At 72.0% G+C, this 57,671-nt stretch carries 48 protein-coding genes and 1 pseudogene (1 of these 49 running past the window's edge); 22 read left to right on the top strand and 27 right to left on the bottom strand.

The features are described 5' to 3' along the window. Positions 1–1,152, bottom strand: partial view of an IMP dehydrogenase gene (locus tag QSK32_RS42140; protein ID WP_285475123.1) — the 5' portion only. It extends 336 nt beyond the left edge of the window; the window shows 1,152 of its 1,488 coding nt (coding positions 1–1,152); the start codon lies at positions 1,150–1,152; its stop codon lies off the left edge, out of view. Between the two features lie 166 nt (positions 1,153–1,318). Between QSK32_RS42140 and QSK32_RS42135 the strand changes: the two genes are divergently transcribed. Then, entirely contained in the window at positions 1,319–2,011 is a 693-nt protein-coding gene (locus QSK32_RS42135; RefSeq protein WP_285475122.1) for a class I SAM-dependent DNA methyltransferase, read from the top strand. 199 nt (positions 2,012–2,210) lie between these two features. Here the strand turns inward: QSK32_RS42135 and QSK32_RS42130 are convergent, their stop codons facing one another. Both QSK32_RS42130 and QSK32_RS42125 read right to left on the bottom strand, forming a co-directional pair. After that, a complete protein-coding gene (locus tag QSK32_RS42130; RefSeq protein ID WP_045741057.1) occupies positions 2,211–2,840 on the bottom strand; it encodes a TetR/AcrR family transcriptional regulator in 630 nt (209 codons plus the stop codon). Positions 2,841–2,855: 15 nt separating this feature from the next. Continuing rightward, complete coding sequence (locus QSK32_RS42125) at positions 2,856–4,010, bottom strand: cytochrome P450 (RefSeq protein WP_285475121.1); 1,155 nt, start codon at positions 4,008–4,010, stop codon at positions 2,856–2,858. Between the two features lie 161 nt (positions 4,011–4,171). On the opposite strand from QSK32_RS42125, the gene QSK32_RS42120 reads away from it, so the two are divergent. The 4 genes from QSK32_RS42120 (at position 4,172) to QSK32_RS42105 (ending at position 7,425) form a co-directional block, all read left to right on the top strand. Next, a complete protein-coding gene (locus tag QSK32_RS42120; protein ID WP_285475120.1) occupies positions 4,172–5,434 on the top strand; it encodes an ABC transporter substrate-binding protein in 1,263 nt (420 codons plus the stop codon). A gap of 62 nt (positions 5,435–5,496) precedes the next feature. Continuing rightward, complete coding sequence (locus tag QSK32_RS42115; RefSeq protein ID WP_502872597.1) at positions 5,497–6,324, top strand: carbohydrate ABC transporter permease; 828 nt, start codon at positions 5,497–5,499, stop codon at positions 6,322–6,324. After that, complete coding sequence (locus QSK32_RS42110) at positions 6,321–7,130, top strand: carbohydrate ABC transporter permease (RefSeq protein ID WP_285475119.1); 810 nt, start codon at positions 6,321–6,323, stop codon at positions 7,128–7,130. The genes QSK32_RS42115 and QSK32_RS42110 overlap by 4 nt, the downstream gene beginning before the upstream one ends. Before the next feature lie 28 nt (positions 7,131–7,158). Next, complete coding sequence (locus QSK32_RS42105; protein ID WP_285475118.1) at positions 7,159–7,425, top strand: hypothetical protein; 267 nt, start codon at positions 7,159–7,161, stop codon at positions 7,423–7,425. On the opposite strand, the gene QSK32_RS42100 is transcribed toward QSK32_RS42105, so the two are convergent. Continuing rightward, entirely contained in the window at positions 7,350–9,929 is a 2,580-nt protein-coding gene (locus tag QSK32_RS42100) for a tetratricopeptide repeat protein (protein ID WP_285475117.1), read from the bottom strand. The genes QSK32_RS42105 and QSK32_RS42100 overlap by 76 nt on opposite strands. Positions 9,930–10,121: 192 nt before the next feature. Here QSK32_RS42100 and QSK32_RS42095 point away from each other — a divergent pair, with 192 nt between their 5' ends. Beyond that, entirely contained in the window at positions 10,122–10,619 is a 498-nt protein-coding gene (locus QSK32_RS42095; RefSeq protein WP_157410884.1) for an RICIN domain-containing protein, read from the top strand. A gap of 401 nt (positions 10,620–11,020) precedes the next feature. On the opposite strand, the gene QSK32_RS42090 is transcribed toward QSK32_RS42095, so the two are convergent. From QSK32_RS42090 to QSK32_RS42050, 9 genes are all read right to left on the bottom strand, one after another. Beyond that, on the bottom strand, positions 11,021–12,301 hold the full coding sequence (locus tag QSK32_RS42090; protein WP_285475116.1) for a multidrug effflux MFS transporter: 1,281 nt from the start codon (positions 12,299–12,301) through the stop codon (positions 11,021–11,023). Between the two features lie 60 nt (positions 12,302–12,361). Continuing rightward, on the bottom strand, positions 12,362–13,210 hold the full coding sequence (locus tag QSK32_RS42085) for a DUF2510 domain-containing protein (protein ID WP_285475115.1): 849 nt from the start codon (positions 13,208–13,210) through the stop codon (positions 12,362–12,364). Between the two features lie 108 nt (positions 13,211–13,318). After that, on the bottom strand, positions 13,319–14,449 hold the full coding sequence (locus QSK32_RS42080) for a M20 family metallopeptidase (protein ID WP_045741063.1): 1,131 nt from the start codon (positions 14,447–14,449) through the stop codon (positions 13,319–13,321). Further along, positions 14,442–15,113, bottom strand: coding sequence for a DUF1028 domain-containing protein (locus QSK32_RS42075; RefSeq protein ID WP_045741064.1), 672 nt, complete (start codon positions 15,111–15,113; stop codon positions 14,442–14,444). Before QSK32_RS42075 ends, QSK32_RS42080 begins: the two co-directional genes overlap by 8 nt. Beyond that, positions 15,110–15,541 (bottom strand): RidA family protein, encoded by a 432-nt coding sequence (locus tag QSK32_RS42070; RefSeq protein ID WP_045741065.1) that lies wholly within the window; start codon positions 15,539–15,541, stop codon positions 15,110–15,112. The genes QSK32_RS42075 and QSK32_RS42070 overlap by 4 nt, the downstream gene beginning before the upstream one ends. After that, positions 15,541–16,788: a flavin-containing monooxygenase gene (locus QSK32_RS42065; RefSeq protein ID WP_285475114.1), complete on the bottom strand. Its 1,248-nt coding sequence runs from the start codon at positions 16,786–16,788 to the stop codon at positions 15,541–15,543. Before QSK32_RS42065 ends, QSK32_RS42070 begins: the two co-directional genes overlap by 1 nt. Positions 16,789–16,879: 91 nt before the next feature. Next, positions 16,880–17,740, bottom strand: coding sequence for a carbohydrate ABC transporter permease (locus tag QSK32_RS42060; RefSeq protein ID WP_045741067.1), 861 nt, complete (start codon positions 17,738–17,740; stop codon positions 16,880–16,882). Beyond that, positions 17,737–18,705, bottom strand: a complete 969-nt coding sequence (locus QSK32_RS42055) for a carbohydrate ABC transporter permease (protein ID WP_045741068.1) — start codon at positions 18,703–18,705, stop codon at positions 17,737–17,739. Before QSK32_RS42055 ends, QSK32_RS42060 begins: the two co-directional genes overlap by 4 nt. A gap of 78 nt (positions 18,706–18,783) precedes the next feature. Beyond that, complete coding sequence (locus QSK32_RS42050; RefSeq protein ID WP_045741069.1) at positions 18,784–20,166, bottom strand: ABC transporter substrate-binding protein; 1,383 nt, start codon at positions 20,164–20,166, stop codon at positions 18,784–18,786. Positions 20,167–20,467: 301 nt separating this feature from the next. Between QSK32_RS42050 and QSK32_RS42045 the strand changes: the two genes are divergently transcribed. Together QSK32_RS42045 and QSK32_RS42040 are read left to right on the top strand one after the other, a co-directional pair. Next, entirely contained in the window at positions 20,468–21,433 is a 966-nt protein-coding gene (locus QSK32_RS42045; protein ID WP_045741070.1) for a LysR substrate-binding domain-containing protein, read from the top strand. A 58-nt stretch (positions 21,434–21,491) separates the two neighbouring features. Then, positions 21,492–23,909: a beta-glucosidase gene (locus QSK32_RS42040; RefSeq protein ID WP_285475113.1), complete on the top strand. Its 2,418-nt coding sequence runs from the start codon at positions 21,492–21,494 to the stop codon at positions 23,907–23,909. Positions 23,910–24,058: 149 nt separating this feature from the next. Here the strand turns inward: QSK32_RS42040 and QSK32_RS42035 are convergent, their stop codons facing one another. Then, positions 24,059–24,886 (bottom strand): GNAT family N-acetyltransferase, encoded by an 828-nt coding sequence (locus tag QSK32_RS42035; RefSeq protein WP_285475112.1) that lies wholly within the window; start codon positions 24,884–24,886, stop codon positions 24,059–24,061. 264 nt (positions 24,887–25,150) lie between these two features. Here QSK32_RS42035 and QSK32_RS42030 point away from each other — a divergent pair, with 264 nt between their 5' ends. The 4 genes from QSK32_RS42030 (at position 25,151) to QSK32_RS42015 (ending at position 29,180) form a co-directional block, all read left to right on the top strand. Next, positions 25,151–26,662 carry a M4 family metallopeptidase gene (locus QSK32_RS42030; protein ID WP_045741073.1) on the top strand — a complete coding sequence of 504 codons (1,512 nt, stop codon included), beginning with the start codon at positions 25,151–25,153 and terminating at the stop codon, positions 26,660–26,662. Between the two features lie 125 nt (positions 26,663–26,787). Then, positions 26,788–27,249, top strand: coding sequence for a 2'-5' RNA ligase family protein (locus QSK32_RS42025; protein WP_285475111.1), 462 nt, complete (start codon positions 26,788–26,790; stop codon positions 27,247–27,249). A 135-nt stretch (positions 27,250–27,384) separates the two neighbouring features. Further along, the gene (locus QSK32_RS42020) at positions 27,385–28,392 is read left to right on the top strand and encodes a permease (protein ID WP_502872596.1); all 1,008 of its coding nucleotides are present in this window, start codon (positions 27,385–27,387) and stop codon (positions 28,390–28,392) included. Further along, positions 28,389–29,180 (top strand): TIGR03943 family putative permease subunit, encoded by a 792-nt coding sequence (locus tag QSK32_RS42015; RefSeq protein WP_285475110.1) that lies wholly within the window; start codon positions 28,389–28,391, stop codon positions 29,178–29,180. The genes QSK32_RS42020 and QSK32_RS42015 overlap by 4 nt, the downstream gene beginning before the upstream one ends. Positions 29,181–29,266: 86 nt before the next feature. Here QSK32_RS42015 and QSK32_RS42010 read toward each other — a convergent pair whose 3' ends face one another. The 4 genes and pseudogenes from QSK32_RS42010 to QSK32_RS41995 all read right to left on the bottom strand — a co-directional run bounded on the left by QSK32_RS42010 (position 29,267) and on the right by QSK32_RS41995 (position 34,225). After that, entirely contained in the window at positions 29,267–30,337 is a 1,071-nt protein-coding gene (locus tag QSK32_RS42010; RefSeq protein WP_285475109.1) for a hypothetical protein, read from the bottom strand. Between the two features lie 186 nt (positions 30,338–30,523). Beyond that, positions 30,524–32,881, bottom strand: a complete 2,358-nt coding sequence (locus tag QSK32_RS42005; RefSeq protein WP_285475108.1) for an acylase — start codon at positions 32,879–32,881, stop codon at positions 30,524–30,526. 233 nt (positions 32,882–33,114) lie between these two features. Continuing rightward, positions 33,115–33,279 (bottom strand): annotated as a pseudogene (locus QSK32_RS42000) (aspartate 1-decarboxylase); the annotation flags it as partial. Between the two features lie 115 nt (positions 33,280–33,394). Beyond that, a complete protein-coding gene (locus tag QSK32_RS41995; RefSeq protein WP_285475107.1) occupies positions 33,395–34,225 on the bottom strand; it encodes an alpha/beta fold hydrolase in 831 nt (276 codons plus the stop codon). 97 nt (positions 34,226–34,322) lie between these two features. Between QSK32_RS41995 and QSK32_RS41990 the strand changes: the two genes are divergently transcribed. Continuing rightward, positions 34,323–35,204: an AraC family transcriptional regulator gene (locus QSK32_RS41990; protein WP_285475106.1), complete on the top strand. Its 882-nt coding sequence runs from the start codon at positions 34,323–34,325 to the stop codon at positions 35,202–35,204. On the opposite strand, the gene QSK32_RS41985 is transcribed toward QSK32_RS41990, so the two are convergent. Further along, positions 35,116–37,722, bottom strand: coding sequence for a 2Fe-2S iron-sulfur cluster-binding protein (locus QSK32_RS41985; RefSeq protein WP_285475105.1), 2,607 nt, complete (start codon positions 37,720–37,722; stop codon positions 35,116–35,118). The two genes, QSK32_RS41990 and QSK32_RS41985, sit on opposite strands and share 89 nt — an antisense overlap. 85 nt (positions 37,723–37,807) lie before the next feature. Between QSK32_RS41985 and QSK32_RS41980 the strand changes: the two genes are divergently transcribed. Further along, the gene (locus tag QSK32_RS41980) at positions 37,808–38,512 is read left to right on the top strand and encodes an alpha/beta fold hydrolase (protein ID WP_285475104.1); all 705 of its coding nucleotides are present in this window, start codon (positions 37,808–37,810) and stop codon (positions 38,510–38,512) included. Continuing rightward, on the top strand, positions 38,509–38,712 hold the full coding sequence (locus tag QSK32_RS41975) for a 2TM domain-containing protein (RefSeq protein ID WP_045741082.1): 204 nt from the start codon (positions 38,509–38,511) through the stop codon (positions 38,710–38,712). Before QSK32_RS41980 ends, QSK32_RS41975 begins: the two co-directional genes overlap by 4 nt. On the opposite strand, the gene QSK32_RS41970 is transcribed toward QSK32_RS41975, so the two are convergent. Then, entirely contained in the window at positions 38,676–39,842 is a 1,167-nt protein-coding gene (locus tag QSK32_RS41970; RefSeq protein WP_285475103.1) for an aminotransferase-like domain-containing protein, read from the bottom strand. The two genes, QSK32_RS41975 and QSK32_RS41970, sit on opposite strands and share 37 nt — an antisense overlap. After that, the gene (locus tag QSK32_RS41965) at positions 39,839–42,844 is read right to left on the bottom strand and encodes an ATP-binding protein (RefSeq protein ID WP_285475102.1); all 3,006 of its coding nucleotides are present in this window, start codon (positions 42,842–42,844) and stop codon (positions 39,839–39,841) included. The genes QSK32_RS41970 and QSK32_RS41965 overlap by 4 nt, the downstream gene beginning before the upstream one ends. Positions 42,845–42,876: 32 nt before the next feature. Here QSK32_RS41965 and QSK32_RS41960 point away from each other — a divergent pair, with 32 nt between their 5' ends. Together QSK32_RS41960 and QSK32_RS41955 are read left to right on the top strand one after the other, a co-directional pair. Then, positions 42,877–44,190 carry an MFS transporter gene (locus QSK32_RS41960; protein ID WP_285475101.1) on the top strand — a complete coding sequence of 438 codons (1,314 nt, stop codon included), beginning with the start codon at positions 42,877–42,879 and terminating at the stop codon, positions 44,188–44,190. 8 nt (positions 44,191–44,198) lie between these two features. Beyond that, entirely contained in the window at positions 44,199–45,662 is a 1,464-nt protein-coding gene (locus tag QSK32_RS41955) for a WD40 repeat domain-containing protein (RefSeq protein WP_285475100.1), read from the top strand. Positions 45,663–46,100: 438 nt separating this feature from the next. Here the strand turns inward: QSK32_RS41955 and QSK32_RS41950 are convergent, their stop codons facing one another. From QSK32_RS41950 to QSK32_RS41940, 3 genes are all read right to left on the bottom strand, one after another. Next, positions 46,101–46,544, bottom strand: a complete 444-nt coding sequence (locus tag QSK32_RS41950; RefSeq protein ID WP_285475099.1) for a hypothetical protein — start codon at positions 46,542–46,544, stop codon at positions 46,101–46,103. Further along, positions 46,541–47,128 (bottom strand): arginase family protein, encoded by a 588-nt coding sequence (locus QSK32_RS41945; RefSeq protein WP_285475098.1) that lies wholly within the window; start codon positions 47,126–47,128, stop codon positions 46,541–46,543. Before QSK32_RS41945 ends, QSK32_RS41950 begins: the two co-directional genes overlap by 4 nt. A 95-nt stretch (positions 47,129–47,223) precedes the next feature. Then, positions 47,224–48,831, bottom strand: a complete 1,608-nt coding sequence (locus tag QSK32_RS41940; protein WP_045741087.1) for a lysyl oxidase family protein — start codon at positions 48,829–48,831, stop codon at positions 47,224–47,226. A 123-nt stretch (positions 48,832–48,954) separates the two neighbouring features. On the opposite strand from QSK32_RS41940, the gene QSK32_RS41935 reads away from it, so the two are divergent. After that, on the top strand, positions 48,955–49,455 hold the full coding sequence (locus tag QSK32_RS41935) for a DinB family protein (protein WP_285475097.1): 501 nt from the start codon (positions 48,955–48,957) through the stop codon (positions 49,453–49,455). Here the strand turns inward: QSK32_RS41935 and QSK32_RS41930 are convergent. Continuing rightward, on the bottom strand, positions 49,445–50,431 hold the full coding sequence (locus QSK32_RS41930) for a hypothetical protein (protein ID WP_045741089.1): 987 nt from the start codon (positions 50,429–50,431) through the stop codon (positions 49,445–49,447). The genes QSK32_RS41935 and QSK32_RS41930 overlap by 11 nt on opposite strands. 132 nt (positions 50,432–50,563) lie before the next feature. Then, the gene (locus QSK32_RS41925) at positions 50,564–51,130 is read right to left on the bottom strand and encodes a sugar O-acetyltransferase (RefSeq protein ID WP_285475096.1); all 567 of its coding nucleotides are present in this window, start codon (positions 51,128–51,130) and stop codon (positions 50,564–50,566) included. A gap of 130 nt (positions 51,131–51,260) precedes the next feature. Here QSK32_RS41925 and QSK32_RS41920 point away from each other — a divergent pair, with 130 nt between their 5' ends. From QSK32_RS41920 to QSK32_RS41910, 3 genes are read left to right on the top strand one after another with little or no spacing between them, the layout of a single operon-like run. Beyond that, a complete protein-coding gene (locus QSK32_RS41920; RefSeq protein WP_045741091.1) occupies positions 51,261–51,734 on the top strand; it encodes a nitroreductase/quinone reductase family protein in 474 nt (157 codons plus the stop codon). A gap of 37 nt (positions 51,735–51,771) precedes the next feature. After that, positions 51,772–53,469, top strand: a complete 1,698-nt coding sequence (locus QSK32_RS41915; RefSeq protein ID WP_285475095.1) for an ABC transporter ATP-binding protein — start codon at positions 51,772–51,774, stop codon at positions 53,467–53,469. Then, the gene (locus QSK32_RS41910) at positions 53,466–55,205 is read left to right on the top strand and encodes an ABC transporter ATP-binding protein (protein WP_045741093.1); all 1,740 of its coding nucleotides are present in this window, start codon (positions 53,466–53,468) and stop codon (positions 55,203–55,205) included. The genes QSK32_RS41915 and QSK32_RS41910 overlap by 4 nt, the downstream gene beginning before the upstream one ends. Before the next feature lie 89 nt (positions 55,206–55,294). On the opposite strand, the gene QSK32_RS41905 is transcribed toward QSK32_RS41910, so the two are convergent. Continuing rightward, a complete protein-coding gene (locus tag QSK32_RS41905; RefSeq protein WP_045741094.1) occupies positions 55,295–56,140 on the bottom strand; it encodes a helix-turn-helix transcriptional regulator in 846 nt (281 codons plus the stop codon). A gap of 85 nt (positions 56,141–56,225) precedes the next feature. Between QSK32_RS41905 and QSK32_RS41900 the strand changes: the two genes are divergently transcribed. Beyond that, positions 56,226–57,077 carry an oxidoreductase gene (locus QSK32_RS41900; RefSeq protein WP_045741095.1) on the top strand — a complete coding sequence of 284 codons (852 nt, stop codon included), beginning with the start codon at positions 56,226–56,228 and terminating at the stop codon, positions 57,075–57,077. Positions 57,078–57,671: the final 594 nt, after the last annotated feature.

The raw sequence follows: 57,671 nt of genomic DNA, 5'->3' as shown, positions 1-57,671 counted from the left end.
CCGGGCGAAATAGCGCCCCAGCATCAGGAAATCGGCGCCGAACGCGAACGCGATCGCCATGTGCGAGTCGTGCAGGATGCCGCCGTCGGAGCAGAGCGGGACATAGAAACCGGTCTGCTTCGCGTACGCGTCGCGCTCCTGCACGATCTCGGCCAGCGCGGAGGCCTGGCCCCGGCCGATGCCCTTCTGGTCGCGGGTGATGCAGATCGAGCCGCCGCCGATGCCGACCTTGACGAAGTCCGCGCCCGCGTCCGCCAGATACCGGAAGCCCCGTGCGTCCACCACGTTGCCCGCGCCGATGCGGACGGTGTCGCCGTACTGCTCCCGGACGAAGCTGATGACCTGCTGCTGCCACACCGAGTAGCCGTCGGAGGAGTCCAGGCAGAGCACGTCGGCGCCCGCCTCGACCAGGGCCGGGATCCGCTCCCGGTAGTCGTGGGTGTTGACGCCCGCGCCGACCCGGAACCGCTTGTCCGCGTCCACCGTCTCGGTGTGGAACTGCTGGTGCAGCTCGTAGTCGCGGCGGTGCACCAGCGACGCGATCCGGCCCTCCGCGTCGATGATCGGCAGCACGGTCTGGCGGGAGTCCCAGAGCAGCGCGTTCGCGTCGGCCAGCCGGATCTCCGGGGTGCCGGTGACCAGTTCGGCGGCCGGGCGCATCCGTGATGCGACGGTGTCGCCGCGGTGGTGCCGGTGGAAGTTGAAGTCCTGCGCGCTGATCAGTCCGAGGAACGTGCCGGACGGGCTGCCGTCCTCGGTAACCATGATCGACTCGCCGCCGGCCTGCAGCAGCGCGTCCGCCTCGTCCAGGGTGGCCGACGGTTTGATGTTGACGTCGTTGTGCCGGAACCCGGCCTTGTGCCGCTTCACCGCGGCCACCATCGCCGCCTGCTCGGCCACCGGCTGGTTCTGGTGGATGAACGACAGCCCGCCGACCTGCGCCAGCGCCACCGCCAGCTGCGGCGACGACACCGCACCCATGATCGCGCTGACGAGCGGCACGGAGATCTGGATCGGCGACTGCTCCCCGACCCGGTGCCGGACCAGCGGCGCGGAGAGATCGACGCGATCCGGGGTGCACCCTTCGTCGGTGAGATTCGGCAGAAGGAGGTACTCACCGAAGGTGCGGGAGATCTCGGTCAGGATCCGCACTGCTGCTCTCCTAGGCGCTCACGGGCATGGGGGTATTTGCCCTGTTGAGGATGTGATCGGGTGACGTTACCAGCGCCCCGGGCGACTCACGGAATCGGACACAGCCGGTGACATCACCCCGAAGGGGGTACCCGCGGCCGGGCGCCGGCGGCGGTATCGTCGGCTGATGTTCTCGCCCCAGGGACCGACGCTGCGTGAACTGGGCGTGCAGGCGCTCTCGTCGGTGCCACGCGGCTACGACCTGCTGGCCCCGAAATTCGACCACACGCCGTTCCGCACCCCGCCCGCCCTGCTCGAGGCCACCACCACCGCATTGGCCGCACTGGGCCCGTTCGACCGGGGCCTCGACGTGTGTTGCGGCACCGGCGCCGGCATGGACGTGCTCCGCCCCCTGTGCCGCGAGTCGATCACCGGTGTGGACTTCAGCGCCGGCATGCTCACCCAGGCGCGGGCCGCCCACCCGGACGCCCGCTGGGTCCGCGCCGACGCCCGCGCCCTGCCGTTCACCGGCGGCTTCGACCTGGCGGTCACGTTCGGAGCGCTCGGCCACTTCCTGCCCGGCGAACTGCCGGACCTCTTCACCGGGGTACGCCGCGCGCTGCGCCCGGGCGGCATCCTGGCCTTCCCGATCGTCGGGCCGCCGTCACCGGCCTCCCCCTGGTACTGGCTGACCCTCGGGTTCGACGTGACGATGCGGATCCGCAACGCGCTGTGGCACCCGCCGTTCGTGATGTACTACCGCACCGGCCCGCTGCCCGTGCTGCGGCACGCCCTGCGCACCGCCGGCTTCACGGTGGAGCTGCGCCCGCTGCCCGCCCCGGCCGCCGGCTGCCACCTGCTGGTAGCCACCAGCCCTTGAGGACCGCCACCAACCGGCGCCCTGTTGTACCGTCACGCGATGTCCGGGCACATTCCCAGACGCCGACGTAGGTGCTGCTGCCGACCCGGATGACGCTGGGGTCGGCGGCCCGGATGCCGATCTGCGCGGCCTGGGCCGGGACGACGCCGGCCAGAACGAAGAGCACCACTACCGCGGCGAGGACGCTGACACGACGCATTCACGCACGAGAGGCCAGGACCAGTCCGGTAGCGGCATCCGTCAATGCGGAACCGACCCGGTCCCAGTCGACCGGGGTGCCCGCGGCGGCGAGGGCCTCCTGCTGGGCGCAGGTGTGGATCAGGCCCTGGCGCAGCATCGAGGTGCGCAGCGTGATCTCCGCGGGGGACAGCCGCGGCATGTGCGCCCATACCCGGGTGCTCGCGACCTCGAGGACCGGGGCCAGTTCGGCGTGCGAGTGCAGGCCGTCGCCGAAGGACGGGTCGGCGGCGACCTGGGCGGTGAAGCGGGCGAACCAGCTGGGCACGCCCAGCCCGGCGAGGTGGCGCACGTACGGCAGGACGAGACACGCCACGTGCTCGCGCGGGTCGCCGGCGTCCCGGGACGCCGCGACCAGGGTACGGGCGTGGGCGGCGATGCCGGGGGCGTGCACCTCGCCGATGGCGTGCACGACGTCGGGGCGGGCGCCGAAGTGGTAGGCCAGGGCCGAGTTGTTCCCGACCCCGGCGGCTTCCACGATCTGGCGCAGGGAGACGGCGGCGAGTCCGCGTTCGGCGTACAACCTCTCGGCCGTGCGCAGCAGCAGAGCGCGGGTGTCGCCGGCCCGGGTCCGTCTGGTGTCAGCGCTCATGACAGCCATGATGATCTACCAGCGCACGGGTACCTCCTCCAGACCGCCGACGAGCAGGCCCTGGCGGCGGCGTAGCTCCTCGACGGGCACCGCGAGTTCCAGGGTGGGCAGCCGCTGGAGCAGGACGGCGAGGACGGCCTGCAGTTCGATGCGGGCCAGGGCCTGGCCGAGGCAGGAGTGCGGGCCTGCGCCGAAGGTCAGGTGCGGGTTGGGTTTGCGGGTCAGGTCCATCTCGTCCGGGTCGGTGAAGATCCGTTCGTCGCGGTTGGCCGACGGCATCGACGACAGGACGGTCGTGCCGGCCTCGATGCGGGTGCCCTCGATCTCGACGGGTTCGGTGACCAGCCGGTGGGTGCCGAAGCCGAGGTTGGCGTCGAAGCGCAGCACCTCCTCGACGGCGGTGCGGACCAGACCGGGGTCGGCGAGCAGTTGTTCCCAGCGTTCGCGGCGGGCCAGCAGCATGGCGACCATCTTGCCGATCATGTTGGCGGTGGTCTCGTGGCCGGCGACCAGCAGCGCCTGACCGGTGAAGATCAGTTCGTCCTCGCTGAGCCGGCCGTCCTCGGTGTCCACCACGGTGACCAGTTCGGACAGCAGATCGTCGCCGGGTTCGGCGCGTTTGCGGGCGACATGCCTCGTCATGTACGCCCAGAGTTCGCGTCCCGACTGTGCCACGTCGTCGGCGCTGAACCGGGTGAGGTTGAGGAACCGGTCGGACCAGCCGGCGAACCGTTCGCGGTCGGATGCCGGGACGCCGAGGAGGTCGCAGATCACGTACACCGGGAGGGGGAAGCCCAGGGCGGTGCGCAGGTCGGCCGGTGCGCCGTGGGTGACCATGTCGTCGATCAGGTCGTGGGTGATCCGTTCGATGCCGGGGTGCAGGGCGGTCATCCGTTTGGCGGTGAACGAGCGGCTGAGCAGGCGGCGCCAGCGCAGGTGGGCGGCCTCGTCGTTCATGAACGCGGGTCCGCCCATGGTGCCGCCGGCCGGGGTGTTCCGGACGAACCGCCGGTCGGTGATCATCGTGCGGACGTCGTCGTAGCGGGTGAGCAGCACCGCGTCGCGGCCGTCGGTGGTGCGCACGTGGGCGACCGGGCACTGGGCGCGCAGCCGGGACCATTCCGCCGGCGGGTCCACGGCGGTCGGCGGTGTGAACGGGTATTCCAGCACGTCATCCCCTTAAGTCAAACGTCTGCTTACTTGGCACCCTACGCCCACCGGTCGCGATCGGATAGTCGACAATGGATCTCTGGTAACAGGAAGGAAACTTTCGTTGACTCCCTCCGGAGACCCGCGCATGGTGCAGGAAAGGGATCCGGATGGGGGTAGACATGCGTTTCACACGACGGGCGGCACTCGCTGTCGTCGGCGTCGCGACCCTGCTGGCCACCTCGGCCTGCGGCAGCGACGACGACGGCGGTGCCGGTTCCACCCAGGTCGAGGTCTTCACCTGGTGGGCCGACGGCGGTGAGAAGGCCGGACTCGACGGCCTGGTCGGCCAGTTCACCACGGCCTGCACCGGACAGACCTTCGTCAACGGCGCGGTCGCCGGCGGCGCCGGGGCGAACGCCAAACAGGTGCTCGCCTCCCGGCTGCAGCAGGGCGACCCACCGGACACCTTCCAGGCGCACGCCGGTGCCGAACTGATCGACTACATCAACGCCGGCCAGGTCGAGGACCTCAGCGCCGACTACGACTCCTGGGGCCTCAAGCAGGCCTTCCCGCCGGGCCTGATCGACAACCTGACCGTGGACGGCAAGATCTACTCGGTCCCGGCCAACATCCACCGGGCCAACGTGGTCTGGACCAACAAGAAGGTCCTCGCCGACGCGGGCATCACCGCGACCCCGGCCGACCTGGCCGGCTTCTTCGCCGACCTGGACAAGGTCAAGGCCGAGGGCATCGCCGCGCCGCTGGCGATCGGCAAGGACTGGACGCAGCTGATGCTCTTCGAGTCGGTGCTGATCACCGACCTCGGACCGGAGAAGTTCACCGGACTGTGGAACGGCGCCACCGACTGGAACGACCCGGGTGTCACCACCGCGATCAACGACTTCAAGCGGCTGCTCACGTACACCAACACCGACCGTGACGCCCTGGACTGGACCGACGCCGAGAAGCTGGTGATGGACGGCAAGGCGGCGTACCAGCTGATGGGCGACTGGGAGGCCGCCGACCTGGACGCCAAGGGCTTCAAGGACTACGGCTGGTTCACCTTCCCCGGCAACGGCACCACCTTCCAGTGGCTGGCCGACTCGTTCGTGCTGCCCCAGGGCGCGAAGAACCCGGACGGCACCAAGTGCTGGCTCAAGACGGTCGGCTCGGCCGAGGGGCAGAAGGCGTTCAACACCACGAAGGGCTCGATCCCGGCCCGCACCGACGCCGTCCCCGGCGACTACCCCGAATACCAGCAGGCCGCGATGGCCGACTGGAAGTCCGCCACCCAGGTCCCGTCGTGCGCGCACGGCTCGGCCTGCTCGCAGGGCTGGCAGGGCGCCGCGAACTCGGCACTCGGCGCCTTCTCCACCGGCCAGGACGTGGCCGGACTGCAGACGGCCCTGGCCGCCGCGGCGAAGCAGTTCGCCGGCAAGTGAGACGATTCCGTCACTGGGGGCCGGGCCTGATCCTGCTCGGCCCCTCACTGATCCTGCTCGCGATCTTCGTCTACGGCCTGATCGCCTGGACGATCAAGGTCTCCGTCTCCGACGAGCACACCGCGCTGGGCTCGAAGGGGTTCGTCGGCCTGGACAACTACACGTACCTGTTCACCGAGGACATCAACGACCGCTTCCTGCACTCGCTGAAGAACCTGCTGATCTTCACGGTGGTGTTCATCGCCGGGGCGATGCTGCTCGGCCTGCTCTGGGCGTACCTGCTGGAACGTGGTGTCCGCGGGGAGGGCCTGTTCCGGACCGTCTACCTGTTCCCGATGGCGGTGTCGTTCATCGCCTCCGGCGTCGTCTGGCGCTGGCTGATGAACCCCAACCAGGGCGAGAACGCGGGCGGGCTGAACGCCGTGTTCGGCGGCCTGCACCTGGACTTCCTGCAGAACCCCTGGTGGACCGACCCCGACTGGGGCATGGCCGCGATGGCGGTCCCGGCCGTCTGGCAGCTGTCCGGGTACGTGATGGCGCTGTTCCTCGCCGGCTTCCGGGGCATCCCCGCCGAGCTGCGGGAGGCCGCCGCGATGGACGGGGCGAGCACCTACCGGCTGTACCGCAACGTCATCTTCCCGCAGCTCACCCCGGTCGCCCTGTCCGCGCTGATCATTCTCGGGCACATGTCGATGAAGATGTTCGACCTGATCATGAGCGTGTCCGGTCCGCAGTGGCTCACCGAGGTGCCCGCCGTCTACGTCTGGCAGGCCCTGCTCACCAGCGACTACGCCAAGGCCGCCGCGATCTCGGTGGTCCTGCTGCTGCTCGTCGCCGTGGTCATCGTCCCCTACCTGGTCTGGACCCAGCGCACGGAGAAGACCCGATGACCCGCATCCCCCGCTACACGGTCCTGCTCCTCTTCCTGATCGTCGTGCTGATGCCGGCGTACGTCCTGGTGGTCACCAGTTTCAAGGCCGGCTCGGACATCGGTGTCACCAGCCAGTGGAACCTGCCGTCCACGTGGACCACCGCCTCCTGGGAGAAGGCGTGGACCGCGTTGCGCCCGTCGTTCCTGCGCACCTTCCAACTGGCCGTCCCGGTGGCGGTCATCTCGTCGCTGATCGGCGCGGCCAACGGGTTCGTGCTGTCACGCTGGCGGTTCCCCGGCGCGGACGTGGTGTTCACGCTGATCCTGTTCGGCATGTTCATCCCGTACCAGGCGGTGATGATCCCGCTGCGCGACATCGTGCTGACCCTGGGCGTGCCGCCCGGCATCCCCACCCTGGTGCTGGCGCACTGCGTCTACGGCATCCCGATCTGCACGCTGATCTTCCGCAACTACTACGCGACCACCGTGCCGGAGGACCTGGTCGAGGCGGCCCGGGTGGACGGCGCGGGCCTGCTGCGGACCTTCACCCGGATCATCCTGCCGATCTCCGGACCGGGCTTCGTGGTGACCGTCATCTGGCAGTTCACCTCGGCCTGGAACGACTACCTCTTCGCGATCTTCCTGTCCAACACCCGCAACGGCCCGATCACCATCGCCCTCAACGCGCTGGCCGGCGCCCAGTCCCCGGACTACGCGGCGTCGATGGCCGGTGCCCTGATCACCTCGCTGCCGACACTGCTCGTCTATGTCCTGCTCGGCCGCTGGTTCATCGGCGGTCTGATGGCGGGTTCGGTGAAGAGCTGACGATGATCATGCGAGTCGGCGAGCGGCGATGACGACGGTCGGCAGACAGGACGTGAAGGACATCGGATCGGGGCACGACCCGGACCCGGCCCGCTCGATGTCGTTGCGCTCCGCGGCGTACACCGAAGACCGCTGGTACGACCTGGACCTGCGCGCCGTGCTCGCCCGCACCTGGCAGTGGGTGTGCCACGTGGCGGCGGTGAGGCAGCTCGTATCCGATCAGGTGGATGCCGGAGCGGAAGACGACAACATGCAGCCGACCTCGTCGGCCTCCGGCATGTCGAGACGGCGGTAGAGGGCAACGGCAGCCCGAAAATGACCGGCGGCGAGGCCCGCGTCACCGAGGGCGAGACGGGCGCGGCCGAGGCCGGCCTCGGCGCGGGCCTGCTGGTCGGCCGTGCCGAGTTCGACGGCGAGGACGGCGGCCGAAGAGTGATGCAGCAGGGCTTCGCCGGGCCGGTTCGCCGCCGAGGCTGTCTCACCGAGGCCGTTCAAGGCCCGCGGCTCGCCCTCCCGGTAACCGATGTCGCGGCAGATGCTCAGGGACCGCTGGTGGTGCTCGCCCGCCTGCGGGAACCGGCCCAGACGCCGGTGGTACGCGCCGAGGTTGTCCCACGCGATGACCTCGCCGGTGCGATGGCCGAGCCGCCGGTACAGCGACAGCGACTGCTTCAGGTGCTCACCGGCCTGCTCGACCAGTCCCAGGCGCAGCTCGGCCAGTCCGAGCCCGCCCAGGGTGCCCGCCTCGCCGTCCAGGTTGCCGCCCTGCCGGCACAGCACCAGGGCCTGCGCGAAACGATCGGCGGCGGATCCGCACCGCCCCAGCCGGTTGTCGACATCGGCCAGGTTCGCCAGCGCCTGCGCCTCCCCGATGCGGTTGCCCTGCTGCCGGTGCAGGTCCAGAGCGCGCGCGAAGCGGCCGGCTGCCTTGCCGTAACGGCACAACCGGTGCTCGACCACACCGAGACCGATCAGCACGCGGGCCTCTCCCGAGACGTCACCCGTCTGGCGGAACAGTGCCAGCGCCTGCCGCAGATGTTTCACGGCCGTCCCGTACCTGCCCAGCTTGTGACACGCGCCGCCCAGGTCGGCCAGAGCCTGGGCATGCCCGCTCACGTCGCCGGTCTGCCGGGCGGCACGCACCGCCTGGCGGTGCATGGTCACCACCTCCGTGCCACAACGGTTGTGCAGATAGCGGTGCAGGGCGCCGGCCAGCCGGACAGTGTACGCAGGCCAGCCGTCACGGGCGGTGAACCGGACCATGGCCAGCAGATTGGGCCGTTCGGCGTCCAGCCATCCCCGCGCCAGCTCCGGGCTGCCCGTGTCGGGAGCCGGGAATCCGGTCGGGGGCGCGGGTGGTATCGGGTGGATGTCGGCCGGGTACAGCACGCTCACCGCGGTACCGGCGACGGCGAGGCAGTGGTCGAACAGCCGGGTCAGGGCGGCGTGACGGTCCGCCGGGCGGTCCTCGTCGAGCGCCTTGGTGACGGCGTACGTGCGGACGAGGTCATGGAAGGTGAAGCGTCCCGCCGACTCCTCCTGGAGCAGGTGATGACGGCACAGGTCCGCCAGCATCGCCGCGACCGTGTCCCGGCCGGAACCGGTCAGGGCCGCGGCGGCGTACGCATCGATGTCCCGGCCCGGAGAGAGGGCCAGCAGGCGCAGCAGCCGCCGGTGGTCCGGAGCCAGATGCCGGTACGAGAGGGACAGGGCGAGCTCGACGCCGCTGTCCAGGCGGCGGTCACGATGACGGTCGTCGAGCCGGTCGGCATGGTCGGTCAGCGTCCAGTCCGGTGTGTTTCGGATATGCCCGACGAGCAGGCTCAACGCCAGGGGCAGACAGCCGCATCGGTGAGCGATCCGGCTCGTGGCCCCGGGGTCGGCGCCCGCCGGGACCCCACCGGTCGCCCGTCTCACGAACGCGACGGCCTCCTGCGGGGTGAAGACCGCGAGGGGAAGCAGCATCGCCGGCCGAAGGCCCAGGTGGCGACGGCTGGTCACCAGGGTGAGACTGCCGGGCGTGCGCGGCAGCAGCGGTCGAACCTGGTCCGGTCCGGCGGCGTTGTCCAGGATCACCAGTGTCCGGGTACGGGCGAGAAGGTTCCGGTAGGCGCCGGCGCGGGCCTTCAGACTATGCGGGATCCCCCGGCCGGACATCCCGAGCCTGCGCAGAAACCCGTCGAGGACCGCGGCGGGGTCGACCGGCGGCCGGCCCGGATCGGGGTCGAATCCGCGCAGGTCCACGTACAACACCTGCTCGACGATGCCCTCGCGTGCCAGGAGCCGTCCGGCGTGGAGGGCGAGGTGGGTCTTGCCCACTCCCGCCATGCCCTCGATCGCGCACACCGCCGCTGTCCCGCCGGGTCGCCGTGCCGCATCGCGGATGCGCCGCACCTCGTCGTCGCGGGCGATGAAGCCCTCATGCTCCGGCGGCAGGCCGCCCACCACCCGGACCTGCGTCGTCGCCTCGGCCTCACCGCCGACCACACGCAGCGCCTGACGCCACTGGGTCACATATCCGGCGTCGCCGTGCAGCGCCGCGACCACCGCGAGCACCAGATCGGTATCCAACCGCCGCCGCCCGGGCCGGAAACAATAGGCCACGGTCGACTTGCACACCAGCTCGCCGGCGGGCCGACCGGCGTTCACCCGGATCTTGATCGCCTCGTACGACGGGTCACCGGCCCAGAGTTTCAGCATCCGCAGCCGCTCGACGATGCCGTCGATCGACCCGGCCCGCGCCGGGTCGGGCAGCGCGGTGAACGGTGTTCCCGGCGCGCTCGCGGACCTGTCCGGCATCGTCACTCCACAGAGAGCTCGACCTCGAGATGCGTGCCGTGACGCTACCGCCCGCCACCGGCGCCGGCCGTCGTCGATCGGACACCGTCCGAAGTCGTCCGAACTTCCCCCGAGACGGCGTTCGCCGATTCCACACTGTGTGGCGAGGCGGCCGGCGACACCGCCGGGGCCACACGACCATGGGGGAGAATCATGAGAGTTCGGTGGCATCTTCCTGCCGCGATGGCGGCCGTCACGCTGACGGCCCTTCTCGCGTCACCGCAGGCGTCGGCGGCAGAGCCCCCGGAGCCGAGTTTCCAGATCTACAACACCGAGAACAACTGCGTGGACGGCAACAATCCGAACGGCGCCTACATCTGGGACTGCCAGTCGGTCGCCAACCAGTACTGGCATCTCGACTGGACCGCCTCCGGCTTCTTCGCCATTCGCAACGCGAAGACGGACCGATGCCTGCGTGCGGCCGGCACCTTCCCGGGTCCCGTGGTGACCGGGGCCTGCGACGGCAGCAAGTACACCCTGTGGAGGAACGACGGCCGGCCTGAGGGTGACGGATGGCAGTTCCTCCGGAACGCCGAATGGCAAGCCTTCCTGGGCTCCTTGAACGCGCCGTCCACCGCCAACGGGTCCGGCGTGACGTTGGATTACCCGAACGCTCCGCAGTGGCCGACCAACGTGTGGGCCTTCCGATAGCCGGGGGCGACGCCGCTGGGCGTTACTCCAGCGGCGTCGCCGGCACGCATCGGGTCAGGGCCGGAGCAGGGTGCGGACCCTGGATGCGACGCTCGGCCCGGCGAGTCCAGCCAGCACCCACGGCGGTCTCGACACCGGCCACACAGCGGTGGGCGCTAGACACGTTTCGTGGTCAGGGTGCGAAGCCCATCCGCGTGGTGATTTCAGGCGCCCTGGACGCCCCAATTCACCACACCCCTGGTGGTGTGGTGAATACGGGCGCGCTGGACGCCCCAAATCACCACACCCGTGGCGGTGTGGTGAATACGGGCGCGCTGAGCGCCCGAAATCACCACAGAGGCAGACCCTGACTGCGAAAGGTGTCCAGCCGGACCGTGCCCCCGACGGACATCACGTGCGGATCAGTGCGCCACCGCCACGACCGGCTCGCCGTGGGCCATCACCGGCAGGCTGCTGGGCCGGACCACCAGGAAGTACACCGCGGTCGCCGCGACCATGCTGCCGAACACCACGACGGCCATCGCCTCCGGGCCGACACCCAGCACCCCGACCAGTGGCGCGGCGGCCGCCCCCACACCCGACTGCACCGCACCCAGCAGCGCCGCCGCGGTTCCGGCCGCCTCCCCGTGCCGGGACAGCGCCAGCGCCGGGGCGTTCGGCATCACCAGGCCGACCATCGCCAGCACCAGCCACAGCGGGATCAGCACCCCGGCCAGTCCACCGATCCCGGTCGCCGCCAGCACCAGCAGCGTCAGACCGAACACCAGTCCGGCGACCAGCGCACCGCTCATGATCTGCTGCGGGCTCCAGCGGCGCAGCAACCGCACGTTGCACTGGGTCGCACCGATCAGGCCGACCGCGCCACCCGCGAACACCAGGGCGAACTGCTGCTCGCTCATGCCGTACCCGTCCTGGAAGACGTACGACGAACCACTCACGTACGCGAACAGCGCCGCCATCGCCAGCCCCGCCACCAGGATCAGGCCCACGTACACCCGGTCGGTCAGCAGCCGGCCGCCGTCACGCAGCGTCCCCATCACGCCGCCCTCACGCCGGCGTTCCCGGGGCAGCGTCTCCGGCAGGGTGATCGCGGTGACCACCATCAGCACCAGCGCGGCGATCGCGAGCAGCACGAACACGCCACGCCAGTCGGTGAACCGCAGCGTCTGGCCGCCGATGGTCGGGGCGAGGATCGGCGCCACGCCGACGACCAGCATCAGCCGGGAGAACAGGTTCGCGGCGGCGAGTCCGCTGAACAGGTCCCGCACGATCGCCATCGCCACCACCGACGCGGCGGCGGCGCCGAGGCCCTGCAGCACCCGCAGCGCGCCGAGGACGGCCAGGTCGGGGGCGACCACGCACAGCAGGGAGGCGATCAGGTGGACGCCGACTCCGGCGAGCAGCGGCACCCGCCGGCCGATCGCGTCGGAGAGCGGGCCGACCAGCAGCTGACCGAGGCCGAGGCCGACGAGCGTGCCGGTCAGGGTCAGTTGCACGGCGGCGGCCGTCGCCCCGAAGTCGTCGCTGATGGTGGGCAGCGCCGGAAGGTACATGTCGATGGTCAGCGGACCGAGAGCGGTGAGGAAGCCGAGCACCAGAACGATCCGGAAACGGCGCCCCGGCGCAAGCCTCTCCCCGGGGGAGAGCTGGTCGGGCGGGGTTACGGGAGAAGTGTCAGCCACGACAGGCGACAAGTCGTCCCGGTGCCGGATTCTTCCTCAGGGTATCGCTGGTCACACCTGTCATCTCAGCAGGAGCAACCGGATCAGGAGGATGACGGCGGCGAACAGTGTGCCCAGGCCTCCGCAGACCAGACCGGCGATCGCCTTGCCCTTACCCACCGGTCCGTGCCCCGCGGCCTCCAGCTTCGCGGCCTGGCTGAGGCCCTGGAACCCGAACCACAGCGCCGCGATGCCGGGCAGGAAGGCGATGTTGATGAACAGGGAGAGGATGCCGTAGAAGCGGGCCTTGCCGGCCTCCTTGTTCTCGATCGGGCCCGCGAACGTCGCGGGCTGCTGCGCCTGCGCGGTCCCGAAAGCGGGATGTCCCGGCACGTTACCGGGCGCCCCGTAAGCGGGCGCCCCCGCTGCCGGAGCCGCGGAGGCGGGCGCACCGGCCCCGGGCTGCGCGTAGGACGCCTGCCCGGCGGCGGACAGCCCCGAACCGGGAAGTCCCGGCTGCGGAAGACCCGACTGCGGCCGGCTGTGGGGTGCGGACTCCACCGACGGCATCACCGTCGTCTCCGCGCCGGGCTGCCCGTGGAACACCGTCGACGATCCGGCCTGCCCGTGCGACGCCACCGGCGTGTAGGAGCCCGCCTGGTGATATGCCTCCGCGTTCCCGTAGGACGCCGGATGCCCACCGGCGCCGTCCTGATCGGGGGACATCATCGCGGACGGGCCGGAGGACGGGACGGCCAGGTAGGGCGGCTGGGCGACGGGTGGCTGCGGCTCGTCCGGGTGCAGGTGGTCGGTCCAGGCCTGTCCGTCCCACCAGCGCTGGGCGGGCAGGCCGTGCGGGTCGGCGTACCAGCCCGCCGGCACGGTGGTGCTCGGCGCGGGCGCGTGCTGTGTCGCCGGATCCTGTGTCATCGTCCGGTTCCCGTCCTGCTCGTTCGGGCACCGGAGGACACCCGGTGCGCACGGTTCTCCAGCAGGTGTAGTCGGCACCCGGACGGCTTTCTTGAGGAACCCGGACCGCTACATCGCGGCCACGTCGAGGGCGGTCCAGGCGAGGGCGGTGGCCGCGTCGAGCAGGGCCTTCTCCGCGTCGCCGCCGACGCAGTGGGCGGCGAACCCGGGCTGGTGGTTGAGGGCGGGCAGGGAGCCGATCCCGATGTAGGGGTGGATGGCCGGCACGACCTGGGACACGTTGCCCATGTCGGTGGAGGCCCGGTTCATCCGCCGGGCCGGGGACCCCGTGTCGAACGTCCGCCCCAGATCACGAGAGTTCCGGACATATGCCGCCAGGGCCGGCTCGAACGTCCGGAACTCAGCGTACGGCTTGCTCTCCGGAACGATCTCGAGCGCGGCCCCGGTGGCCACCGCCCCCGCCTCGAAACACCGCCACACCTTCTCCTCGGTCTCGGCGAGCTGCGCGAGGCTACCGGCCCGGACGTACCACCGGCCCTCGGTGCGGGCCGGAATCGCGTTCGGCGCCTCTCCCCCATTCGTCATGATCCCGTGCACGCGGACCGTGTGCGGCAGCTGCTGGCGCAACAACCCCACCGCCACCTGCGCGATCGTGAACGCGTCCGCCGCGTTGACGCCCTGTTCCGGGTACGCCGCCGCATGCGCCCCCGTCCCGGTGTAGGTCACGTGCGAGTGCGACACCGCGAACGGTTCCGCCTCCGCCACGTCGACCGGTGCCGGGTGGGCCATCATCGCCAGGTCCAGCCCGGCGAACGCGCCCCGTTCCAGCATCTCGATCTTGCCGCCGCCGCCCTCCTCGGCGGGCGTGCCGTACACCTCGATCGTCAGGCCGGCCTCGTCGGCGAGCGGCGCCAGGGCCAGCGCCGCCCCGACCGCGATCGCCGCGATCAGGTTGTGCCCGCAGGCGTGGCCGAGGCCGGGCAGCGCGTCGTACTCGGCGCACAGCCCGACCCGGAACGGCCCCGAGCCGTAGGTGGCCAGCAGCGCGGTGTCCAGCCCGAGGTAGCGCGGCGTCACACGGAACCCGTGCTCGGCCAGCACCGTGCCGACCCAGCCGGCCGCCCGGTGTTCCTCCCAGGCGATCTCCGGGTGCGCGTGCAGCCGTTCGGAGAGGCCGATCAGCTCCGGTGCGCGACCCGCGACGGTCCGGGCCGCGGCTTTCCTGCCGCCGTCATTCATCGCCGGGTACGCCGTAAGCAGGTGCCGTGGCAGGCCGCAGCGCGCGGGTCACGTAGTCGTCGCGCTGGGGCAGCCATCGTTGCAGGAGCGCGCCGAGTCGCCCGATCGGATCGTCGTCGGCCCAGTCCACCCGCAGGTCGGTCTCCGGCCACGGCACCTCGCGGACCACGGCGAGCCCGGCCGAATGGACCGGACCGGCTTCGCCTCCGGCGGCGAGTCCCGCGGTCAGGGCGGCGAACAGCCGGGTCTCCAGGTCGCCGCTGGACTCCTCGAACGCGGTCACCATCGCCTCCGGCACGTCGAGTGACGCGAGCAGGTTGCCGGCCGCCACCGCTGCCGGGGACTGCGCCGAGCCGGTGACGCCGAGCGCCTCGGTCCCGGTGTGGACGCTGCTCTGCGCGTACCCCGTGACGAGGGTGAGCTGACGGAAGGCGACGTCGCGGTGCCCGGCGATGACCGACGCCAGGGCCGCGTCCGCTGTCTGCCCCGTGGCTGCGGCGTCGAGCAGCAGCGGGCCCAGCCGGGGGTCGGTGACGTTCTGGGAGCAGGCGGCGCCGACGCCGGCCCGCAGGTGCAGGCAGCGGGCGGCTACGGCGGGGCTGGACGAGGCGATGGCGATGCCGAACGCGCCGGTGCCGTCGGTGGCGGCGATGCTGAACGTCATGACGGCAGGACCGCGATGGCGTCGATCTCGACGAGCCATTCCGGGCGGGCGAGAGCGGAGACGACCAGGCCGGTGGAGATCGGGTGCACACCGCGGGTCCAGCGGCCGATGGTGCGGTAGACGGTCTCCCGGTACCGCGGGTCGACGATGTAGATCGTGAGCTTGACCAGGTGTTGCATCTGCGCGCCGGCCTCCTCGAGGAGCATGGCGATGTTGGCCATGGCGCGTTCGGTCTGCGCCTCGACGTCGCCGATCCCGACGGACTCGCTGGTGTCCAGGTCCTGGCCGATCTGGCCGCGGACGTAGACCGTGTTGCCGGCGACGACGGCCTGGCAGAGGTCGTTGTCGAGGTTCTGCTCGGGGTAGGTGTCGCGGGTGTTGAACGGCCGGATCCGGGTGTGGCCGCCGGCGACGATGGGTGGGTTCATCAGGCGTCTTCCTTCGAGTAGGCGTGATATCCGCGCTGGATGAGGATCTGGTCGGCGACGTGTTTGGCGTCGTGCCAGACGCCCCAGATGAAGCTGGAGCCGCGGCGGGACAGCCAGGGCAGGCCGAGGAAGTAGACGCCGGGCTCGGTGGAGACGCCACGGCGTTGCCGGGGTCTGCCGTTGTCGTCGAACCCGCCCACCTGCAGCCAGCGGTAGTCGGCGGCGAAGCCGGTCGCCCAGATGATGGTGCGGACACCGGCCGCGGCCAGGTCGAGGGCGGCGGTGGCGGCCGGCGGCACCGGGCCGAGGTCGCGGGCCGCGGGTTCCTCGGGCAGGTCGAGGCCGTTGCGCGTGACGTAGTCGTCGGCCGCGTCGAGCAGCGCGAGGTAGTTGGCGTCGCCGCCGGCGATGTTGCGCTCGAGGTCGCCGTCGAAGCTCAGGACGCCGTCGGCGAAGCCGCTGGTGCGGCCGACCAGGTGGATGCCGTCGGCGGCGAGGTTGCGGAAGTCGACGGTGTGCCCGCCGCGGGCGCCGCTGACCGCGATGGTGACGTGTTCGGCGCCCTGCGGCGGGGCGGCCGCGTCCCACAGGCCGAGGACTCCGAGCCACCAGACGAAGTCACGGCCGCGGTACTGGCGCGGGGGCCGGTCGTGCGGGCCGACCGAGAGGTGGACCTCGCGGCCGGCGCGCCGCAGTTCGTCGGCGATCTGCGTGCCGGACGAGCCGGCGCCGACCACGACGACCGCGCCGTCGGGCAGCTGGGCGGGGTTGCGGTATCCGCTGGAGTGCAGCTGCAGGTCGACCGCGCCGTCCGGGACGATCGGCGGGATGACCGGGGTCTGGAACGGGCCGGTGGCGGCGACGACGAAACGGGCGTCGACGGTGCCGGCCGAGGTCTGCGCCCGGAAGCCGGGCCGGCCGGTGTGCCGGGTCACCGAGGTGACCTCGACGCCGGTCCGGATCGGGGCGTCGATCTTCTCGGCGTACGCCTCGAAGTAGGCGGCGACCTGTTCCTTGCCGGGGAAGGCGTCCGGGGCGACGTCCGGGAACTCCATGCCGGGGAAGCGGTCGTGCCAGGCGGGGCCGTTGGCGACGAGTGAGTCCCAGCGTTCCGAGCGCCAGCGTTCGGCGATCCGGTGGCGTTCCAGGACCAGGTGACGCACCCCGGCGGCGCCCAGGTGCTCGCTCATCGCCAGGCCGGCCTGGCCACCCCCGACGACGAGAACCTCAACCTCTTCGGCCGACATGCTTATCTCCACTCCTCATGTTTCGTACGATGCGCATCTGTTTTCCTGATGCAGGAGGCCGCACGCGGCCCGGTGAACCCCGCACGGGGGTCTAGCCCTTGACCGCGCCGCCGAGGATGCCGCGGACGAAGTACCGCTGCAGGGCGAGCGTCACCACGACCGGCGGGATCATCGAGATCAGGGCGGCGGCGGACAGCGCGTTGAGGCCGCCGCCGGTGGACTGCACCAGGCCGGCGATCTGCACGGTGGCCGGCGCGACGTCCGCCCCGCCGCCCAGGAAGAGCAGCGGCACCAGCAGGTCGTTCCACGACCACATGAACTGGATGATCGAGAGCGCGACGATGATCGGCACACTGGTCGGCAGGACGATGCTGAGGAAGGTCCGGGGCACGCTCGCCCCGTCCAGCGAGGCCGCCTCCAGCAGCTCCTCCGGGAAGGCGCGGAAGAAGCCGTACAGCAGGTAGGTGCCGAACGGGATGACGAACCCGGCCTGGAACAGCCAGACGCTGGGCAGTTCACCGGTCAGGCCCAGGGTGTTGAACAGGCGCAGCAGCGGCACCAGGGTCAGCTGCGGCGGGACCACCAGCAGGCTCACGGTGATCGCCAGCAGGGTCATCCGGCCGCGGAACGTCATGCGGGCCAGGGCGTACGCGCACACCGCGCAGATCACGACGGTGATCGCGGTGGCCGGCAGGGTGATCAGGACGCTGTTCAGGACGGCCTTGCCGATGCCGCCGGTGACCCAGGCGTCCCGGTAGTTGGTGACCGTGAACCACGGCTTGACCACCGCGTTCCACCAGCCGCTGCCGGCCGAGTCGGCGATGGTGCGGAACGAGTAGAGCACCAGCCCGACCAGCGGCACCAGCCAGGCGACGCCGACCAGGAGCAGGGTCAGGTGGATCAGACCGCGCCAGGGCGACAGGCGCGGCCGCCGGGCCGTGGGGGCGGTCATCGGGCGTTCTCCTCACGGAACTGGCGGACGTTGACGACGATGATCGGGATGGCCACGATCAGCAGCACCACGGCGATGGCCGAGGCGTGGCCGTAGTTGCGGGCCTGGAACAGTTCGGCGTACATCCGGTTGGCGATGACGTTGGTGCCGAAGGCGCCGTTGGTCATCGTGTAGACGATGTCGAAGATCTTCAGTGAGAAGATCACCTGGGTGGTGTAGACGACGATGATCGTCGGGGTGATCTGCGGGACGGCGACGTGCCAGAACGCCCGCAGCTCGCCGGCCCCGTCCAGGCGCGCGGCCTCCAGGGTGGAGGCGTCGACGTTCTTGATCGCGGCGGACAGCATCAGCATGGCGGTGCCGGTGGACATCCAGATGCCGACGACGATCAGGGCCCAGGTGGTGATCGCCGGGTCGGACAGGAACGCGACCGGTTCCAGGCCGAGCTGGTTGAGGATGCCGTTGAGCGTGCCGGTCTGCGACGCGCCGGCCGGCTGGTACGCGTACATCAGCCGCCAGATGATCGCGGCGGCCGAGAACGAGATGGCGATCGGCAGGATCATCACGGTGCGGATCAGCCACTCGTAGCGGACCCGGTCGGCCAGCGCCGCGATCACCAGGCCCAGCCCCAGGGTGACCAGCGGCAGGACGATCAGCCAGATCAGGTTGTTGACCAGGACCGGGCGTACCTGCTCGCTGAGCACCCAGTCGTAGTTGGCCAGTCCGACGAAGCCGGTGCCGGAACGGTCCTGGAACGACATCAGGACCGTCTGGACCAGGGGGTACACCAGGATGGTGCCGCCGAGGACCAGCGGGATCGCGAGCCAGATCCACGGCCGGGTCCGCTCCTGGGCGCGGGGCGGCAGCAGGCGCAGGAGCCGCTCGCCCAGGGTCAGCCAGAGCAGCACGAGAGCCGGGATGACGAGCACGCCCCCGACGAGGGCGAGCAACGGTGAGGAGTTCAAGGGACCTGCTCCAGCATCGAGGTGCGAACGGGATGTCCTGCGGGCCGGTGCGGTGACCCGCACCGGCCCGGCGGATCGTCAGCCGAGAGCGGCCTGGGCGTCGTCGATCGTCTTCAGGCCGGCGTCGAGCGTCGACGGGTCCTGGACGAAGTTCGCGAACGCGGTGTACAGGGTCGACCGGACACTGGTGTCGATCGTCGCGCTGGGCAGCGGCGTCAGGTCCTTGCTGAGCATCTCGGTGGAGACCTTGCGCAGCACGTCGTTGGGGTACGCGTCGGCCGGAACGCCGGTCGCCGGGGCCACGTAGTTGCCGGTGGCGGCGATCAGGGTCTGCTCCTCGGTGGAGGCCATGTACTGCAGGAACGCCTTGACCTCGGGGCGGTCGCTGAACGCGGCGACGACCGTACCCGTGTAGGCCTCGGTGTTCGCGAACTGCGGGTTGCTCGCCGGGATCGGCATGAAGTCGAGGTTCTCCCCGGCCTTGACCGTGGCGTTGCCGGAGATCAGCGTGGCCGCGCCGTAGGTGCCCCACTCGAAGAGCGAGCACTGCTGCGGGTCGGTGTACATGCCGTTGCCGGCCGAGCCCTGCTCGGTGGAGAGCGCGCCGGATGCGCCGCCGTAGACCATCCCGTCCTTCTGGATCAGGTCGCCGACGGTCTGGAAGGCGGCCTTGACCTGCGGGTCGCTCCACTTGGTGGCGCCGGTGGCGAGACCGTTGGCGACATCCGGGCCGGCCGACTTGACGATCTGGTTGAGCACCATGAACGCGCCCGGCCAGCCGGTGCTGGCGCCCGCGCTCAGGCCCAGGCACCAGGGCGAACTGCCGGAGGCGGCCTTCTTCTCGGTCCAGGCGCTCAGGTCCGACCAGGTGCCGTCGGTGGGCCCGTCGTACTTCTGCGGGTTGTACCAGACCATGAAGTTGTCCAGGGACATGTAGAGCGCGTACGGCTTGCCGCCGACGGTGGTCGCGTCGACCAGGCCCTGGTTGAAGTTCTTGGTCAGTGTGCTGGTGCCGACCAGGGTGTCCAGGTCCTTGAGGGCGCCCTGCTCGGCGTAGTGCCGCACCATGGCGAGGCTGGAGACGGTCATGACGTCCGGCGGGTTGCCGGAGTCGACGCCCGCCTGGATCACGGTGGTGTAGTCCTCGGTGCCGGTGTAGTTGATCTTTACGCCGGTCGCCTCCTCGAAGGGGGCGAACGTGGAGAGCAGCCGCTCCTTCTCGGTGCCGGCCAGCGTGCCGATGACGGTGACCGTGCCACCGATCTCGGCGCCGCCGGTGGTGAGGCCGGTCGCGAAGGTCTTGGCGGCCTCGAGGTACGCGGCCGGCAGCGTGGGAGCGGCGGCGGCCGAGCCGGAGCCGGTGCCCTCGGTGCCGGCGTCGGCGCATCCGGCGAGGGTCAGTGTGAGAGCGGTGAAGGCGGCACCCGCCGCGATGGCGGTACGACGTCGGGGGAAACGCATAAGGGTCCTCCGCACGAGAAATGGCGTGAATGGGGGTCCGGAAGTCCCGTTCCGGGCGGGCCCTTGGTCCGGCCAGGTCAGCCTAGGAGCGGATTCTTGTGGAGTAAAAAATGGATCGCGCAGGGAAGCACATCAGAAATTCTGATGAACAAAACCCGAAAACCTGCGCGTAACAACCTCGATACACTAGCGCTTCCTCGCAGGTGGAACGGTTCACACACGTGTTACACGACGCCCTTCCACCGGGGGAATGGCATCGGAGAATGAGATGCCGACGCCGGCGGATTCCCTGGGGAGACAGATGGCACGCAAGGCTGACATCACGCTTACACAACTGCGCTACTTCGTGGAGGCGGCCACCTGTCTGAGCATGACCCAGGCGGCGGCCAACCTGCTCGTCGCCCAATCCGCGGTCTCCACCGCGGTGGCGCAACTGGAAGGTCAGGTCGGCGCCCAGCTGTTCATCCGGATGCGTTCCAAGGGCCTGGCGATGACCCCGGCCGGTCAGCAGCTGCTGGGTGACGCCCGGTCGGTCCTCGGCACCCTCGACGAGGCGCTGGACGCCGCCCGGGGCATGGACGAGCAGGTCCGCGGGACGATCCGGATCGCCTTCTTCGTCACCCTCGCCCCGTTCCTGCTGGCCGAGATGATGGCCCTGCTGGCCGAACGTCACCCGCACCTGGAGGTCGACGTGGTCGAGGTCGACGCCGCCGAGGCCCGCGAGGCGCTGCGCTCCGGGCGGGCCGAGATGGCGGTCAGCTACGACTTCGCGTACGGCGACGACATGCGGCGGGAAGTCGTCACCACGGTCACCCCGCACGTCGTGCTCCCGGCCGGGCACGCCCTGGCCGGCCGGAGCCGGGTGCCGCTGCGCGAACTCGCCGGGGAACGACTGATCCTGCTCGACCTGCCGTACAGCCGGGAGTACTTCCTGAACGTGATGCGCGGCGCCGGCGTCGAACCGGTGGTGCGGCACCGGTCCCGCGGGTACGAGACGGTCCGCTCCCTGGTCGCCAAGGGGTACGGCTACTCCATCCTCAACCAGCGCCCCCGGCACGACGCCACCTACGACGGGCGGACCGTGGTGACCCGGCCGATCGCCGACGAGGTGCCCGGTCTGCCCCTGGTGGTGGCCACCCTCCGGTCGGTGCGGGCGACCGCCCGGGTCCGCGCCGTCGCGGACGCCGTCCGGCTCGCCGCCACCGCCCTGACGAGCGAGAACATCGGCAAAACCGATGCACTGGAAGCAGATCGGCAATTTGAATGATGTCCCGGCGGCTCCGCACACTGGCTCGGCATAGTCAGACGTGACCCGAGGAGCCCCCGTGAGCCTTTTCGACGTCGGCCAGGTGCTGGCCGCGCTCACCGACGACGAGAAGGTCGACCTGGTGTCCGGCCGGGGCATGTGGAAGACCACCCCGATCCCCCGGCTGGGTGTCCCGAGCATCGTCATGACCGACGGCACCTACGGCGTGCGGTACTCGGAGAGCCAGATCGCCGGCGACGAGCAGGGCGGTTTCGACCTCGACGACTTCCTGTCCGTGGTCAACCGTCGCGCCAACGGCACCGCCACCGCCTGGGGACGGACCCGCCCGGCCACCTGTTTCCCGACCGGCGCCGCCCTGGCCTGCTCCTGGGACACCGGCCTGGCCCACCGGCTCGGCGCGGCCCTGGCCGCCGAGTGCGGCGAGTTCGGCGTCGACGTGCTGCTCGGACCGGGCATCAACCTGCGGCGCACCCCGCTGGGCGGGCGAGCCTACGAGTACTACTCCGAGGACCCGCTGGTCACCGCGGAGATCGCGGCCGCCGTGGTGGACGGGCTGCAGGACAACGGGGTCGGCGCGTCCCTGAAGCACTTCGCCGCCAACAACTGCGAGGTCGAGCGGACGACCATGGACTCGGTCATCGAGGAACGGGCCCTGCGCGAGATCTACCTGCGCGGCTTCGAACGGGTCGTCCGGCGCAGCGACCCGTGGACGGTGATGAGCTCGTACAACCGGCTCAACGGGGTACAGACCTCGCAGGACCCGTGGCTGCTGGACACCGTGCTGCGCGGCGACTGGGGCTACCGCGGCACGGTCGTCTCCGACTGGCACGGCATCAAGGACCGGGCCGCCTCGATCGCCGCCGGCAACGACCTGGACATGCCGGAGAGCCCGTCGCGTAAAGCCGCCCTGCGCCGTGCGGTGGCCGACGGCAGCGTCGCGGCCGCCGACCTGGACACCGCCTGCCGCCGGGTGCTGGAACTGGTCCACCGGGCGGTCGCCGCCCGGCCGTCGCGGGCCACGGCGTTCGACCGCGACGCCCACCACGACCTGGCCCGGCAGATGGCCGCCCGGTCGATGGTGCTGCTCAAGAACGACGGCGGGCTGCTCCCGCTGAACCCGGCCGCCCTGCGCCGGGTGGTGGTCGCCGGTGACGGCGCGGTGGACCCGGTGATCCAGGGATCCGGCAGCGCCACCACCTCCCCCACCCGGGTCGACGTGCCGCTCGACGAGCTGCGCCGGGCGTTCGGGCCGGCCGTGGAGGTGCTGTACGACCCGGCGCCCGCCGACATCCCCGGCGCCGACGTCGTCGTGTTCTTCGCCAACACCGACCTGCAGTACGACGGCGAAGGCGCCGACCGCCGCACCCTGGCCCTGGCCGCCGGGCAGGACGAGCGGATCGCGGCCCTCGCCGCCACCGGCGTTCCGGTCGTGGTGGTCGTGGCGTCACCGGACGCCGTGGTGATGCCCTGGCGCGACGACGTCCCGGTGATCCTCGCGACGTTCCTCGCCGGGCAGGGCGCCGGGCGGGCCACCGCCGACGTGCTCACCGGCGCCGCCGAACCCACCGGCCGGCTCACCACCACGTTCCCGGCCCGGATCGAGGACATCCCGGGCTGGCTGACCTACCCCGGCGAGAACGGCCGGCACGTGTACGCCGAGGGCATCCACGTCGGCTACCGCTCCTACGACGCGCTGGGCCGGGAGCCGCTGTTCTGCTTCGGCCACGGGCTCGGCTACACGACGTTCGCGACCGGCCCGGTCACGGCCGTCACGTCCGGCCCGGTCACATCCGGCGCGGTCACATCCAGCGCGGTCGCGGGCGGCGCGGTCACGTCCGGCGCGGTCGCGGGCGGCGCGGTCACGTCCGGCGCGGCCGCGGGCGGCCCGGCCGACGTGGCCACGCTGTCCGAGGGTGGCGTAGTGCACCTCGAGGTGCCGGTCACCAACACCGGCACCCGGCGTGGGCGCGAGACCGTACAGATCTACGCCGAGCACCGCGACCCCCGGGTCCGGCGCCCGCTCCTCGCGCTCGCCGGTTTCGCCGGGATCGAGCTGGAGCCCGGTGAGACCGGCACGGTCCGGATCAGCGTGACCGCCGACGACCTGAGCTTCTGGGACACCGCACGGCAGCGGTGGATCCTCGACGACGAGACCGTACGCCTGCACGCCGGCCGTTCCTCCCGCGACCTGACGTCGAGCGTCGACGTGACGACGGCCGGCAGCACCAGCCGGCACCGGCCGGTGCTGCGCGACACCCAGCCGTCGTTCATCCTGGACAATCCGGTCGCCCGGGCGGCCACCGCGGCGTTCCTGGCCGTCGCCCTGGACCGCAGCGAGGCGGAGGTGGACAGCATGCTGGAGTACAGCCGGGACTCGTTCATCGGCATCGTCGCCACCCTGGAACGGCGGTTCCGGATCAGCTTCACCGACGATCAGGCCGACCGGCTGCTGGCCGCGATCCGCGACGCCGGCTGACCCCGCTCGGTCCGGGGCCTGCGACGCGGGCCGGCCCGGGCTGAGCCCAGGACCGGCGACTCGGGCCGAGCCGGGCCGAGCCGGGCCGAGCCGGGCCGAGCCGGGCCGAGCCGGGCCGAGCCGGGCCGCCGGTCCTGGCCGGGCCGGGCTCAGCCGAGGGCCTGCGTCGCCGGCACCACCCAGCGGCTGCGGTCGCCGGGTAGCGTGCGCCCGCCCAGCACCATCGTCGTGCTGGTGAGGACCCGTGCGGCGCCGCCGTGCTCCACCCACTCCCGGAGCGCGGCCGCTGCCTCCCGCAGGTCCACCCGCACCGGCCGGTCGGCGTCCGCGGTCAACTCGCCGATCAGAGCTTTCGCGTCCTGATCGTTCTCGGCCACGACCGGGGCGACCATCAGCTGGTCGAGGTTGTTCCAGGCAGCCCCGTAACCCACGATGACGCCGTCGCGTTCCAGCACCCGGAGCCGTTCGGCGCTGTCGAACAGCCACCGCACGAGCCGGTCCCGCGGCGCACCGGTCGTCGCACGGTCCAGTGCGGTCACCGCCGCGAGGTCGGCGGGCACGGCCGGCCGGGTCCGCGAGGTCGGCGGCACCGACAGCTCCCCGAGGTGGACGTGCAGCGGCTCCCCCGCGGTGAACCCGAGCTTCTCGTAGAGCGGCTGCCCGTACGCCGTCGCGTAGAGCATCACGTCATCCGTGCGCGCCGCGGCCAGCGCGTGCTCCATCAGGCGCCGGCCCAGCCCGCGTCCCCCGTGCTCCGACGCGACCAGCACCATGCTGATCGCCGACAGCGCGGTGCCGAACGCGGTCAGAACCGTGGTGCCGGCCAGCCGCCCGTCGTCGTCCCGCACCCCGAAGACGGTGCCCAGCTCGAACAGCAGCCGCCAGCGCCGCTCCTCGGGTCTCCACTCCCGGTCCTGCGCCAGAGCGAGACAGCCGGCCAGGTCGTCGATGGTCAGCACCTCGATGTCGAAGCTCACGCGCCCATGCTCGCATGCACCCCAACCCCTTTTCCCGCACCGCGGGACCCCGCGCCCACCCGCCGCTGTCGGCCGGCCGACGCCGCTCGTACACGATGCGGCCGCCCTCTCCTCGCCGAACCGGCGCCGTCGAGCGGTTTACATCGTTCAACGCCTATATAGACTCTCCTCACTATCTATTCCGGGCGGGCGATCCCCGGCCGGAACCCGTTTCCCCCAGGAGCGTCCGTGAACGTACGAACCCGCATCGCCGGGGCAGTCGCGATGGCCACCGTGGTGGCCACCGCGATGTCCCCCACGGCAGCGACCGCCCGACCGGCCGGCCCGACTCCCGACCCCGCCGCGGCCGCGGCCGCCGGCGCCGAGGCGCTGGTCGGCAGCCGGCCGGCCGTTCTGCAGGCCGGAGCCTCGGAGACCTTCCACCAACGACGGGTGATCCGGTCGGGTGACGTCAGCTACGTCGCCTACGACCGCAGCTACCGCGGCCTCCCGGTCGTCGGCGGCGACTTCGTCGTCGTCACCGACACGGCCGGCCGGACCCGGTTCACCTCGGTGGCCCAGACCCGGCCCATCGGCACCCTGTCCACCACTCCCCGGCTGAGCGCCGCGGACGCCACCGCCACCGCGAAAGCACTCCTGACCACGGTCACCACCGTGGAACCGACGACGCTCGTGGTGTTCACCGCAGGCGACACCACGGCCCGGCTGGCCTGGCAGACCACGGTCAGCGGAACCGGCGACGACGGCCCCAGCCGACTCACCGTCGAAGTCGACGCGCAGACCGGCGACGTGCTGGACTCCCGCGAACGGGTCATCGACGTGGCCGGCACCGGCACCGGCTGGATCAACGGCGCGGTGTCCGTCAACACCACCCAGTCCGGGTCCACCTACCTGCTGCAGGACCCGTCGCACACCACGATCCGCTGCCAGAACGCCACCGGCAACGCCACCTTCTCCGGCCCCGACAACGTGTGGGGCAACGGCGTGGGAACCAACCGGGAGACCGGCTGCGTCGACGCGTTCTACGTCGCCCAGCAGCAGTACACGATGCTCTCCTCCTGGCTGGGCCGAAACGGCCAGAACGGCAGCGGCGGCGCCTGGCCGATCCGGGTCGGCCTGGCCGACCAGAACGCCTACTACGACGGCACCCAGGTCCAGATCGGCCGTAACTCCGCCGGCCAGTGGATCGCCTCCGCCGACGTGGTCGGCCACGAACTCGGCCACGGCATCGACGACACCACCCCCGGCGGCATCTCCCGTGGCGGCACCCAGGAGTTCATCGCCGACACCCTCGGCGCGGCCACCGAGTGGTACATCAACAACCCGAACGACACCCCCGACTTCCAGGTCGGCGAAGAGGTCAACCTGGTCGGCAGCGGCCCGATCCGCTACATGTACAACCCGTCGCTGATCTCCGGCCACAACAACTGCTACTCCTCCAGCGTCCCCAACCAGGGTGTCCACGCGGCCTCCGGCCCCGGCAACCACTGGTTCTACCTGCTCGCCCGCGGCACCAGCGGCGGCGGTAACGGCCAGCCGGCCAGCACCACCTGCAACAGCACCACGCTCACCGGCATCGGCATCCAGCCCGCCATCAAGATCCTGTACAACGCGATGCTGATGAAGACGTCCAGCTCGTCGTACCTGCGGTACCGCGTGTGGACGCTGCAGGCCGCCCGCAACCTCTACCCGAACAGCTGCACCGAGTTCAACGCCGTCAAGGCGGCGTGGACCGCGGTCAGCGTGCCGGCGCAGAGCGGCGAACCCACCTGCTGACAGGACAGTCGCGGCCGGGGCCGGCACACGCCGGCCCCGGCCGCGACACCGACCCGCCGCCCGACCCGGAACGCGCCGGGAACCACGTGGGAGTCGGCCGCCTGAACCCGCCGTAGGCTGCGGAGATGCACACCGTCGAACTGCTGCTGGACGACGCGCTCGACCACGCGGTCCGCGTGCTCTGGTCCCGCCTGCACGACGCCGGCCTGCCCAGCCTCGCCACCCACCGGCACCTCACGAACCGCCCGCACGTGACGCTGACCAGCACTCCGGCCCCGCCCACACCGCCCCCGCTCGCACTGCCCGCCCCCGTCGTGCTCGGCCCGCCCGTCTCCCTCGGCCGCGCCCTGGTCCTCTCCGTCTCCGGCCTGGAGGATCTCCAGCACCTGGTCTGGTCCGCCCTGGGCGCCGTCTCCCCGTGGCACACCCCGGACGCCTGGACCCCGCACGTCTCCCTCGCTCTCAACCTCCCGGCCGACCGCCACTCCGAGGCCCGTACGCTGCTGTCCGGCCTGTCTCCGCTCTCCGGCCTCGCCGTCGCGGCCCGCTCCTACGACACCGCCTCCCGCACGGTCACGGCCCTGTAACGGCAGGACACCGTCCAGGCCGGCCGCCGTCCATGGGCGCCGTGCGTACCCCTGCCACCTCGGTCGCGCATGTCACCGGCGACGTCGCCGGTGACGCGGGCGGGTAGGTTGTCACCCTGGCCGAGGGGAGCAACTGTGAAAACCGCCGAGAGCGCGCCGGCCGCCACCGCGGAGAGACCCGGCGAGCCGGACTCGTGGCGGATCGGGTCGCTGGAGTGGCTGGCCGTGGTGCTGGTCCTGCTGCTGCTCGTCCGCGATCGGCTGGCCGGCTGGCTGTCCGGGCCGGGCCTGCAGACCTGGGCGACGGTGTTCGTGTCGGTCATGGTGCAGGCCGTTCCGTTCCTGGTGTTCGGGGTGGTCCTGTCCGCGGTGATCGCGGTGTTCGTGCCGCGCAGCTTCTGGGCGCGTGCCCTGCCGAGCCATCCCGTTCTGGCGGTGCCCGCGGCCGGCGTGGCCGGTGTCGTCCTGCCCGGCTGCGAGTGCGGCAGTGTCCCGATCGCCGGCTCGCTGATCCGCCGCGGCGTCACGCCGGCCGCGGCCCTGGCCTTCCTGCTGGCCGCGCCCGCGATCAACCCGATCGTGCTGACCGCCACCGTCATCGCCTTTCCCGGCCGGCCGGAGATGGCGGTCGCCCGCGGCCTGGCCAGCCTGGTCGTCGCGGTCGCGATGGGCTGGCTGTGGCTGCGCCTCGGCAAGGCCGAGTGGATCAAGCTGCCGCACCGGCCCGACCTCGACGACACCTCGAAGGCGCGGGCGTTCTGGGCGGCCTGCCGGCACGACGTCATGCACGCGGGCGGCTTCCTGGTCGTCGGCGCGGCCGCCGCGGCCACCATCAACGTGGTGATCCCCGGCGCCTGGCTGCAGAAGCTCGCCGAGGACCCGATCGTGTCGATCCTGGTGCTGGCCACCCTGGCCGTGCTGTTGTCGATCTGCAGTGAGGCCGACGCGTTCGTGGCCGCCTCGCTGACCCAGTTCTCGCTGACGTCGCGCCTGGTCTTCCTGGTCGTCGGCCCGATGGTCGACCTGAAACTGATCTCGATGCAGGCCGGCGTCTTCGGCCGCCGGTTCATGGTCCGGTTCGCGCCGGCCACGTTCGTCGCCGCGATCCTGGTCGGCACCGCCGTCGGGACGGTGATGCTGTGACCCGGATCACGCAGGCGGTCGTCATGCTGCTGCTCGGTGGCGCGGTCATCAAGTCCACCCTCACCGACACGTTCCTGCGCTACGTCAAGGAAGGCCTCCGGCCCTTCCTGCTCGGCGCCGGCCTGCTGCTGGTCACCGCCGCGATCATGACCATCTGGTACGACCTGCGCGCCGCCCGTGGCGACCGCGCCCCGCACGATCACACTCCGCACGATCACAATCCACACGACGACACTCCGCACGACGACACTCCGCACGACGACGCCCCGCATGACGACGGACACGGGCACGGCCGCCACGAGCTGCGCGTCGGCTGGCTGCTCCTCGCCCCGGTGATGGCCCTGCTGCTGCTCTCCCCGCCGGCGCTCGGCTCGTTCGCCGCCGGCCAGTCCGGCAGCATCGGCCCGGCCGAGGCCTCCGACTACCCGCCGCTGCCGGCCGGAGACCCGGTCCAGGTCGGCCTGCTCGACTACGCCGGCCGGGCGGTCTTCGACGGCGGCAAGAGCCTCGCCGGCCGGACCGTGAAGCTGACCGGCTTCATCACCCCCGGACCCGACGGCGCACCGATGCTGGCCCGGATGACCCTGGCCTGCTGCGCCGCCGACGGCCGTCCGATCAAGATCGGGCTGACCGGCGCCCCGATCGACGCGCCCCCGGACGCCTGGGTCGACATCGTCGGCGTCTACAGCTCCGAGGTCGGCACCGACCCGGTCAACCAGGCGCAACTCGCCTACGTCGACGTGAAGTCGTGGCAGGAGATCGAGGAGCCGACACAGCCCTACGAGTGAGCCGTTCCCCTCAAACGGTCCGCAGGTCCAGCGGGCCAGACGGTCAGCAGGCCCAGTGAATCAGACGGTTCGCGGGTCCAGCGGACTCAGACGGTCCGCAGGTCCAGCGAGTTGCGGACGAAGGTTTCGCGGTCGCCGGTCGTCCACCACAGCACCCCGGCGCGGTACGTGATGTCCCCCGCGTCCGGGCTGACCAGCACCGTGGTCCGCGTCGCCAGATCGTGGACCAGCAACTCCTGGTTGCCGCTGAGCTCGGACTGCGGCCCGGTCCGGCCGAACACCTCGAACCGGTCCAGCACCGCCACATCGTTGATCACGGTGCCGACCGCACCCTCGGCGACCGTGCGGCGGGCCGAACCGTCCGGGTGCGACATCTCGATCCGGGTGTCGACCTCCTCGTCCAACGACACCATCTCGCACCACACCGGGCTGCACGCGGTCACCGCACGCTGCCCGGACGGCACGGCGACGGTCGCGCCGGTGTCCAGGTTGCGCAGCGTGCTCGCACCGGCGACCGCGGTCTGCCCGTCGACCGCCCACGGCCACGCCGACAGCCCCCAGTCGCCGTCCACCCGCTGCACCGACACCCGCCCGCCGGCCACCGGAACCGACCGGAACTCGGTGCCACCCCCGACGGCCGCCGCCCACCGGACGACACCGCCGGCGAGGGTCAGATCGTATTGTGAGTTGTCGAGCCGCAGCGAACCCAGGTCGTCGGTGAGCTTCCGGGCCGACCCGGCGTCCCTGAGATCGGCGGTCCACAGCTGAGGACGGCTCTTGACCGTTTCGACCCAGACGAGGGTGTCACCGGACACGGCCAGGGCGGAGAACGGCGCACGGTCGGCCGCCGGCACCCGCCGCAACTCCCGAACCGTCCGGTCCGCGTCGAGGACGACCAGCCGCAGGAACCTGCCGTCCGCGGTCCGGACGGTGCCGGCCGAGGTCCGGGCGTCGAGGAACAGCCCCGGCGTGTACGCGTCACCGTCCGCCAGATGCGACGGGACGCTGCCACGCTGCGCGTCCGGCCAGGCCGCGGCGACCGACGGCGGCACCGGCTCCCCGGACTGCGCGGGCGATCCGAACAGCAGCGCCGCACCGGCCGCCAGCGTCACGGCGAGCGCGGTCAGGGTACGCGGCAGAGAGACGTGCTCGGACATCCGGCGATCCTAGCGGGCCGGCGCCGCGGGCAGCGCCACCGGCGTGATCCCCTCGGACCGGCTCATCACCAGCATGTGCCGGTGCGTGAACCCGAGGTGCGGACCGCCGCCGTCCCGAACGGCCGTCGAGGAACGCCTGCTGTGGCGCGTCGAGGTGATGCGGCACAGCAGGACGTCGCTTCCGACTCAGTCTCCACCGGTGGCGGTGATCCGGTAGGTACGCAGGTTCGGGTCGGCCGTGATCTGCTCCTCGGTGTACTTGACGGTGTCCCAGCCCTTGCCGGAGTAGAGCAACGTCTGGTCGGCGTACCAGGGCGAGTTCGGGTTCGTCGACTGCGAGTAGGTGAGGATCTGCCGGCCGGACGGGCCGTGCGGGCCGAGTTCGACCGCCATCACGAACGACGAACCGTGCGTGACCTGGGGATACCCGACGCCAGGCACGAGCGCGTTGGTGATCACGTTGAAGACGCCGGCCTCGCCACGGCCGCCGTGGATCGGGATTCGCCGGTCACCGCGGCTGTCGGTGTGGATGTCGCCCCATGCGGCGTCGAGCGGGATGCCGTCCAGCTTCTGTACGGCGTCGGCGAGCGCTGTGCGTACGCCGGGATTGTCCGTGTCGAGACGGCGCGGGGTGCGCACCGAATCGGTGACCACGAACGCGTCCGCGAATCTGATGCCGCCCGCCAGGGCGAACTCGGTGAACAGGTGAGCGCCGCGGCTGTCCAGGTCGACGCGCAGGTCGAAGCCGGCCAGGGCGTCGCAGGCGGCGGTCAGATCGAGCGTCACGCCGTTCGTCGTGGTCGCGGTCGGCTGCCGGCGGCAGAGCGCGACCAGATCGTCGCGGACGAGTTCGGCACCGTACACCCGATTGCCGAACGTGACGTCCCACAGCCGGGCGGTGGTGAAACCCCGGCCCGGCAGGCCGTCGGTGCCGGCGAGGCGCTGCTCGACCTGGTCGATGCCGAGCCGGGTGCGCAGGCTGCGCTGAGCGCGTTCGCGGCCGAGGATCCGCGGGAAGCCCTCCAGCGGCGCGGCCGGGTTCGCCAGCCAGTGACTGTCGTTGGAGTTGGTGACGTAGTCGTCGCGGAACCGCACCGGCAACTCGGACGGGCCGAGGATCCCCGGGACCGCCGCGCCGGGTGCCCGGGTGAGCGCGCAGTCCGAACGGGAGCCGTCCAGGACCGCCTGGCCGCCGGCGGCGTAGAGCGGCTGGAACGACGCGGGGATGCAGGCCGCCGCGAGGTCGGCGGTGACACGGGGGACGACCGAGTGGTCGCCGTAGAGGGCCTCGCCGCGCGCGTCGGCCGCGATCACGTTGACCCACGGCAGGAACTGGTGCCGGTCGAGGACCGCCTTGAGCTGGCGGACGTCCCGGGCCTGGCCCATCCGCAGCCAGCCGTCGAGGGCACGGTTGTTGGTCGCGTTGACGTCGGTGATGGCGTAGGCGGTGGCCGCCGTCCAGTCGAAGGTGCCGGGCACCACGACCATCGGGCCGTAACGGGTGTCGTAGAACGTCCGGCTGACCGGGCCGGCGCCGGTCTCCACGGTGACCGCGCGGGAACGCATCCGCTCGGGCACGCCGTCGACGTAGTAGGAGGTCGGATCGCCCGGCACGAGACTCAGGCGGTGCCAGACGAACCGGCGCGCGGTGGAGACGGTGTGACTCCAGGCGAGCGTACGGTTGTGGCCGATCTCGATGATCGGGTCACCGATCAGCGACGCGCCCTCCACGTCGTAGCGGCCGGGCACCCTGAGGTGCATGCGGTAGAAGCGTTCCGAACCCTGCCAGGGGAAGTGCGGGTTGGCCAGCACCATCCCGCTGCCGTTCCCGGTGGCCTGCGCGCCGAGGCCGTAGGCGTTGCTGCCGATGCCGGAGCCCGCCCCGTCGAGGGAGGCCACGACGGCGGCGGCATCAGGCACCTCCACGGTCTCCACGGTCTTCGCGGCCGCCGGCGGGGCCGCCGCCACGATGCCGTCGAGAAGAGAGCGCGAACCGGCCCGCACCATGCTGGCCCACGTCGTACGCCAGACGTCCGTCTCGGTCATCGGGCGCACCCAGCCCTTGCCGCGGCAGGCCGGGTCGGTCAGGTTCTGCACGCCGGTACGCCGCAGGAAGTGGTTGTAGCCGGCGACGAAACCGCGGACCTGGTCCCGGACGTCGCCGGACGGTGACCGCACCCCGTCGCGAGGCCCCTCCAGGAGCCGCTCGGCGACGCGCTCGTCGATCGCCTTGCGGTGGAACAGGTCACTGCGCACGTTGGCGTCGGCCGCACCGAACCACCGGGAACGCTCACCGCTGACCGTCACCGTGTTCTCGGCGATGACACAGATGTTGTCCTCGGCCTGCGCGAAGCCGACCCCGAAGCCGAGATCGGCGAAGGTCCCGGCGGTGATGTGCGGGACGCCGTAGGAGGCCCGGCGGATCAGGGCCGAATATCCACGGTCACGCTCGACGCCGAAAGCGGGCGCCGGCACGACCGCGCCCGCCGTGACCACCACCAGGGCGGTCACGGCCGCTTTCAGGCGCACGGACAGAACTGACACGACGGCATCTCCCCCTCGATGCGGCCCCTGGCCGCTGCCGAGGGCCATTCGCGCCGCCCATACTTTCATCACCGGCGGACACGTTCATCGATTCTTTGCGTCGGGAACCCGACGGAGAGATCACGATGCCACGATGTGCGATGTCACCGGCTTGGCGCCGACGGCGCAGTCAGGCGACCGGAGGTCTGGTCGTCAGCCCCGGGGACCGGCTCGGCGAGCTCGTCACCCAACGCGATGATGTAGGTCTCGAGACGGGCTCCGTTGGTGATGTCGACGACTTGCGCCTTCTCGCCCTCGATGAGGCCCGCGGCACGCGCCAGGTCCTCATCGAGTGTCAGCGAACCCACGTAATGCAAGTCGGCCTGGGTGACAGTGGCGCGGTGGATCTTCCCGCCCAGGACTTCGCGAAGCGTCTCCGGCTCCTCATGTGACTCATGTGGGGTGGGCGCTCGAGATCGTCGACGAGAACGGCACCGTGCTGCCGGTCCGCTGACCCCACTTTCCGCGTACCCGCTAAGGAAGCAGGAGGATCGCGGCGGCGACGAAAGCATCCGGCTCTTCGATGTGGGCGAAATGCCCACTGTGTTCGAGGGTCACGTGGCGGGCGCCGGGGATGCCCGCGGCCAGCATCTCGCCCCAGCGGGGGCCGCCGATGAAGTCGTGGCGGCCGGTGATGACCACGGCGGGAGCGGTCAGGCCGGCCAGCCGGCCGCGGACGTCGAACGGGACCGGGTCGGCGGCGGTGGCGGCTTCGCGGGACATCCGGACCGTGGCGACGAACGGAGCGTACGCCTCCCGATCCGACCAGAAGTCGGCGAAGTAGACCGGCAGCGCCTCCCGGAACGCCGCCGTCATGGTCGCGTCGTCGGGAGCGGCCTGTGCCCGCCGGAAGGCGTCCGGGATGTGTGCCGCCTCGGGGACGTCCGGGTGGCGTTGCGGGTACGCGGCCACCCCGGCCATCGCCCCGGCCCAGAACTCCTGGTCCGCGGCGGGTGCGGTGGAATACAGGAGGTGGCCGGCCACCCGGCCGGGGTGGGCGAGCGCGTACGCCTGCGTGACGAACCCACCCGCCGAGTGGCCCAGCAGGTACACCGGTTCGTCGCCGAGGTGGTCGACGACCGCCCCGAGCGAGCGGGTGTACACGTCCATGCCGTAGCGGGGCGGACGACCGGATCCGCCGGTCCCGGCCGGGTCCACGTACACCATGGTGAAGTGTTCCTCGAGGGCGGCGGATCGCAGGTAGGACGCGTCGAGTCCGGGGCCGCCGGGGTGGGCGACGCAGACCGGTCCGCGGCCGGCGACGTGGTAGGCCTGCCGGACGCCGTCGACGACGATCTCGTACATCAGGGGTGCTCCTTGCCGTGTCGGTTCACACCCGATCCAACCGGTTCGGCGGCGGCGTTACCATGCGCGGATCGCTCGGGAGGATACGGATGTGACCATGGATGTGATCAGTGCGGCGGTCGCCACCAGCCGGGCCGGGCGGGCGGTCGCGCGGCTCAGCCGGTTCGCCGGACAGTGGGGTGTCCGGTTCCCGGCGGTGAACGGGGTGGGCCTGCACATCGTCCGGAAAGGATCACCCTGGCTGGTCCCGGAGCACGGTCCGGCGGTGCCGCTGGGCCCGGGCAGCATCGTGTTCGTGCCGCACGGGCCGGTGCACGGATTCGCCGGCGCGCCGGCCCGGTTCGCGGATCTGCCGGCCGAGGCGACCCCGGAGCCGCAGGTGTGCGCCGTGGACTTCGTGTCGTGCTGCTACCACCTGGACCGCGGTGCCGCCCCCGAGCTGTTCCACGAACTCCCGGACGTGATCATCCTGGCCATCGACGACGAGCGTTTCCCGGCGGTGCGGACGCTCGCCGATCTGCTGGGTGAGCACGCGGCCGACCCGCGGCCGGGTAATGAGCTCGCCCTGGCGGCGGTGGTCGACCTGCTGCTGATCCATCTGCTGCGGCAGTGGCAGGACGGCGCGGATCCGGCGGCGGTCCAGGATCCGCCGGTCGCCGCGGTGCTGCGCACGATCCGGGACGACCCGGCGAAGCCGTGGACGGTGCGGCAGCTGAGCACCCTGGCCGGGATGTCGCCGGCGTCGTTCACCCGCCGGTTCGCCGCGGTGACCGGGGAGACGCCCGGGGCCTATCTGACCCGGGCGCGTCTGGACCGGGGCGCGCGGCTGCTGCGGCACACCGGTCTGCCGCTGGCCGAGATCGCCGGGCAGTCCGGGTACGCCACCGAGTTCAGTTTCTCGGCGGCGTTCCGGCGCGAGTACGGCCTGGCCCCGGGACGCTTCCGGCAGCGGGAGAAGGCAGGGGAGAGAGACCGATGACGAGGTCGCCGGTGGGCAGGGTCTGACAGGCCAGGGTCCACCCGTCGGCCTGTTCTGCGGTGGAGAACAGACCCCGGCCGTCGGTCTCGCACTCCCCCGCGACCACCCGGATCCGGCACGTGCCGCACGAGCCCTCGCCGCAGGACTGTGGCAGCGGCACGCCCGCGTCGGCGGCCGCTTCCAGGACGGTCTGCCCGGGACGGCACGGGAAGCCCGGGCCGTCGCCGGCGCGACCGATCATGAACACCGGGGCCGTGGCGGCCAGGGCGATCGCGTGGGCTCTCTCCCGCCGGGTCTGCCGGCTGCGCCCGGACACGAACGCCTCGGTGTGCACGGCGTCGCGGGGCACGCCGAGGTCGGTAAGGTGTCCGATCAGGTCCTGCATCATCGGCGCCGGGCCGCACAGATGGACCCGGGTGCCGGCACCGGCGTACGGGCGCAGGTCCCCCGGGCCGATCCGCCCGTCGCGGCTGGTGATCACGGTCCGCACGTGCAGTCCGGGCAGTCGGGTCTCCAGGGCGGCCAGCTCGGCGGCGAACACCGCCCCGGCCGCGGTGCGGTGGCTGGCCAGCAGCACGATCCGGCCCGGACAGCCGGCGTGGGCGGCCGCCGCCAGCACACTCATCAGCGGGGTGACACCGATCCCGCCGCCGATCAGCAGCAGTGTCTCCGCCGCGTCGCCGGGCGTCCACGTGAACGTCCCGTGCGGACCGTTGACCCGCAGCGCCTGCCCCACCGCGATCTCGGTGTGCAGGAATCCGGAGCCGAGACCGTCCGGCTCCCGTTTCACCGCGATCTCCACGAAACCCCGCTCGTCAGGACCACTGCAGATGGAGTACGAGCGTGCGACCGGTTCCACCGCGACCGGCAGGTCGAGTGTCAGATACTGGCCGGCGACGACGGTGAACGGCAGCGGTCCGGGCCGCAACGGCGCGAACCGGATCCGCCGGACGTCCGCGGTCAGATCCTCCACGGCGGCCACCCGCAGGTAGCCCTCCCACGGGACCCTCCGGTCCGGCACCGGCGTGGACCGGACGGTCCGCCACATCGTCCCGGCCTGCCGTGGCGTGAGTACCGCGGTCGCCGCCATCAGACCCCCGGCGAGCGCGCCGACCACCCCGGAGCCCCAGGCGTCCTGCCCGGCCACATGCAGACCTCTGATCCGGGTACGCGACCCCGCCCGCGACGACCGGAGTCGTTGTGGAGTGGCGGCGAGTCCGTAGAACGAGCCCCGGACACTGTGCTGGTACGTCTCGAACGTCAGCGGCGTGGCCAGTTCGGCGTGCCCGACCGCCGCCCGGAATCCCGGCCACTGCTGTTCCAGCCGGTCGAGCAGCCGGTCGGTGATCCGCTGTTTGAACGCGCGGTAGTCGTCCGGCCGCTGCTGCGGGGACGTGCCCGTCCAGCGGTCGACCACCGCCGGGTCGAGCAGTTCCAGCACTTCGACGGTGTGCGCCCGGGCGGCCGGGTTGTTCAGCGACGGGAACGACACGTACACGATGCCGTGCTCGTCGTCGAGGCCCGGCATGAACCAGTGGTTCTCCCCGTGCACGCCGAACCGCGCCGGGGAGCGGGTCATGCCGAGGAACAGCATGACGGCCGACGACTCGGCCGGCAGCCCGGCCAGTTCGTGACCGCGACCGATCAGTGCGTACGTGTTCCGGGTGCCGGCCGCGGACACCACCGTGCCGGTGTCCACCCGGTACCGGCGGCCGGTGGCGGTGTCGGTGACGTCGACCCCGGTGACCCGGCCCCGGTCGGTGACGATCCGGTCCACCCGTTGCCGCGGGCGTGCTGTCACCGCGTACCCGGCAAGGGATTGCAGGATGATCCGTCCGACCTCGGCCGGACCACCCACGGGGTGTGCCGTGCCCTCGCGGAAGAACGTGAGCGGGACCGCGGCGTGGAAGCCGAACGCGCTGCTGCTCGGCGCGGTGCCGTAGAGGCCCCAGCGCGCGGCCAGCACCGCCCGCAGGCGCGGGTCGCGGAAGCTGCGGGCCAGCTGCTCCGCCGACGACCGGTAGGTGGACGGGAAGAGCCGTTCCACGATCGGCAGGCCGAGACGGCGGACCGGGGCCGGCATCGCGGCGAGGACGTGGTGCGCGGCCAGCCCGGTCATCGCCCGGCGGGTGGTCCTGGTGAACGCGTCGATCGCGTCCGCCTCCCCGGGGAAGTGTTCCAGCAGCCGTTCGCGGAGCCGGTCCGCGCCGGCCGGGACCGCGAAGTCGAAGTCCGGGAAGTGCAGCATGTCGTAGTCGTCCGGCAGCGGCTGCAGCTGGATCCGGCCGTCGGTGAGGTAGTCCAGGAACGGCCCGGCGTCCGCGCTGAGATAGTGCAGCCCGGTGCCGAAGGAGTAGCGGCCGGCCCGGGTGAACTCGTGCGTCATCCCGCCGAGGGTGTAGTGCTGTTCGAGGACGAGCACCCGGTGACCGCCGAACTGGGCGATCGTGCGGGCCGCGGCCAGGCCGCCCATCCCGGAGCCGATCACGACGACGTCGGCCTGTTCCTGTTCGATCATCCGCCCAGGCTGGCCGGGGCGGCGGAACAGACACTGAACGGGCGCGTTCCGTGGATGTCCAGTGGCCCGTCCTAGCTTTCCGGCCATGAGCAGAAAACCGACGATCGTGCTGGTCCACGGGGCGTTCGCGGACGGCAGCGGGTTCCGTGCCGTCGCCCAGCGCCTGGTGGCCGCGGGCTATCCGGTGATAGCCGCACCCAATCCGCTGCGGGGGCTGTCCGCCGACGCGGCACACCTGCGGGCGCTGCTGGACAGCGTCGACGGCCCGGTGGTGCTGGCCGGGCACTCGTACGGCGGCGCGGTGATCTCCGCGGCCGCCGCCGGAAGCACCGAGGTGACCGCCCTGGTCTACCTGGCGGCGTTCGTGCCGGCCGCCGGGGAGAGCGTGCAGTCCCTGGTCGAGAGGTTCCCCGGCAGCACCGTCGGGGAGTCGCTGCGCCCGGTGCCGCTGCCGGACGGGCAGGCCGACCTCTACATCGACCCGGCGGTGTTCCACCCGAACTTCGCCGCCGACGTGCCCGCCGACCAGGCCGCGCTGTACGCGATCACCCAGCGGCCGGCGACCGGCGCCGCGCTGGGTGAACCGGCCGCCGGAGCGCAGGCGTGGCAGACGATCCCGAGCTGGACGCTGATCAGCGGCGCGGACCGGATCCTGCCGCCCGCCGCGCAGCACTTCATGGCCGAGCGCTGCGGCGCCACCGTCGAGGTGGTCGAGAACGCCTCACACCTGGTGTTCGTCTCCTACCCGGCCACCGCGGTGGCCCTGATCGAGAAGGCGGCCGCCCGATGAAGCAACCCTCGCTGATCGGCCTGCAGATCCACGCCCTCTGCTACGTCGTGGCGAACCTCATCCAGGCCCTGGTGTGGTGGCTGTTCACTCCGGACCTGCACTTCTGGCCGATCTGGTCGATCCTCGGGTGGGGCGCCGGCCTGCTGGCACACTACTGGTCGGTTCATATCGCCCGGGCCAGACGCCGGGCCGCTTCGTAGAGTTCCGCCGGGGTGCGGTCACCGTAGGCGAACCGCAGATACCGCGCCGACCGGCCCGGCTGCTTCGGGTCTGCCGCGAAGAACTCTCCCGGCTGGTAGACCACACCCGCGGCGGCCGCCCGCCGGAACACGTCCGCCGGGTCGAGGCGGTCGTCGGTGAGCCGCGCCCAGAGGAACAGGCCGCCGTCCGGGGCGCGGGTCTCCAGGCTGTCCGGCAGGTGGTCGCGCAGCACGGCGGCCCGCTCCCGGTAGAGGGCGACGGCATCGCGGATCAACCGGTCGTACCAGCCGTCGCCGCTGGTGACGAGCCGTTCCACGAGGGCCTGGGTGACCGCGCCGGTGTGCACGTCGAGCCGGTTCCGCAGCCGGACCACCGGGTCGACCAGGTGGTCCGGCAGCACCAGCCAGCCCAGCCGCAGGCCGGGCCCGAGCGTCTTGGTGAAGGAGTTGACGTGGATCGTCCGATCGGAGGCGTGCAGCATCGCCGTCCCCGGGTCGGTGCCGGCGAACCGCAGTTCCCGGTACGGGTCGTCCAGGATGACGTGAAAGCCGTACCTGTCGGCCAGCGCGACCAGCGCGTGCCGGCGCTGCGCGGACAGCGTCGCCTGGGCCGGGTTGTGGAAGGTCGGCACGGTGTACGCCGCCGCGATCCGTTCCCCAGCCGCCAGCCGGGCCGCCAAGTGGTCGACGTCGAGCCCCTCGTCGTCGACCGGCACCGGCAGGATCCGCCGGGTGGTGATCTCCAGCGCCCAGAGGAATCCGGGGAACACCGGGTCGTCCACGGCGACCGTGGCGTCCCGGTCGACGACGGTCAGCACCGCCAGCATCAGGCCGTGCATGCCGCCGTTGGTGATCACGATCCGGGCCGGGTCGACGCCCTCGCGCTCCGCGATCCAGGACCGCAGGACCGCGGAGCCGGGGGCCGGCGAATACTGCAGGCTCGCCGTCGCCGCCACCGGGTCGCTCCACAGTGCGGCGGACGCGCTCGCCATCGCCGCGACCGGCAGCGCCTCCGGGGCGGGAATCCCGCCGACCAGGTGGATCGCCCCGGGCGCCGGGACGGCCATGCCGGCGTTCACGAAACCCCGCGGGGCGGAGAGCCCGCGGGCAAGCGCCGACAGTTCGGTCACAGCTCGGCCACCCATCGTTCGGCGCGCCGGGCGAACAGGTGCGCCCCGGACGCTGCGGAGAAGGACTGTGCCCGGACGGCCGCGGCCCGGACCACGGCGACCGGTTCGCCGCGGGCCTGCGCCAGGCGGGCTTGCAGGAGCAGGAGGAGACCTTCGGCGTACCGCTGGCCGTGGTCGCCCATCGCCTGCCCGGCCCGGTCCAGGGCGTCCGCCGCCCGGTCCAGCCGGCCCGCCGCCAGCCACATCTCCGCGATCAGCCCATGGTGGTAGGCCGCCCCCCACTGCGGCGGGTCGAGCAGGCCGGCCGCCAGCAGTTCCTCGGCCTCGGCCGCCGCGCCGGCCGGGTCGTCACCGGTCAGGGCCCGCGCCCAGCACCGGCACTGCCGGACGTAGTGGCCGATCTGCGCGCCGAGCCGGTCGAGGCCCTCGGCCGCCCAGCGCTGCCCGGCCCGGTGCGCGGTCCCGGCGTCCCCGGCCATCGAGGCGATCATCGTGGTGTAGTAGACCCAGACCGAGGCGGCGTACGGGTCCCCCGGCACGTCCCACCCGTCGACGACCGCCAGGGCCGCGGTGACGTCGCCGTGCAGGGCGGTCGTCACCGCCCGCCAGCCGGGGCCCTCGCCCGGGATGCTGCCGTCGCGGCGCAACGGCGTCTCCCGGTCCGGGCCGTCGGCCGGCTCCGTGGTGAACGCCCGGTACGCGGCGCCGATCCGGCCGATGTCCCACTGGTGCAGGCCCCACGCCAGCCGGCCGTACTGTTGCACGGCCGGATCCGTGGAGTCCCGGCCGAGGTCACGCATCCGCAGCGCCAGCCGTCCCCGGTCTTTCTCCATCGCGGTGAACGCGCCCATCATCCGGATGAACAGGAAGTCGGCCGCCTCGTCGTCGCGTCCCAGCGCCCCGGCCAGGTACTCCGCACGTTCCAGCAGGTCCACGGTGGAGGCGTCGTACCCGGACTGGCGACGCACCACGACGGCCAGCAAGGTCAGCGCGGCCAGCTCCTGCTCCATCAGACCGGAGGTGCAGGCGACACGTACCGCAGACCGCAGGTGCCGGACCGCCGCGCCGAATGCGAGTTTGGTCGCGGCACACCGGCCGGCCCGGATCAGCGCCTCGGCGGTCCGCGCCGGCTCGGCGAGCGGGCCGGCCGCCCACAGGTGATAGGCGAGCTGCTCGGTCACCACCTCGTCGTCGGCGTGGACATGTTCCAGGGCGTCGGCGACCCGCAGATGCCCGCGGACCGCCTGCTGCTTCGGGGTGGTCTCGGTGACCGACTCGCGGACCAGGTCGTGGGCGAACCGCAGCGCGGACGGGTCGTCGGTCGCGTACTCGAGAAGGCCCAGCGCGTGCAACGGCTCCAGCAGGTTGAGGCAGTCCGCGACGCCGACCCCGCCGGCCCGCGACAGCAGCCGCAGGTCGACGTCCCGGCCGATCAGCGCGGCGATGTGCACCAGGTCGCGGGCCCGGTCGCCGAGCCCGGCCATCCGGTCGCGGACCACGTCGCGCACGGTCGACGGCACCCCGGTCAGGCCCGCCTCGCCGGACTCGGTGAGCAGCCGGGCCAGTTCCCGGACGAAGAACGGGTTGCCGGCGCTGCGCACGTGGATGGCGTGCGCGACGTCGTCACCGGGGTCGGCGCCGGACTCGTCGCGGACCAGCGCCGCCACGTCGGCCGGGCCGAGCGGGCCGAGGCGTACCCGGTGGTGGCCGGGCAGCCGGCTGACCGCGGCCAGCGCCCGGGAGACCGCCGTGCTGACCGTCGGCGCCCGGTCGCGGAGCGCCACGATCATCGCGGTCCCGCCCGGGAGCCGGCCGGCCAGGTGGTGGAACAGCTGCAGCGAGGCCGCGTCCGCCCACTGCAGATCATCGAGGATCAGCAGGGTACGCCGCCGCGACGCGCCCCGGCCGACCAACGCGACGACCTGCTCGAAGAGCCGGAACTGCGCGTTCTCGCCGGGCAGGTCCCAGGCGCCCTCCCGGGGTGCGATCACCGCGCCGGCCTCGCCGGTGAGCCACCCCGCGCGGTCCGGGGCGGGCAGGCTCGCGACGATCGCCCCCAGCGCCTGCTCCCACGGCCACATCGCCGGGGTCCCGTCCCCCTCCAGGCAGGAACCCCAGACGACCAGCGTCCCGTCGCCTTCCGCCTCGGCGGCGATCTCGCGCAGCAGGCGGGTCTTGCCGGCGCCCGGCTCGCCCTCGATCACGCCGATCCCGGTCGGTGCGCCGCCCAGCACCTGGCGCAGCACCGCCAGCTCGTCGGCCCGCCCGACCAGTCCGGACCGCCGTGTCACGGGCGCCCCTCGCTCCGGTGGCGCCAGGACCCGCCGGTGGGCCTCGACCAGTGCCGGTCCCGGGTCGATGCCCAGCTCCTCGGCAAGCCGCTCACGGACCGTCCGGAACACTGCCAGCGCCTCGGCCTGCCGGCCGGCCGCGCCGAGCACCGCGACCAGTCCCGCCTGCACCGGCTCGTGGAACGGGGCCATCGACGCGGCCAGGCGCAACCCGGGGAGCACCCGCTCCGGGCGGTCCCCGGCGACGGCGTGGGCGGCCGCGGCCGTACACGCGTGGAAGAACTCCTCGTCCAGCGAGGTGAAGATCGTCGCCGGGCCGAGACCGCCGCCCGCCGGGCCCCGCCACATGTCCAGCGCCGCACCGTAGTCGCCGAGCGCCACGTGTTCCCGGAAGGCGGCCAGGTCCAGCATGTCCGGGCCCGCGGTGAACAGGTACGCGTCCCCGCGCCGGTGCAGGAACGAGCCGCTGTTGCGGGCCGGCAGCCCCGGTTCGAGGATCCGACGCAGCGCACCGACGTATTTCTGCACCACGTTGCGGGCCGTGGCCGGGGCGTCATCACCCCAGATCAGGTCGATCAGCTCCGGGGTGCCGACCGGGCGCCCGGCCCGGGCCAGCAGCAACGCCAGCAGGTAGACCTGCTGCGGCGGCCCGGCATCCAGCTCGGCGCCGTCGCGCCACAGCCGCACCGGGCCGAGAATCTGAAACCGCACCCCCACACTGTCCACTATGTTCGGAGACATCGGTGAGAGACGTTCGTCTGCCCCTTCCCGTGATCCTCCCGTACTCCACCGGCTCTATCGGGATGGGCGTGTGGGTCAGCGTGCCGGGCATCCTGCTGCTCTACTTCCTCACCGACGTGCTGGCCGTGCCGCCGGCCGTCGCGGGTCTCGCGCTGCTGCTGCCGAACCTCGCCGACGTGCTGCTGCACCCCTGGGTGGGCCGGCTCTCCGACACCGACCGGGCCGGCACCGGTCACCGCCGCCGGCTGATGCTGGCCGGCTGCGGCGTGGCGCTCGCGTTCGTCGCGGTGTTCACGGTGCCGCCCGGTCTGCACGGCACGGCGGCCGCGGTCTGGGTCGCGGTCGCGCTGGCCGCCGGCAACCTGTTGTACGCCGGATACCAGGTGCCGTACCTGGCCACCCCCGCCGACCTGGGCATCGGCTACCACGAGCGGACCCGGCTGATGGGTTTCCGGAACACCGTGATCACCGTCGGGGTGCTGCTCAGCGGGGTGCTCGCGCCACTGCTCACCGGCGGCGCCCCGGACGCCGGCGACTACGCCCGCATGGCCGCGATCCTGGGTGCGGTCATGCTCCTCGCCATGCTGGCCGGGATCCTCGGGGTGGGCCGCCTGACCCGGGCCGCCCCGGCCCCGCCTCCCGCCCCGGGCGGCCCCGGCGGTCTCCTGGCGGCCTGGCAGGACCGGCACTTCCGGGCGCTGACCGCGTCGTACCTGACCATGGCGGTCACGATGAACCTGGTGCTGGCCGGGCTGCCCTACTTCGCCGGGTACGAGCTCGGCCGGCCGGACCTGACACCCGCGCTGGTCGCGGTGTTCATGGCCCCGGCGGTGCTGACCACGCCGCTGTGGGTGCTGGCCGCCCGCCGGTTCGGCAAGCAGCGCTGCCTGCTGGCCGCCCAGGCCGCGTTCGTGGCCGGCGCGCTGGTCCTGGCGACCGGCGGCCGGGTGGGCCTGACCGTCCCGGTCGCGGCGATGGTGGTGCTGGGTGTCGCGTTCGCCGCGATGCAGCTCATGCCGCTGTCGATGGTCCCGGACGTGATCGCCGCCGCCGGGCCGGACGGCGCGGCCCGGGCCGGCAGCTACACCGGACTGTGGACGGCCGCGGAGGCCACCGGCGGCGCGGTCGGCCCGTACCTGTACGCGGCCTGCCTGGCCCTCGGCGGCTTCGTCGCCTCCACCGCCGTCGGCCAGGCCGTCCAGTCACCGGTGGCGCTGACGGCCGTCCGGCTAGGCTTCACCCTGCTCCCGGCCGCCCTGATGACCGCCGCGATCCTGTTACAGCGCCGGTACACCCTGGACTCGGTACCTGAATAATGATCGATATGGGGACACTCGACGGGCTCGACCCGGCACTGTGGGACGGGCTGCTCGCCCCGGACGAGGCCGTTGAACTCGTCGCCGCGCTGCGGAAACTCGCCGAGGAGGGCGACAGCGACCACCGGATCGGCGCCGTCCTGGAGGACCGGGAGAACGACTACAGCTGGGTGCACACCTGCGTGCAGTCGGAGGGCTACCGGCCGGCCGCGATCCCGGTCATCGGCTTCCTGGCCCGGATCGCCGCCCAGCCGTCCGGGGTCGGCAGCGAGACGGCCCTGGAACTCGTGGACAGCATCGTCGGCGCCGCCCTGGACCGGCCCACGATGTCCGGCGACGAACTCGACGCGATGGTCGACGGCCTGCGCGCCGCCGTGGACGCGGCCCGGCCCGACCTGCTCGAGGCGCACCGACTGGGCCGCTCGGCATTTCAGCTGTCCACCCCGCAGCAACTGCTCGACGATGTGGACTCCGGTCGCCTGCTGGGCGGCGCCGAGGAACCAATCTGGCGGGGCACTGCCCGCGCGCTGATGGCGGCTCCGGCCGGGTTGCTCGCGGTGGCGGGCGGCCTGCTGGTCACCTGGGAGGAGACCGGGCTGGCGTTCCGGTCTCCGGATGGTGGTGCGGTCCGGCACACCTTCGACTACCCGGGGCCGCCGGACGCCTGGCCGCACCCGGCCGGCCACGACCACTGGGGAACCCGGATGCGGGTCGTGCCGTTCGCCGACGACCAGGGCCTCGGGGTGCTGACATCGGGCCCCGTCCTGTGGCGACTGGACGGAACCCGCTGGCACCGGATCCGGCTGACCCGGCCCGGGCGGTGGCCACGGTGGTGGCGGTCCCGGTCGAACGGGCTGGCCGTCGCGGGTGACACCGCCTTCGTGGGGTACGCGGACGGCACGGTCGCCGCATTCGACACGCGTACCGGAACTCCGGCCGGGACGGTGCTGTGCCGGCCCGGGGAGCAGCTGCTCGACGCCGGCGAACGGCACCTGGTCGTGGTCAACCGCCGGCCGGACGGCCAGCCGCGGATCACGATCGTCGACCGGTCCAGCGGCCGGCCGGCCGGTCCCGCGTTCGAGGGTCACCTCCCGCCGCCGGTCCACTACCGGATGGACGGGCAGGACAGGTGGGCGGTCGTACGCCTCAGCATCCTGCGCCGGGTCGATCCCGAGACCGGCGCGGACCTGGATCCCGTCCAGATCGTCGGCGAGAACTCGGGGCTCTGCTCGTACGAGGTGGACGGCCGCACCTACCTGGCAGCCGCCGTCGACCGCCAGATCGTCCGTTTCGACGCGGCCACCGGCGAGCAGTCCGGGCCGTTGCTGTACGGCCACCGCCGCGCCCCGACCGCGATCGTCGCCATGCCGGTGGACGGCCGGCCCACGCTCTTCTCCGCGGACGGCACCGCGGTCCGCCGCTGGGACGCCGCCACCGGCACCCCCTGGCCCGCCGCCGTCCCGCCAAGTTGATCATGAGATTGACCAGGATATTTGTGCGCTCCCCCAGCAACATAGGCCGAGTGGCATGGACCCGGCCAAACCGTCGCCCCGGGTCGCGTCATCCGTCCTTCATGGCTGCCCGCCGTCGGACGTGATCACCGGAGCCGTGGCCGGCCGCCACCTGCGACACGGTGTTGATCAATCGCTCGCCGGATGCCGACGTCGGCCCGTAACCACCAGCCGTCGACCACGGCCGCTTTCGGCCTACAAACAGACCGTGAGCGACGGCCGGGTCGGCCGTCATGCCACCGATCACGTCGTCGGCTCACGGAAGCAGCGGGTGACTGAACTATGCCGACGCGCGAAGAGACCGGAGCCACCGCCCGGCAAGCTCAGGAACGACTTGAGCTGAATGGCATGCCCGGTGATCCGCCGAGATATCCCGGGCGTGACGCGGGCCCGGCGGGCTCAGGTCCGGCGCGCGGTGAGGGTCTGCACGGTGGACCACTCGCCGCCCCGGACGGAGATGTCGCTGCGCCAGGCGAACGTATCCGGGCGGATCGACGAGAACACCCAGCGCTCGATCCGGTCCGCGACCGCCCGCTCGAGGATGATCTCGGAACCGATTGCTCGCGCGTACATGCTGATCACGGTTGTCGTCGCGGTGGAATGGAACGTGAAACGCCACAGGCGCAGCCGCGGATCCCAGATCCGCACGCAGAGCCCGACCTCACGGTCGGCGTCGGGCACCGGGACGGTCGCGGACGGCACGCGCCACACGTCGAGGACGGCCCGGCCGTCGAGGGCGGGACCGAACTCCCAGTCGCCGTCCACCTCGCGACCCGAGGTGAGGTAGTGGATCCGGGTCCGCCACGTGCCGATCAGGGGGTCGAAGAGCCCGTCGCCGTTCACGATCTGCTGATCCCCACCACACGGGACGTCTCTCTGAGGAGGGTCAGCACTCCGGGCACGTCGCCGTTGACGTGGATCCACAGCGCGGGAACCTCCGGGAGAAGCTCGATCACCCGCCGGGCGGTCGTGGCGGGCCCGGTGACGCCGATGGTGGGAAACGGCAGCGGTGTCCCGTCGTCATCGCCGACCCGGACGACATCACGGTCCGCGACCAGGGTTCCCGGCCAGTCCGTCAGGAGCAGCTCGCCACGGCCGGTGGCCAGCGCCAGGCTCGAGTCGGCAGCGGCGCCCGGCTCGGTGAAGTCATGGTTGCCGGGGTGCCGGAAGTCGGCGCTGCCGCCGATGTGGACGAGCCCGGTCCGCTCGTGGCGGCCCGCGCCGGCCAGGCAGCCCAGCAGGATCGCACTGTCGTCGCCGGTCACGACGGGCAGATCGCCCGCGCCGATCGTGGCCGACACCGTGTCGGCGATCCGGAACGTGTGCTCCCGCACGGCCAGCCCGTCGTGGAACCGGGTGCCCGGCGGCGACTCCGGCGCGCCGGGCCGGCGGGGCATCGCGTCGGCGACGCCGATCATCACGTCCATGGACGTAGACCGTGGCACCACGGTCCGGACGGCGCAACCCCGCACGGCAGAGCCCGGACCCCACGCGGGATCCGGGCTCCGTGATGAGCAGATGATCAGCCGGCGATGCCGTTGACCTTCGGAACGCTCAGCGTGCGCTTCTTCGCCGTGCCGCCGATGACGATCTTGCGCAGTGCCGAGTTGTTGGTGGTGCTCAGCTCGGACAGCCGCTTCGACGGGTTGGCCAGCACCTGGATGTAGTAGGTGCCGTTCTTCAGGCCGGTGATGTCGAACGACTGGCCCGGACGGTCCTGGCTGTACGTGTCACCGTTGCCGATGTCCAGCACCTCGCGGACCGCCACCACCGTGTTCGCCCCGCAGGACGTCGACAGGTCGGTGTTGTCCGGACGCCACTTGGCGCTCTTGATGGTGTAGTCGACCGCATCCGTGTTGGCCAGGCAGAACGCCTCCTTGCCGCTGCGGACGGCCAGCTTCTTGTCGGCCTTGAGCAGGTTGTACTGCGCGAAGTCGGTGAAGTGCCAGTGCATGTGGCCCTCGCGCGCGTCCCACTCCATCGTGCCGGCCGCCTTCGAGCCGACCTGCTTGCCCTTGGCGTCGAAGTAGTACTGGTAGGCGTCCATCAGCTCGGTGCCGGTACGGCGGAAACCGTCCACCACGAGCGGGGACGATCCGGCGTTCCACACGGTGGCGCCGAAGTTCACGTACCACTTGCCGTTGGCCTTGCCGGTCTTCTCGTCCTCCCCCTGGGTGAGCGAGATCCCCCAGGCCGGGAGCGATTTGAGGTCCGGGCGCGGCCCGGCCGGCGCCTTCGCGGAGGTCGCCGGGCGGCTGGCCGCCGCCCGGAACTCCGGCCGGAACGACGAGACCTGGCGGCTCGCGTCGCCCTCCCCGTCGTGCAGGTCGTGCTCCGACGCCACCTGCGCGGCGACGCCCGGGTTCGTCGCGGCGTCCGCGGCCTTCGCCGCGGCCAGCTTCTCCTCGTCGAACTTCACGTCGACGACGGTCAGGTTCACCTTGGCGGTGGCCTTCTTCGCCGGGATCGCGAACATCTTCTGGTACTTGGCGTTCACCGTCGCGGTGACCGTGTACTTGCCGGCCTTGACCTTCTTCAGACCGTTCACCGAAGCCGGCTGGTCGGCCACCACCGCGTCCCAGCCCGCCTGCACACCCCAGACCGCGCCCAGCGTGAACGGGTTCTCCCCGCCGCACCGGGTCGGGTACGGGTTCGTCGCCGGCGCGTCCCGCCGGGTCCGGCCCGACGAGTACGCGTTGCCGCAGAACGACGTCTGGTAGGACGTGACCGTCTTACCGGCCTTGTCCTTGATGGTGATCGTGGTGAAATCCTTCAGCCCGGTGAAGTCCTTCACCGTCCCGGCCGGCAGCTTCACCTGCGTCTTCTTGCCGTTCTTGACGACCGTGCGGGTCGCCGTGATCGGCTTGTCGTACCCGGTGCGCTTCGCCCGCACCTCGAACGCGTCCTTGCCCGCGATGGCGTGCAGGCCCAGGTCGAGGGAGAGGTAGAACTCGCCCTCCGCGTCGTACCGCTCGGCGGTCACGTTCGGCGTCGCCGCCACGAAGCTCAGCGCGGGCGGCGCGGTGGCCGCCTCGGCGACCCCCACACCGGAGAGGGTCAGCACCACCACACCGGCGGCAGCGCCGACTGCGGGCCACCGGAACCGGTGCCGTCTCTGTGCCTCTGTCATGCTTTCCTCCCCGTCCGGCGGCCGCGGTGACCCGGCCGCTCTGCGCACATCAGACACCGGCGGCTGTGAAGCAGCTGTGAGGTCATCCGGGGTTGGCACTAACCCGGGACCTATCCTGTTTCCATGACCTTGACCTCGGCCGATGTCTTCCAGCACGACCTGCGCGAGCAGTGGGAGGCCTTCCTCGACGAGCACCGTCGATCCCTGCACGACAGCCTCACCGGTCTTTCCGAAGCTCAGGCCCGGGTTCGGCTGGTACCCTCCCGCACCACGCTGCTGGGCCTGGTGAAACACGCGACCTTCGTCGAACGGGTCTGGTTCGACGAGGGAATCACGCGCCGCCCCCGCACCGAGATCGGCATCCCGGATTCACCCGACGAGTCGTTCGTCCTGCACGAGTCCGACACGATCGTGTCGGTCCAGGCGGCCTACCGCGCGGCCTGCGCGGACTCCCGCCGCCACACCGCGCCGCTCGCCCTGGACGACATGATCCTGGGCAACCGTCGCGGTCCGCTCCCGCTGCGCTGGGTCTACCTGCACGTGCTCCGCGAGCTGGCCCAGCACTGCGGGCACGCCGACATCCTCCGAGAACAGACCCTTTCCGGGGTACGCGCTACTGCATGACCGTGGCGGGCGGGTGCTCGAACGACACCGGGCAGCGGAAGACGTGCAGTGCGTACCCGCGCCCGATGGTCACGTCGACCGGGTTGGCCGCGGCGCCGCCCGGCTCGTCCACGGGACGCCAACTGCCGCCCTGCCCCTCCCACTCGGTGGAGTCGGCGGTGAACAGCAGCAGCATCGCACTGCCGCACTCGGCACAGTCGACCGGCTGCGGATCGGTCAGCGACCAGTCGGCGAAACCGCCCACCTTCCAGCCCGGCGCCAGCGACAGGTCACGCTGGTAGGCGATCCCGTCGAGGGACTTCTCCCACACCCGGATCCGGTCGTCGAGCTGCATCGGCAGGAGACCGCCGTACGGGAACTCCCGCACCTGTTCCGGGGACACCGTGCAGGGCGTGGGCAGGTACGACTCGTTGACGGCCGGCGGGGTGGGCGCCACCATCAACGGGTCGGTGATGTCCGCGAGGGAACGCCAGAACACCCGGACCTTCGGGTTGTGCCCCTCCGACGGGTGGTCCAGCGGGCACCACAGCACCTGCAGCAGGTCGGTCCCCTCCGGCCCGGCGAAATCCGGAACGTCCGAGCGGAACAGCTGCGCCACCGGCACCAGCGGGATCGGCTGGTGCACGAGGTCGTGCGGCTCGGTGAACTCGACGGACGCCAGCTCGGCCCGCTCGGCGTCGGTCAGCGCGTACCGTTCCCCGGAGGCGGCGGCCCGCGCCGTCGCCGCGGCGTAGATGCGGCGGCTGCGGCGTACCGTGTCCGGGGTCTGGATCTGAAAGACGTCGTGCGCGTCCGCGTCGGTGCACACCGGCCACTCCTCGCCGGACGGCCACAGCAGCGGCCCGCCGACGGAACTCTCCGCGGAGGACGGCTCGCCCGGCCGGGGGTGCAGGCGGGTGGCGGTCGTCGCATACCCGCTCAGCTCCGGGAAATGGGCGGTGATGTCCAGCGGGCGGGGCGGCGTCGTACGCGTCATGGTCGGGATGGTAGGGCCGCCGACGACAGCCGCCGCATCCGGTGTGCCCCGCCGCCGAAGGTTACACCGGACCGATGGACGCGGGATGGTGGCGGCTGTGGCCGGCCTGGTCGCGGGCCTGGTCCTGGCCCTTCACCACGTCTGATCCGGAACGGCGCCCAGGTGCCGGCGTTCGATGTGGCTGGTGGCGGTGACCACGGTCAGCGGCGGCACGTCCTTGGCGATCACCGCGCCCGCGCCCACCACCGACCCGTGACCGATCGTCACGCCGGAGGTGATGGTCGCGGCGGCGCCGATCCACACGTCGTCCTCGATGACGATCGGGGCGTGGGTGATGAAGGCGAACCGCTCGCCGGGGTCGACGGGATGCCCGGCGGTGGTCAGGGTGACCCGCGGGCCGATCAGGACGCGGTCGCCGATCGTGATGCCGCCGAAGTCCAGGAAATAGCAGCCCTGGTTGATGAAGACGCGTTCGCCGAACGTCGCGTTCAGGCCGTAGTCGCAGTGGAACGGCGGCAGGACGGACAGCGATTCGGGGACCGGGCCGCCGAAGATCTCGGTGAGCAGGGCGCGCCGTGCGGGGAGGTCGTCGAACGGCAGGGCGTTGAGGCGGGCGCTCAGCGTCATGGCGGCCTGCACCCGGTCGGCGAAGGCCCGGGACTGCGGGGTACGGGTCGGGAGGCGTTCCTCGTGGCGCACCCGCCGATGATGGCACGACCGGGGCCGCTGATGGCACGGCCGGACCCTGCCCCACCTGGAGCCGCGGCCGGCGGATCCGGGGAGGACGGCCTCGGCACGCTGCCCGGGCATCGATGACTATCCTGCACGGATGATCGTCTGGAGAAGGCTCTGGCGGGCGGCGAGCGCCCTGCCCGGTTTCACGCCGGCCGCCCGCAGCCTGGTCGGTGTGGACCGCTGGCTCGGCCGGGTGACGCGTGGCCGGATGGTCGCCCTCGGCATGGCGCCGTCGCTGATCCTGACGACCGTCGGCCGGCGCAGCGGGTTGCCGCGCAGCCAGCCGCTGCAGTTCGTCCGCGACGGCGACGACCTGATCGTGATCGCGTCGAACTGGGGTGGGGAGAAGGATCCGGCCTGGTCGTGGAACCTGCGGGCGAACCCGGAGGCCACCGTCACCCTCGACGGCCGGGAGATGACGGTCACCGCGCGTGAGGCCGGTGACGAGGAGCGGGAACGGCTCTGGAGACTGGTGCTGGATCAGTGGCCGGGCTACGACGCGTACCGCAAGAAGGCCTCGCACCGCACCATCCGGTTGTTCCGGCTCACCCTGGTTAGGCTAGCCTAAGCCGCTCGGTGGGTGAGGTCGATGAGGGAGTCCCGCAGTGCCCAGCAACACGAAACCCGGCACTGCGATCCTGGCCAGGGCCGTGGCGCGCAACGGCCGGCGCCTCTGGACCGGCACCGGCCTGTCCGGCATCTATCAGCTCTGCGCCGCCCTCGTGCCGGTGTTCATCGGCGTCATCGTCGACCGCGCGGTGGCCACCGGTGACGTGACCGCCCTGCTGACCTGGGTCGGCGCCCTCGCCCTGCTCTTCCTGGTCCTCGCGGTCACCTACCGTTACGCCGCCCGGTTCCTGCAGCGGGCCATCGCCGAGGAGGGCCACCGGCTGCGGGTCGAGGTCGCCGCCCGGATCCTGGACCCGCGCGGCCTGCGGACCGACCGGCGGGCCGGTGACCTGCTCGCCGTGTCGACGATCGACGCCGACTACACCTCGTACTTCCTGGACCACATCCCGCGGATCGCCAGCGCCCTGATCGCGGTCGTGGTCAGCGCGGTCACCCTGCTGCTGATCTCGCCGCCGCTCGGCCTGATCGTGCTGATCGCCACCCCGATCGTGCTGGCCGTGCTCAACCTGACCGGCCCGCTGATCAGCCGCCGGGTCGCCGACCAGCAGGAACAGGCCGGGCGGGCCAGCTCACTGGCGACCGACCTGGTCACCGGACTGCGGCCGCTGCGCGGCATCGGCGCGCAGAACGCCGCCGCCGACCGGTACCGGGTGGTCAGCCGCCGGTCGCTGGACGCCACCCTGCGCGCGTCCCGCACCACCAACGCCTACCTGAGCGGCTCGACCATGCTGAGCACCCTGCTCGCCGGCGGCATCGCCATCGCGGCCGGCTGGTTCGCGCTCACCGACCGGATCACCGTCGGCCAGTTCATCACCGTGATCGGCTCCGCGCAGTTCCTCATCGAACCGTTCGGCACCCTCGCCGTGGTGCCCAGCTGGGTGGCCGCCGCCCGGGCCGCCGCGGACCGGGTCGCCTCGGTCGTCACCGCCGGGCTGATCCTGCCCGCGGGCGTCGCCGACCCGTCCGGCGACACGTGCGACCTGCGGCTGGCCGGCGTCACCCACGGTTCGCTGGCCGGCCTCGACCTGCACGTGCGGCCCGGCGAGTTCGTCGGTGTCGTCGCCCACCGGCCCGCCGACGCCGAAGCGCTGGTCACCGTCTTGTCCATCCCGGACGGGTACGCCGGCGACATCCTGCTCGGCGGCGAACGCCTCGAGTCCGTGGACCGTTCCCGGGCCCGCCGGCTGCTGCACGTCGAACCGCACCGCACCGACCTGTTCACCGGCACCCTCGCCACCAACATCGACCTCGCCGCGACCGGCGGCGACGACCTCACCGCGGCACTGCGGGCGGCCGCCGCCGACGGCGTCACCGACCTGCACGCCGACGGACTCGGCGCCCCGGTCAGCGAACGCGGCGCGAACCTCTCCGGCGGCCAGCGCCAGCGCGTCGCCCTGGCCCGCGCCCTGCTCGCCCGGCCACCGCTGCTGGTGCTGCACGACCCGACGACAGCCGTGGACGCCGTGACCGAACAGGCCATCGCCGACGGCATCCGCGCCCTGCGTCACGGCCCCGGCACCGGCTTCGGCACTGTCGTCATCACCACCAGCCCGGCACTGCTCGCCGCCGCGGACCGGGTCGTCGTCATCGGCGACGGCGTGGTCACGGCCGAAGGCCCGCACGCCGCGCTCAGCGCCGGCGACGACACCTACCGACGGACGGTTCTGCGATGAGTGCCCTGCTGCTGCCGGTGGCCGAACCCCGGGAAAGCCGTGCCTGGCTGGGCGCCGAGCTGCGGGCCCGCAAGGGCGCGACGGCCCTCACCCTGCTCGCCGGGGCGGTCGCGGCCGCGGCGTCGACGGTTCCGGCGTACGCGCTGGGCCTGCTCGTGGACCGCATCCGCGGCGGCGGCGACACCGGCGCGATCCTCCCGATCGCGGTGACCATCGTCGTCGCGGCGATCGTCGGCGGCGGCGCCACCGGACTCTCCGGATATCTGATCAGCCGCCTCGGCGGGCGGATCCTGGCCGGGCTGCGCGAGCGTACCGTCGGCACGGCCCTGCGCCTGCCCGCGCAGGTCCTCGACCGGGCCGGCCGTGGCGACCTGCTGTCCCGGGTCGGCGCGGACATCACCGCCATCGACAAGGCCGTCTCCGACGTACTGCCCGGCATGATCTCGGCGGTGCTGCTCGCCGTCTTCAGCCTCGCCACCATGGTCGGCATCGACTGGCGGCTCGGCCTGGCCGGGGCGGTCGCGGTGCCGCTCTACACCCTGGCGCTGCGGTGGTACCTGCCGAAGGCGGCACCCTCCTACGCGGCGGAACGGGTGGCCATCGCCGCCCGCTCCCAGCTGTTCGTCGAAGGCATGCAGGGACTGCGAACCGTCCACACCTACCGCCTCGAGGACCGGCACCTCGCCGACATCGAGGGCGCGTCGGCCCACGCCCGGGACATCTCGGTTCGGGTGTTCGCGCTCTACACCCGCTTCGTGGGACGCATCAACCGGGCCGAGCTGACCGGACTCGCCGCGGTGCTGGTGACCGGGTTCCTCCTCGTACACCAGGCAGATGTCTCTGTGGGTGAGGTGTCCGCGGCGGCCCTGCTGTTCCACCGGCTGTTCAACCCGATCGCCATGCTGATGGTCACCTTCGACAAGGCCCAGGACGCCGGGGCGAGCCTGGCCCGGCTGGTCGGCGTGATCGGCATGGAGACCGAGGACCGGTCCTCGGGGCAGGCCGCCGCCGGACGGGACCTGGCCCTCGACGACGTCAGCTTCAGCTACGACGGCACCGCCCCGGTCCTCAACGGCGTGTCGTTGCGCGTCGCCCCCGGCGAGTTGGTCGCCCTGGTCGGCTCGACCGGCGCGGGCAAGACCACCGCGGCGTCGCTGGCCGCGGGCATCCTGCGCCCGGAGAAAGGCCAGGTCACCGTCGGTGGCATCCCGGTCGCCGACCTGACCGCCCAGACGATCGCCATCGTCAGCCAGGAGACGCACGTCTTCGCCGGCCCCCTCGCGGAAGATCTGCGCCTGGCCCGCCCCGCCGCCACCGACGACGAGGTGACCGCCGCCCTGGACCGGGTCGGCGCGCTGACCTGGGCACGTTCCCTGCCGGACGGTCTGGACACGGTGGTCGGCGACGGCGGTTTCCAGCTGACGGCGGCCCGCGCACAGCAACTGGCCCTGGCCCGGGTGGTCCTGCTCGACCCGCCGGTCGTGGTCCTGGACGAGGCCACCGCCGAGGCGGGCAGCGCCGGAGCCCGCGACCTCGAGTCGGCGGCCACGGCGGCGCTGCAGGGCCGGACCGCGCTGGTGGTCGCCCACCGGTTGACGCAGGCCGCGGCCGCCGACCGCGTGATCGTCATGGAACACGGCACGATCGTCGAGGACGGCCCACACGCGGAGCTGGTGGACGCCGGGGGCCGCTACGCCCAGCTGTGGTCGGCCTGGTCCTCCCGCGCCACCTCCTGACCGTTTCCCGCACCCCTCCTGGTGTACGCGCCAAGCACCGTCCCGCCGCCCACCAGACCCCGAACCCTTACTCTGCGGTATCGCCGGGCTCACGGTCGGATGCCCTTTCCACCGGAACGGGCGTGCAGGGAGCCGAGCAGCGCGAGCGCCTCGGCCGAGCGGCTGCCGGGTTCGGGCTGGTAGACGACCAGGAGCTGGCCCGCCGCCCCGCGTACGTCGAAGGACTGCGACACGAGGGCGAGCGGCCCGACGTCGGGGTGCTGCAGTTCGGTGGCGTCCTGGGTCTTGCCGTACACGGTCGGCGACGCCCACAGCGCGGCGAACTCCTCGCTCTCCGCGCGCAGCGAACCCACCACCTCGTACAGGCGGGGGTAGTCCGGGTAGAGGCCACCGGCGTGGCGCAGCCCGGCCACGATCGACGCGGCGAACCGGTCCCACCGCCGGAAGAACCGCCGGGCGGCCGGGTCGAGGAACGTCATCCGGGCCAGGTTGCCGGCCGTCGCGAATGTCTCGAACGCAGCGAACAGCGCCTCGGCGAGCGGGTTGGCCGCCATGACGTCCTTGGCCGGGTTGAGGACGAACGCGGGGGCCGCGGTGTACCCGTCGAGCAGGTGCCGCAGCGGCCGGGTGACCGTCTCGCGGGGCGCCGGCCGACCGTCCGGGACCGCGCCGGCCAGCCGGTACAGGTGTTCCCGGGCCGGGCCGTCCATCCGCAGGGCGTTCCCGATCGCCGCCAGCACCTGCGGTGACGGGCTGCGTTCGCGGCCCTGCTCCAGCCGCGCGTAGTAGTCGCCGTTCATGCCGGCCAGGGCCGCGACCTCCTCGCGCCGCAGCCCGGCGACCCGGCGCCGCCCGTACGACGGAAGATCCACGTCCTCGGGCCGCAGCCGGGAGCGGTGGGCGCGCAGGAACTCGCCGAGGTCGTTGCCGGTCATCCCCCGAGGCTAGGGTCTGCCCTGTCGCGGTGCCGGGGTACGTCACGTCCTGGTTGGCGGACCGCCGCCGGTACACGCTGGCCGCATGACTTCCCCCACCATCCTCATCACCGGGGTCAGCAGCGGCCTCGGCCAGGCCATCGCCGTCGCCGCGCTGGACGCCGGCCACACCGTCGTCGGGACCGTCCGCACAGACGCCGACGCGGCCGCCTTCGAGGCCCGGCACCCGCAGCGGGCACAGGCCCGGATCCTCGACGTCACCGACGACGACGCCGTCTTCGCCGCCCTGCGCGACGTCCCGGCCGACGTGCTGATCGCCAACGCCGGGTACGGGCTGGAGGGCACCTTCGAGGAGACCCCGCTGTCCGCCCTGCGCGCCCAGTTCGACGCGAACGTCTTCGGCGCCGCCGCGACCATCCAGGCCGTGCTGCCGTACATGCGCGAACGTCGCCGGGGCCACATCCTGGCCGTCACCTCGATGGGCGGGCTGGCCGGCTTCCCCGGCGTCTCCGCCTACTGCGGCAGCAAGTACGCCCTCGAAGGCATCCTCGAATCCCTCGGCAAGGAGGTCGCGGCGTTCGGCATCCACGTCACCGCGATCGAACCCGGTTCGTTCCGCACCGACTGGGCCGGACGGTCGATGACCCGGGCACCGCGGACCATCGCCGACTACGACGACCTCTTCGGCCCGATCCGCGAGGCCCGCCGCGACGCCAGCGGCCGGCAGCTCGGCGACCCGGCCCGCGCGGCGGCCGCCGTCCTGCACATCCTGGACGTGCCCGAGCCGCCCCGCCATCTGATCCTCGGATCGGACGCGCTGACGGTCGTCCGCGCCGGCCGGGCCGCCGTCGACCACGACATCGCCACCTGGGAGCGGCTGTCCCGCTCGACCGACTTCCCGGCCGACGCCCCGGCGGGTCCGTCAGCGGCATCGTGACGGTGATACGCCGACGCGGACCCGCGGGCCGTCACCCGCGGCGCTCGACGCACTGGAGGACGCCATCGATCAGCTGTCTCTCCCGGCCGGCCCACCACCGCGACACTGCGTCCCCGCGAACGGCTCAGTCGATGTCGGAACGTGTCCAGATCCAGACACGTTTCGCAGTCAGGGTGCGAAGCCCGTCCGCGTGGTGATTTCGGGCGCGCTGGACGCCCCAACTCACCACACCCGTGGCGGTGTGGTGAATACGGGCGCGCTAGACGCCCCAAATCACCACACTGTTGTGGGTGTGGTGAATACGGGCGCGCTGGACGCCCCAAATCACCACACCGGTGGGGGCGTGGTGAATACGGGCGCGCTGCGCGCCCCAATTCACCACACCCGTGGGGGTGTGGTGTTTTCGGGTGGTCAGCGCGCCCGAAGTCACCACGCAGGCAGACCCTGACTGCGAAGGTGTCTAGACCCAACGCCGTTCAGTTAGGCGTTGGTGTGGCTGGTCAAGGGGTGTGTTGATCGGGGAGTAAGAAGCGGAGTTCCGGTATCAAGGTTTGTCACTCCAAGACAACCCAGAACCAGGAACTCCGCTTGACT

Source organism: Actinoplanes sp. NBRC 101535, from assembly GCF_030269225.1.
Lineage (GTDB): Bacteria > Actinomycetota > Actinomycetes > Mycobacteriales > Micromonosporaceae > Actinoplanes > Actinoplanes rectilineatus.
The sequence above is the reverse complement of the archived record's forward strand: the minus strand, read 5'-3'. Positions and strand labels throughout refer to the sequence as shown.

Bases quoted from the DNA above. Each gene is read 5' to 3' on its own strand.
- QSK32_RS41930 (WP_045741089.1), bottom strand. From the start codon at position 50,431: ATGACGCGTACGACGCCGCCCCGCCCGCTGGACATCACCGCCCATTTC.
- QSK32_RS41975 (WP_045741082.1), top strand. From the start codon at position 38,509: ATGAAGCAACCCTCGCTGATCGGCCTGCAGATCCACGCCCTCTGCTAC.
- QSK32_RS41980 (WP_285475104.1), top strand. From the start codon at position 37,808: ATGAGCAGAAAACCGACGATCGTGCTGGTCCACGGGGCGTTCGCGGAC.
- QSK32_RS42110 (WP_285475119.1), top strand. From the start codon at position 6,321: ATGACCCGCATCCCCCGCTACACGGTCCTGCTCCTCTTCCTGATCGTC.
- QSK32_RS42085 (WP_285475115.1), bottom strand. From the start codon at position 13,210: ATGACACAGGATCCGGCGACACAGCACGCGCCCGCGCCGAGCACCACC.
- QSK32_RS41955 (WP_285475100.1), top strand. From the start codon at position 44,199: ATGGGGACACTCGACGGGCTCGACCCGGCACTGTGGGACGGGCTGCTC.
- QSK32_RS41940 (WP_045741087.1), bottom strand. From the start codon at position 48,831: ATGACAGAGGCACAGAGACGGCACCGGTTCCGGTGGCCCGCAGTCGGC.
- QSK32_RS41905 (WP_045741094.1), bottom strand. From the start codon at position 56,140: ATGACCGGCAACGACCTCGGCGAGTTCCTGCGCGCCCACCGCTCCCGG.
- QSK32_RS42050 (WP_045741069.1), bottom strand. From the start codon at position 20,166: ATGCGTTTCCCCCGACGTCGTACCGCCATCGCGGCGGGTGCCGCCTTC.
- QSK32_RS42060 (WP_045741067.1), bottom strand. From the start codon at position 17,740: ATGACCGCCCCCACGGCCCGGCGGCCGCGCCTGTCGCCCTGGCGCGGT.
- QSK32_RS42135 (WP_285475122.1), top strand. From the start codon at position 1,319: ATGTTCTCGCCCCAGGGACCGACGCTGCGTGAACTGGGCGTGCAGGCG.
- QSK32_RS42120 (WP_285475120.1), top strand. From the start codon at position 4,172: ATGCGTTTCACACGACGGGCGGCACTCGCTGTCGTCGGCGTCGCGACC.
- QSK32_RS42075 (WP_045741064.1), bottom strand. From the start codon at position 15,113: ATGACGTTCAGCATCGCCGCCACCGACGGCACCGGCGCGTTCGGCATC.
- QSK32_RS42080 (WP_045741063.1), bottom strand. From the start codon at position 14,449: ATGAATGACGGCGGCAGGAAAGCCGCGGCCCGGACCGTCGCGGGTCGC.
- QSK32_RS42045 (WP_045741070.1), top strand. From the start codon at position 20,468: ATGGCACGCAAGGCTGACATCACGCTTACACAACTGCGCTACTTCGTG.
- QSK32_RS42070 (WP_045741065.1), bottom strand. From the start codon at position 15,541: ATGAACCCACCCATCGTCGCCGGCGGCCACACCCGGATCCGGCCGTTC.
- QSK32_RS41935 (WP_285475097.1), top strand. From the start codon at position 48,955: ATGACCTTGACCTCGGCCGATGTCTTCCAGCACGACCTGCGCGAGCAG.
- QSK32_RS41910 (WP_045741093.1), top strand. From the start codon at position 53,466: ATGAGTGCCCTGCTGCTGCCGGTGGCCGAACCCCGGGAAAGCCGTGCC.
- QSK32_RS41945 (WP_285475098.1), bottom strand. From the start codon at position 47,128: ATGGACGTGATGATCGGCGTCGCCGACGCGATGCCCCGCCGGCCCGGC.
- QSK32_RS41995 (WP_285475107.1), bottom strand. From the start codon at position 34,225: ATGTACGAGATCGTCGTCGACGGCGTCCGGCAGGCCTACCACGTCGCC.
- QSK32_RS42105 (WP_285475118.1), top strand. From the start codon at position 7,159: ATGACGACGGTCGGCAGACAGGACGTGAAGGACATCGGATCGGGGCAC.
- QSK32_RS42030 (WP_045741073.1), top strand. From the start codon at position 25,151: ATGGCCACCGTGGTGGCCACCGCGATGTCCCCCACGGCAGCGACCGCC.
- QSK32_RS42095 (WP_157410884.1), top strand. From the start codon at position 10,122: ATGAGAGTTCGGTGGCATCTTCCTGCCGCGATGGCGGCCGTCACGCTG.
- QSK32_RS42065 (WP_285475114.1), bottom strand. From the start codon at position 16,788: ATGTCGGCCGAAGAGGTTGAGGTTCTCGTCGTCGGGGGTGGCCAGGCC.
- QSK32_RS42025 (WP_285475111.1), top strand. From the start codon at position 26,788: ATGCACACCGTCGAACTGCTGCTGGACGACGCGCTCGACCACGCGGTC.
- QSK32_RS41920 (WP_045741091.1), top strand. From the start codon at position 51,261: ATGATCGTCTGGAGAAGGCTCTGGCGGGCGGCGAGCGCCCTGCCCGGT.
- QSK32_RS41900 (WP_045741095.1), top strand. From the start codon at position 56,226: ATGACTTCCCCCACCATCCTCATCACCGGGGTCAGCAGCGGCCTCGGC.
- QSK32_RS42100 (WP_285475117.1), bottom strand. From the start codon at position 9,929: ATGCCGGACAGGTCCGCGAGCGCGCCGGGAACACCGTTCACCGCGCTG.
- QSK32_RS41985 (WP_285475105.1), bottom strand. From the start codon at position 37,722: ATGATCGAACAGGAACAGGCCGACGTCGTCGTGATCGGCTCCGGGATG.
- QSK32_RS41990 (WP_285475106.1), top strand. From the start codon at position 34,323: ATGGATGTGATCAGTGCGGCGGTCGCCACCAGCCGGGCCGGGCGGGCG.
- QSK32_RS42010 (WP_285475109.1), bottom strand. From the start codon at position 30,337: ATGTCCGAGCACGTCTCTCTGCCGCGTACCCTGACCGCGCTCGCCGTG.
- QSK32_RS42130 (WP_045741057.1), bottom strand. From the start codon at position 2,840: ATGAGCGCTGACACCAGACGGACCCGGGCCGGCGACACCCGCGCTCTG.